54 protein-coding genes and 1 riboswitch (1 of these 55 cut by a window edge) are annotated in these 56,997 nt (G+C 53.0%); of the genes, 21 read left to right on the top strand and 33 right to left on the bottom strand.

Translation table 11 applies throughout. The annotated features are described in order from the left end of the window. The 5 genes from SYN7336_RS03090 to SYN7336_RS03070 form a co-directional block, all read left to right on the top strand. Positions 1-849, top strand: the final stretch of a protein-coding gene (locus tag SYN7336_RS03090; protein WP_017324457.1) for an amino acid permease. It extends 1,401 nt beyond the left edge of the window; 849 of the gene's 2,250 nt are visible here — the last part of the coding sequence; its start codon lies beyond the left edge, outside the window; its stop codon occupies positions 847-849. Positions 850-926: 77 nt separating this feature from the next. Next, the gene (gene ggt / locus SYN7336_RS03085; RefSeq protein ID WP_017324456.1) at positions 927-2,483 is read left to right on the top strand and encodes a gamma-glutamyltransferase; all 1,557 of its coding nucleotides are present in this window, start codon (positions 927-929) and stop codon (positions 2,481-2,483) included. A gap of 113 nt (positions 2,484-2,596) precedes the next feature. Then, a complete protein-coding gene (locus SYN7336_RS03080) occupies positions 2,597-2,998 on the top strand; it encodes a hypothetical protein (protein ID WP_017324455.1) in 402 nt (133 codons plus the stop codon). A gap of 81 nt (positions 2,999-3,079) precedes the next feature. After that, positions 3,080-3,232 carry a chlorophyll a/b-binding protein gene (locus SYN7336_RS30435; RefSeq protein WP_017324454.1) on the top strand — a complete coding sequence of 51 codons (153 nt, stop codon included), beginning with the start codon at positions 3,080-3,082 and terminating at the stop codon, positions 3,230-3,232. Between the two features lie 167 nt (positions 3,233-3,399). Then, positions 3,400-3,966, top strand: coding sequence for a Uma2 family endonuclease (locus SYN7336_RS03070; RefSeq protein ID WP_026100649.1), 567 nt, complete (start codon positions 3,400-3,402; stop codon positions 3,964-3,966). A gap of 45 nt (positions 3,967-4,011) precedes the next feature. Here the strand turns inward: SYN7336_RS03070 and SYN7336_RS03065 are convergent, their stop codons facing one another. The 3 genes from SYN7336_RS03065 to purH all read right to left on the bottom strand — a co-directional run bounded on the left by SYN7336_RS03065 (position 4,012) and on the right by purH (position 9,159). Then, positions 4,012-6,717, bottom strand: coding sequence for a P-loop ATPase, Sll1717 family (locus tag SYN7336_RS03065; protein WP_017324452.1), 2,706 nt, complete (start codon positions 6,715-6,717; stop codon positions 4,012-4,014). A 15-nt stretch (positions 6,718-6,732) separates the two neighbouring features. Continuing rightward, positions 6,733-7,035 (bottom strand): hypothetical protein, encoded by a 303-nt coding sequence (locus tag SYN7336_RS28575; protein ID WP_202951134.1) that lies wholly within the window; start codon positions 7,033-7,035, stop codon positions 6,733-6,735. A 573-nt stretch (positions 7,036-7,608) separates the two neighbouring features. Continuing rightward, the gene (gene purH, locus SYN7336_RS03060; protein ID WP_017324451.1) at positions 7,609-9,159 is read right to left on the bottom strand and encodes a bifunctional phosphoribosylaminoimidazolecarboxamide formyltransferase/IMP cyclohydrolase; all 1,551 of its coding nucleotides are present in this window, start codon (positions 9,157-9,159) and stop codon (positions 7,609-7,611) included. A 353-nt stretch (positions 9,160-9,512) separates the two neighbouring features. Here purH and cobO point away from each other — a divergent pair, with 353 nt between their 5' ends. Genes cobO through SYN7336_RS24185 form a run of 3 tightly spaced genes read left to right on the top strand, consistent with a single transcriptional unit; the run spans position 9,513 to position 13,113 of the window. Beyond that, positions 9,513-10,127 carry a cob(I)yrinic acid a,c-diamide adenosyltransferase gene (cobO, locus tag SYN7336_RS03055; protein WP_026100647.1) on the top strand — a complete coding sequence of 205 codons (615 nt, stop codon included), beginning with the start codon at positions 9,513-9,515 and terminating at the stop codon, positions 10,125-10,127. After that, positions 10,127-11,524: a cobyrinate a,c-diamide synthase gene (locus tag SYN7336_RS03050; protein WP_017324449.1), complete on the top strand. Its 1,398-nt coding sequence runs from the start codon at positions 10,127-10,129 to the stop codon at positions 11,522-11,524. Before cobO ends, SYN7336_RS03050 begins: the two co-directional genes overlap by 1 nt. Before the next feature lie 35 nt (positions 11,525-11,559). Continuing rightward, on the top strand, positions 11,560-13,113 hold the full coding sequence (locus tag SYN7336_RS24185; protein ID WP_017324448.1) for a DUF4127 family protein: 1,554 nt from the start codon (positions 11,560-11,562) through the stop codon (positions 13,111-13,113). A gap of 159 nt (positions 13,114-13,272) precedes the next feature. Here the strand turns inward: SYN7336_RS24185 and SYN7336_RS03040 are convergent, their stop codons facing one another. The 9 genes from SYN7336_RS03040 to SYN7336_RS24180 all read right to left on the bottom strand — a co-directional run bounded on the left by SYN7336_RS03040 (position 13,273) and on the right by SYN7336_RS24180 (position 23,134). Beyond that, the gene (locus tag SYN7336_RS03040) at positions 13,273-14,142 is read right to left on the bottom strand and encodes a phycobilisome linker polypeptide (protein ID WP_026100646.1); all 870 of its coding nucleotides are present in this window, start codon (positions 14,140-14,142) and stop codon (positions 13,273-13,275) included. Positions 14,143-14,190: 48 nt separating this feature from the next. Next, positions 14,191-14,400 carry a phycobilisome linker polypeptide gene (locus tag SYN7336_RS28570; RefSeq protein WP_071590729.1) on the bottom strand — a complete coding sequence of 70 codons (210 nt, stop codon included), beginning with the start codon at positions 14,398-14,400 and terminating at the stop codon, positions 14,191-14,193. Between the two features lie 47 nt (positions 14,401-14,447). Continuing rightward, on the bottom strand, positions 14,448-15,266 hold the full coding sequence (locus tag SYN7336_RS03030; RefSeq protein ID WP_017324445.1) for a phycobilisome linker polypeptide: 819 nt from the start codon (positions 15,264-15,266) through the stop codon (positions 14,448-14,450). Between the two features lie 542 nt (positions 15,267-15,808). Then, positions 15,809-16,297, bottom strand: coding sequence for a phycocyanin subunit alpha (gene cpcA / locus SYN7336_RS03025; protein ID WP_017324444.1), 489 nt, complete (start codon positions 16,295-16,297; stop codon positions 15,809-15,811). Positions 16,298-16,381: 84 nt separating this feature from the next. Then, positions 16,382-16,900, bottom strand: coding sequence for a phycocyanin subunit beta (locus SYN7336_RS03020; RefSeq protein WP_017324443.1), 519 nt, complete (start codon positions 16,898-16,900; stop codon positions 16,382-16,384). Between the two features lie 546 nt (positions 16,901-17,446). Then, complete coding sequence (locus SYN7336_RS03010) at positions 17,447-18,211, bottom strand: phycocyanobilin:ferredoxin oxidoreductase (protein ID WP_051039724.1); 765 nt, start codon at positions 18,209-18,211, stop codon at positions 17,447-17,449. Between the two features lie 69 nt (positions 18,212-18,280). Further along, positions 18,281-20,182 (bottom strand): response regulator, encoded by a 1,902-nt coding sequence (locus tag SYN7336_RS03005; RefSeq protein WP_017324440.1) that lies wholly within the window; start codon positions 20,180-20,182, stop codon positions 18,281-18,283. Positions 20,183-20,210: 28 nt separating this feature from the next. Next, positions 20,211-20,597, bottom strand: a complete 387-nt coding sequence (locus tag SYN7336_RS03000) for a response regulator (protein ID WP_017324439.1) — start codon at positions 20,595-20,597, stop codon at positions 20,211-20,213. Positions 20,598-20,650: 53 nt separating this feature from the next. Next, a complete protein-coding gene (locus SYN7336_RS24180; protein ID WP_202951133.1) occupies positions 20,651-23,134 on the bottom strand; it encodes an ATP-binding protein in 2,484 nt (827 codons plus the stop codon). Between the two features lie 627 nt (positions 23,135-23,761). Here SYN7336_RS24180 and SYN7336_RS02985 point away from each other — a divergent pair. The 4 genes from SYN7336_RS02985 to SYN7336_RS02965 all read left to right on the top strand — a co-directional run bounded on the left by SYN7336_RS02985 (position 23,762) and on the right by SYN7336_RS02965 (position 25,467). Next, complete coding sequence (locus SYN7336_RS02985; RefSeq protein ID WP_026100644.1) at positions 23,762-24,100, top strand: type II toxin-antitoxin system RelE/ParE family toxin; 339 nt, start codon at positions 23,762-23,764, stop codon at positions 24,098-24,100. Further along, on the top strand, positions 24,097-24,402 hold the full coding sequence (locus SYN7336_RS02980; protein ID WP_017324435.1) for an addiction module antidote protein: 306 nt from the start codon (positions 24,097-24,099) through the stop codon (positions 24,400-24,402). Before SYN7336_RS02985 ends, SYN7336_RS02980 begins: the two co-directional genes overlap by 4 nt. A gap of 361 nt (positions 24,403-24,763) precedes the next feature. Continuing rightward, the gene (locus tag SYN7336_RS02970) at positions 24,764-25,021 is read left to right on the top strand and encodes a hypothetical protein (RefSeq protein ID WP_156820004.1); all 258 of its coding nucleotides are present in this window, start codon (positions 24,764-24,766) and stop codon (positions 25,019-25,021) included. Beyond that, positions 25,021-25,467 carry a PIN domain-containing protein gene (locus SYN7336_RS02965; RefSeq protein WP_017324432.1) on the top strand — a complete coding sequence of 149 codons (447 nt, stop codon included), beginning with the start codon at positions 25,021-25,023 and terminating at the stop codon, positions 25,465-25,467. Before SYN7336_RS02970 ends, SYN7336_RS02965 begins: the two co-directional genes overlap by 1 nt. Before the next feature lie 48 nt (positions 25,468-25,515). Here SYN7336_RS02965 and gcvP read toward each other — a convergent pair whose 3' ends face one another. From gcvP to SYN7336_RS30430, 3 genes are all read right to left on the bottom strand, one after another. Beyond that, positions 25,516-28,518 carry an aminomethyl-transferring glycine dehydrogenase gene (gene gcvP / locus SYN7336_RS02960; protein ID WP_017324431.1) on the bottom strand — a complete coding sequence of 1,001 codons (3,003 nt, stop codon included), beginning with the start codon at positions 28,516-28,518 and terminating at the stop codon, positions 25,516-25,518. A gap of 169 nt (positions 28,519-28,687) precedes the next feature. Continuing rightward, on the bottom strand, positions 28,688-29,233 hold the full coding sequence (locus SYN7336_RS24175) for a DUF192 domain-containing protein (RefSeq protein WP_017324430.1): 546 nt from the start codon (positions 29,231-29,233) through the stop codon (positions 28,688-28,690). A gap of 91 nt (positions 29,234-29,324) precedes the next feature. After that, positions 29,325-29,474, bottom strand: coding sequence for a hypothetical protein (locus tag SYN7336_RS30430; protein ID WP_156820003.1), 150 nt, complete (start codon positions 29,472-29,474; stop codon positions 29,325-29,327). Between the two features lie 218 nt (positions 29,475-29,692). Between SYN7336_RS30430 and SYN7336_RS31945 the strand changes: the two genes are divergently transcribed. Both SYN7336_RS31945 and SYN7336_RS02940 read left to right on the top strand, forming a co-directional pair. Then, entirely contained in the window at positions 29,693-30,805 is a 1,113-nt protein-coding gene (locus SYN7336_RS31945; RefSeq protein ID WP_017324428.1) for an alpha/beta hydrolase, read from the top strand. A gap of 122 nt (positions 30,806-30,927) precedes the next feature. Next, positions 30,928-32,283 (top strand): IS4 family transposase, encoded by a 1,356-nt coding sequence (locus tag SYN7336_RS02940; RefSeq protein ID WP_017324427.1) that lies wholly within the window; start codon positions 30,928-30,930, stop codon positions 32,281-32,283. A 91-nt stretch (positions 32,284-32,374) separates the two neighbouring features. Here SYN7336_RS02940 and serA read toward each other — a convergent pair whose 3' ends face one another. Then, entirely contained in the window at positions 32,375-33,955 is a 1,581-nt protein-coding gene (gene serA / locus SYN7336_RS02935) for a phosphoglycerate dehydrogenase (RefSeq protein ID WP_017324426.1), read from the bottom strand. Positions 33,956-34,460: 505 nt separating this feature from the next. Between serA and SYN7336_RS02925 the strand changes: the two genes are divergently transcribed. Next, positions 34,461-34,661 (top strand): hypothetical protein, encoded by a 201-nt coding sequence (locus SYN7336_RS02925; protein ID WP_017324424.1) that lies wholly within the window; start codon positions 34,461-34,463, stop codon positions 34,659-34,661. A gap of 121 nt (positions 34,662-34,782) precedes the next feature. On the opposite strand, the gene SYN7336_RS02920 is transcribed toward SYN7336_RS02925, so the two are convergent. Continuing rightward, complete coding sequence (locus SYN7336_RS02920; protein WP_156820002.1) at positions 34,783-35,391, bottom strand: hypothetical protein; 609 nt, start codon at positions 35,389-35,391, stop codon at positions 34,783-34,785. 274 nt (positions 35,392-35,665) lie between these two features. Further along, positions 35,666-35,857, top strand: a riboswitch (cobalamin riboswitch). A 64-nt stretch (positions 35,858-35,921) separates the two neighbouring features. On the opposite strand from SYN7336_RS02920, the gene SYN7336_RS24165 reads away from it, so the two are divergent. Next, the gene (locus tag SYN7336_RS24165; RefSeq protein ID WP_017324422.1) at positions 35,922-36,563 is read left to right on the top strand and encodes a HupE/UreJ family protein; all 642 of its coding nucleotides are present in this window, start codon (positions 35,922-35,924) and stop codon (positions 36,561-36,563) included. Beyond that, positions 36,560-36,778, top strand: a complete 219-nt coding sequence (locus SYN7336_RS30425) for a hypothetical protein (protein ID WP_156820000.1) — start codon at positions 36,560-36,562, stop codon at positions 36,776-36,778. Before SYN7336_RS24165 ends, SYN7336_RS30425 begins: the two co-directional genes overlap by 4 nt. A gap of 15 nt (positions 36,779-36,793) precedes the next feature. Here the strand turns inward: SYN7336_RS30425 and SYN7336_RS28565 are convergent, their stop codons facing one another. Further along, positions 36,794-36,946 carry a metallothionein gene (locus SYN7336_RS28565; RefSeq protein WP_369791876.1) on the bottom strand — a complete coding sequence of 51 codons (153 nt, stop codon included), beginning with the start codon at positions 36,944-36,946 and terminating at the stop codon, positions 36,794-36,796. A gap of 122 nt (positions 36,947-37,068) precedes the next feature. Between SYN7336_RS28565 and SYN7336_RS02910 the strand changes: the two genes are divergently transcribed. Further along, positions 37,069-37,491, top strand: coding sequence for a helix-turn-helix transcriptional regulator (locus tag SYN7336_RS02910; protein WP_017324421.1), 423 nt, complete (start codon positions 37,069-37,071; stop codon positions 37,489-37,491). Positions 37,492-38,444: 953 nt separating this feature from the next. Here the strand turns inward: SYN7336_RS02910 and SYN7336_RS02905 are convergent. Genes SYN7336_RS02905 through SYN7336_RS02890 form a run of 4 tightly spaced genes read right to left on the bottom strand, consistent with a single transcriptional unit; the run spans position 38,445 to position 41,950 of the window. After that, positions 38,445-39,005, bottom strand: coding sequence for a DUF4178 domain-containing protein (locus SYN7336_RS02905; protein WP_017324420.1), 561 nt, complete (start codon positions 39,003-39,005; stop codon positions 38,445-38,447). A gap of 23 nt (positions 39,006-39,028) precedes the next feature. Next, a complete protein-coding gene (locus SYN7336_RS02900; RefSeq protein ID WP_017324419.1) occupies positions 39,029-40,630 on the bottom strand; it encodes a polyamine aminopropyltransferase in 1,602 nt (533 codons plus the stop codon). Between the two features lie 49 nt (positions 40,631-40,679). After that, positions 40,680-40,913, bottom strand: a complete 234-nt coding sequence (locus SYN7336_RS02895) for a hypothetical protein (RefSeq protein WP_017324418.1) — start codon at positions 40,911-40,913, stop codon at positions 40,680-40,682. A 47-nt stretch (positions 40,914-40,960) separates the two neighbouring features. Then, positions 40,961-41,950 carry a hypothetical protein gene (locus tag SYN7336_RS02890; RefSeq protein ID WP_017324417.1) on the bottom strand — a complete coding sequence of 330 codons (990 nt, stop codon included), beginning with the start codon at positions 41,948-41,950 and terminating at the stop codon, positions 40,961-40,963. Between the two features lie 81 nt (positions 41,951-42,031). Between SYN7336_RS02890 and SYN7336_RS02885 the strand changes: the two genes are divergently transcribed. Continuing rightward, on the top strand, positions 42,032-42,316 hold the full coding sequence (locus SYN7336_RS02885) for a DUF350 domain-containing protein (protein WP_227498591.1): 285 nt from the start codon (positions 42,032-42,034) through the stop codon (positions 42,314-42,316). 38 nt (positions 42,317-42,354) lie between these two features. Here SYN7336_RS02885 and SYN7336_RS02880 read toward each other — a convergent pair whose 3' ends face one another. The 4 genes from SYN7336_RS02880 to msrB form a co-directional block, all read right to left on the bottom strand. Further along, the gene (locus tag SYN7336_RS02880; protein WP_017324415.1) at positions 42,355-43,605 is read right to left on the bottom strand and encodes a metallophosphoesterase; all 1,251 of its coding nucleotides are present in this window, start codon (positions 43,603-43,605) and stop codon (positions 42,355-42,357) included. A 114-nt stretch (positions 43,606-43,719) separates the two neighbouring features. Further along, the gene (locus SYN7336_RS02875; RefSeq protein WP_156819999.1) at positions 43,720-44,241 is read right to left on the bottom strand and encodes a hypothetical protein; all 522 of its coding nucleotides are present in this window, start codon (positions 44,239-44,241) and stop codon (positions 43,720-43,722) included. Positions 44,242-44,294: 53 nt separating this feature from the next. Beyond that, positions 44,295-45,194 carry a DUF3153 domain-containing protein gene (locus SYN7336_RS02870; RefSeq protein WP_017324413.1) on the bottom strand — a complete coding sequence of 300 codons (900 nt, stop codon included), beginning with the start codon at positions 45,192-45,194 and terminating at the stop codon, positions 44,295-44,297. Between the two features lie 98 nt (positions 45,195-45,292). Next, entirely contained in the window at positions 45,293-45,691 is a 399-nt protein-coding gene (msrB, locus tag SYN7336_RS02865) for a peptide-methionine (R)-S-oxide reductase MsrB (protein WP_017324412.1), read from the bottom strand. A 165-nt stretch (positions 45,692-45,856) separates the two neighbouring features. Here msrB and SYN7336_RS02860 point away from each other — a divergent pair, with 165 nt between their 5' ends. Continuing rightward, positions 45,857-46,165, top strand: coding sequence for a hypothetical protein (locus SYN7336_RS02860; protein ID WP_017324411.1), 309 nt, complete (start codon positions 45,857-45,859; stop codon positions 46,163-46,165). Positions 46,166-46,201: 36 nt separating this feature from the next. On the opposite strand, the gene dusA is transcribed toward SYN7336_RS02860, so the two are convergent. From dusA to SYN7336_RS02820, 7 genes are all read right to left on the bottom strand, one after another. Beyond that, positions 46,202-47,179, bottom strand: coding sequence for a tRNA dihydrouridine(20/20a) synthase DusA (dusA, locus tag SYN7336_RS24160; RefSeq protein ID WP_017324410.1), 978 nt, complete (start codon positions 47,177-47,179; stop codon positions 46,202-46,204). Positions 47,180-47,230: 51 nt separating this feature from the next. Then, positions 47,231-47,584 (bottom strand): thioredoxin family protein, encoded by a 354-nt coding sequence (locus SYN7336_RS02850; RefSeq protein WP_017324409.1) that lies wholly within the window; start codon positions 47,582-47,584, stop codon positions 47,231-47,233. Between the two features lie 273 nt (positions 47,585-47,857). Beyond that, complete coding sequence (locus SYN7336_RS02845; RefSeq protein WP_017324408.1) at positions 47,858-49,132, bottom strand: ABC transporter substrate-binding protein; 1,275 nt, start codon at positions 49,130-49,132, stop codon at positions 47,858-47,860. Continuing rightward, positions 49,129-50,250 carry a carboxypeptidase-like regulatory domain-containing protein gene (locus SYN7336_RS02840; protein ID WP_156819998.1) on the bottom strand — a complete coding sequence of 374 codons (1,122 nt, stop codon included), beginning with the start codon at positions 50,248-50,250 and terminating at the stop codon, positions 49,129-49,131. The genes SYN7336_RS02845 and SYN7336_RS02840 overlap by 4 nt, the downstream gene beginning before the upstream one ends. Before the next feature lie 15 nt (positions 50,251-50,265). Further along, on the bottom strand, positions 50,266-52,524 hold the full coding sequence (locus tag SYN7336_RS24155; RefSeq protein ID WP_156819997.1) for a YncE family protein: 2,259 nt from the start codon (positions 52,522-52,524) through the stop codon (positions 50,266-50,268). A gap of 89 nt (positions 52,525-52,613) precedes the next feature. Continuing rightward, on the bottom strand, positions 52,614-53,327 hold the full coding sequence (locus SYN7336_RS02830; RefSeq protein ID WP_017324405.1) for a response regulator transcription factor: 714 nt from the start codon (positions 53,325-53,327) through the stop codon (positions 52,614-52,616). 328 nt (positions 53,328-53,655) lie between these two features. Next, positions 53,656-54,819 (bottom strand): bifunctional oligoribonuclease/PAP phosphatase NrnA, encoded by a 1,164-nt coding sequence (locus SYN7336_RS02820; RefSeq protein WP_369791869.1) that lies wholly within the window; start codon positions 54,817-54,819, stop codon positions 53,656-53,658. A 428-nt stretch (positions 54,820-55,247) separates the two neighbouring features. On the opposite strand from SYN7336_RS02820, the gene SYN7336_RS24150 reads away from it, so the two are divergent. Next, on the top strand, positions 55,248-56,741 hold the full coding sequence (locus SYN7336_RS24150; protein WP_017324401.1) for a pentapeptide repeat-containing protein: 1,494 nt from the start codon (positions 55,248-55,250) through the stop codon (positions 56,739-56,741). Positions 56,742-56,997 lie beyond the last annotated feature (256 nt).

Genomic DNA, 56,997 nt, shown 5'->3' with positions numbered 1-56,997 from the left:
ACCATGGAGTTGGCGGTGGCGAGTGCTCGGGCCTGGAAGCCCACTTTGTTAGTGCCGGTCGAAGATAAATCCCAGTTATTGGGAGAGTTTCGCCTGCTGCTCGATTTATGTCAGCCAGAAGGAACGATTAACTTATTGGGCTTGGCCTCCAGCGCCACCGTCCGGGATTTGTCGCCGCGTATTGGCGATCTCAGCGCCGCCCTGCAGCGGCGAGGGATTTTTACCACCCATTCCACGATCGAAGTCGATACCGCTGCAACTGGCATCATTGCCGCCCTACAAACCCTACAGAGTGCTTTCTTTCGTCCCAACGTCCTGTTTGTTCGCGGCCCTGAAGATCCCAGCAATTGGACTGAGACCTTACCCGTGTTTGACGAAGCTCGTCGCTTGAAGGTGGGGGTGATGTTATTGGGGCTGCATCCCGTTGCAGGTCTGGGTAGGGCTGAGGTGATCAGCCTGTGGATTCGGCCTCAATTGGAACCCATTCCCCTCGCCGATCGCCTGCAAAAGGGCAGTATTAACCTCAGCTTGCTCATGAGCCTGCGACTCCAAAAAGCTTGGCAGGCTCAACTCAACCTCATTGCAGCCGTTGCGACGAAAGAGGAGACGAAACCGGCCCGAGAGTTTATTGAAGAACTGCGGGATTATTGCCGCATTCCAGCCCGAGCCAGAACGATTGTTATGGTCGGTAGCTTTGCAGACTGTTTGGCCAATGCGCCTCAATCGGATATGGACTTCATGGGTTTGCAGACGACACCGGAGTACGGGTTCGTGCAACAGGCGATGGCCCTGACGGGCTCCTCCTGCATCTTTACCAGCGATTCGGGCATAGAGAGTGCTTTAGCATAGCGGCGTCACAGCCTTACCATCCTTGCAGCCTTACCATCCTTGTATGACCCCGTATGACCCCGATCGCGCGAGTCGCTATGCCATCCCCACACCGAGGTGCAATTGCTGCCGGGCATCCCAAAACGGTTGCCGCTGGGCTAGAAATGTTTCGCTCGGGGGGGAATGCCTTCGATGCGGCGATCGCGGCCATGCTGGCTTCTTGGGTGGCAGAACCGGCCTTGACTTCAGCCGGTGGGGGAGGCTTCTGTCTGGCCCACACTCAGGCAGGCGACAATGTCCTGTTTGACTTCTTCACCCAAACGCCGCGCCAGAAGCGGCCTGCGGGCAAGAGCAATTTTTATCCAGTGCTGGTGGATTTTGGCGGCGTGCAGCAAGAGTTCCACGTCGGGCTCGGTTCTATGGCAGTACCGGGCAGTCTCGATGGGGCGTTTTGCATTCACCAGCGGTTCGGATCGCTGCCCTTTCGCGTGGTGGCCGAGCCCGCCATTCGCTATGCCAAACAGGGGGTGGAGGTGAATGAATTTCAGCAGTACGTCTTCACAATTCTCCAGCCCATTCTGACCGCCTGCCCCGAGATGCGTCGGGTGTATGCACCCAGTGGCGAGTTATTGCAAGTGGGCGATCGCCTTTTCATGAAAGAGTTTGCCGCGACATTAGAGTATTGGGTTGCAGAAGGACCGCAAGTGTTTTATCGAGGGGACATGGCCCAAAAGTTAGTGGCCGATTGCCGCGATCGCGGCGGGCATCTCGCACTGGCCGATCTCCAGCACTATCGCACCATCGAGCGCAAACCTCTATCCGTTCGCTATCGCGGGCGCACGCTACTCACCAACCCAACGCCGAGTTTTGGGGGCACGCTGATTGCCTTTTCGCTCAAGTTGTTAGAGCGGATTGACTTGCAGGCAGTGGAATTGGGGTCGCAGCAGCATGTGAAGATTCTGACTGACATCATGCGCGCCACCAATCTGGCACGGAACGAGCGTTTGGACGGCCAGATTTATCGGCAGGCGATCGCCGACGAGTTTCTCGCCTGCGAATCCCTCGAACAGTACGCAGCTTCGCTCGGGACTGGAGGCAGTAAGTGGGGCAGCACGACCCATATTAGTGCGATCGATCGCGACGGAAATGCAGCTAGCATTACCGCTTCCAATGGCGAGGGCTCGTCCTATGCCATTCCCGGTACGGGGGTGATGCTCAATAACATGTTGGGGGAGGACGATCTCAACCCCCACGGCTTCCACCAATGGCAGAGCGACGTGCGGCTGTCATCCATGATGGCTCCCACGATGGTGTTGGAAGGAGGCAAGCCCAGCATTGTGCTGGGATCGGGGGGGTCGAAACGCATTCGCACGGCGATCGTGCAAGTGCTGTCGAATTTGCTCGATTTCGGCCTGCCGGTGACCGACGCGGTGGCTGCCCCGAGGCTGCATTGGAATGAAGGGGTGTTGAATATCGAGCCGGGGTTTCAATCCCTCGATATCAATGAACTAGCGATCGCCTCTGATGAAACCCTCGTGCAATGGCCGCAGCAAAATATGTTTTTTGGCGGCGTTCACACGATTGCGAGAGACGCGAACGGCCAGTTTGTGGGGTCGGGCGATCGCCGTCGCAGCGGCGTGGCGGCGTGGCTTTAGGGAAAACCTCTGCCCAAAGTAGGCATCGCGGCATTGGAATCGCAACGCTTCAAGCAATAATGTTGAAGTATATTGCGTTGTCAGTCCGTTTAAATTCTGGAATTATGCCTACGATGTTGACTCAACTCCGCCGTCTGGCGATCGCCGCTCTGCTTGCCGTCGCTCTCTATATGGGTTTGCCTAGCCTGCAACCGCCTGCCTCAGCCGAAGTACCGCCCCCCATCGCTCAACTGCAAGAGCAAGTCGATACTCTGCAAGGTTATGTGAACAAGCAAGAGTGGCTTGAAGTGCGCTCCTACATTCACGGTCCGATGGGGTTGGTGCGCCGCCAGCTATTTTCCATCTCGCAAGACTTGCCCAAAGCCAAGCGAGCTCAACTGAAGGACGATTTCAAAGCCGTACCGGAACTGCTAGATGCAATGGATGCAGCGGCAGAAACTTACAGTAGCGACCGCCTGAGCCAAACCCAAAAAAAGCTTGAAGCTGCTGTTGATAATATTGCCAGTGCATTTTAGCTGCGTCAGTTTTGCAAATTTTTGTAAAATTGAGTTAACTGCCAGTCCCGTAACGTCCAGCTATATCGAACGAGGTTTCCCATGTCGAACCCCAATATCACCCAGCCTAAGTTTGGCTTCAATGACTATTGCGAGCGGATTAACGGTCGTGCTGCCATGATCGGTTTCCTGCTGGCGATTGCGATTGAAGCTGCAACCGGTCAGGGAGTCATGGCTTGGCTGGGCTTGGTCTAACCCTCATCCAGTCAAGCTGACGACCTTGAAGTCCGATGCCTGTAGCAAAGCCCCCGATCGCGATCGGGGGCTTTAATTCTGGGCTCATCTCCCCTGCAGATACACTAGGGACATAACGGAAAGCACACCTGCAGCAGCTCGGACCTGTCAGAGAACGGGATGGAATGATGTTAGCCACTGAACTACGAGAACGATTGAAATTCACTGCAGCCCGCTACGAACTGACGACCGAAAGGGGTGTACTGACCCAAAGCGATCGCGTCGAGCTCATCGAGGGAGAAATTGTCGAGATGGCTCCCATCAGTCCTCCTCATAATTCCTGCACGGATCTACTCACCGAACGGTTTGTGCTAGCTCTAGCAGGGAAAGCCATTGTTCGGGTGCAAGGAGCAGTGCGCTTAAGCGATCGTTCAATGCCCGAACCCGATCTGGCGATTCTCAAATATTGTGAAGACAGATACCGCGATCGTCGCCCAACCCCTCGGGACATCTACGCTCTGGTTGAAGTTTCTGACTCAACCTCGGATTACGATCGTATGGTCAAACTACCTCTGTACGCCCGGGCTAATATTGCTGAATATTGGATTTTGGATGTCAAGGCCGAGAAGATTCTGGTGCATCGACAGCCGAACGGCGATCGATATGGCGACTATCGAGAATATTCGCTTGGGGAGTCAATATCGCTTTTGGCTTTTCCCGAGATTAAATTTTCTGTTGCATCGCTTTTACCTTAAGAGTGCATGAGTGGTGAGAGCATAACAGCAGAAAGCCTGCAGTAGTTAAATAGCGCCAGTACGAGACATTTCAAAGCCATGGACATAAATATCTGCAAATCTAAAGCGCTCATCTTTAGCACGCCACTCTATGATGCCGACTTCACTAATAAATTCAACAAAATCATCAAAAGCTGGGATCTGTTCACTTACTGATATTTCCCAAAGATGCTGTAGCTGTTGTTTTTCAACGAGGGCAGGTACACCTTTAAGAGTCTCCAAGAATTCAAGTAGGTCTGGGTACTCTTCTTTGACCGCACTGCATCGCTCTTCAGATGCTTCCCTTAGTCCAAATTCTAAAGACTTACCCCGTAGTAATCTATCTATTGGAGCTTTAATTGAAGACCGATCTTTATAGCTTAGCTCCTGCTCTTTAGCACCTGCCAGTAGTATGCTTAAGCTTCGAGGGAAGGTAGTATTACTAGAATCTGTAAGCCGCTCATAAACCCATCTAGAAACATACTTAGCTTTGCTACCTCTTCTTCGGCGGCTTCCCCAGAGTAATTCCAGTGCACGGTTAATAGCCTCTTCAGTAGCTTGATCGATGCTTTCGACGGGAGAGAGTTGAATAGCTAATTCTTTAAACTTCTGAGAGTGTAGAGCTAGTCTTAGAGCTAGTCTTAAAAAATCTATTCTTGTCCACTGCAAGAGCAGATCTCTTCCATTAAAGTGGCTTTTATTATCAAATATCAAGCGGCTCCAAATATCTTCCCTCAAGAAGATCTTGAACCTTATAGATTTTATTCTACGCGCATCACATGACTGAAGGAAACGAAACAGTCCGGTTAGTGCTTGTTTCCTAACATCATACTGAGAAGCAAAATCTTCATCTAGATCGTCATACAAAAACCATGCTATCTTATCTTTTTTGGCAATACAATCATCAAGAATATTTAGCGCATCCTTTGATACAAGAATCAACTCAGGTTCTGTAGATAATCTAATTAAGGCGTTAGTATGCTCAAGCCGCCAGTCATGGACGGGCAGTCCACTAATAATTTCTTTTAGCCGTATGAATTTTTTCCCTCTATTCCCACGTAGGAATTTGAATAGTTCAGATTGATAAGCACGTAGCAATAAATATGCTCTCCAAAAAGCCTCCCAGCTAGCCTCCTCAGATTCTAAAGCGCTCTGAACTACTTTGAATTCATCCCGAGATGGTCTACTCTCGTGAAATCTACCATGACCAGAAAAACAAATAACATCATCTAGACGTCCGTAAGCAAGCTTTCTTGCCAGCTCAAAGTGCTTTAATAATAACCAATAAAGAGCAGTTTTTCCAGTGCCTTTTCGTCCTCTTATTAGACATGTGGTGTTATCAAGAAATCTTTCAAAGTCAGTAGTACGCTGAAATAATAAAGCTAAGTTTTGCTTTGGATCTGCTGCATTAACTTCCGGAAAACTCAAGCTTTCTATAATATCCCAACGATGTTCAGGTTCAGATAGTATTTTACTACGCTGAAGTTCATCTGTCTCCTCGTCAATCAGATTAGCAATTCGTGCATAGTATTCTAATAATGATGTCACCGGATAACTATCTGCTAGAGCAATCGAGGGGATATACGGTATAATAAGTGGCTCGTACTCTTCAATTTTTGATAATACATCAGAATTATCGTTATCCTCTGAAGTAGCTTCACAGTCCTCGTCCTGTAATTTACCTTCTACTCGATCAATTTTTTCTTGCAGAGAAGACCATATATTTCTGACTTTAACTGCTCCTGCCTCGGCTGTATCAGGGACAGGAGTAAAAACAAAGTTAATTGAATATCGTTTTAATGATTTTAACGCTTCAATCAACAAGTCAATCTCTAGTAAATTTTGCTCGTTAGGGAATAAAAACAGTACAACTTCATCAGCAGCCTGCAACAAGGATAGCGCTCCCCACTGATTAATGCCTGTCCGAGAATCAACCAGCAAAATATCAGGTTTAAGCTGCTCAGAAATCTCGTCCTTAAAAACTGACCAAAGGTTTCCATCATCGCCAATAACCCTTGTCGTTTGGAGATCGTCAACTTTAGATAAGTAGTCAAAATCCAGATTTCCAGCAGGAACGACAAATAATCTACCTGTAGCATCTGGAATCCTAACTTCGCCAAATATTTGAGTTACTGAAATATTATTTGCCATCCCTTCCGGTAAGAATGCTCGTTCATAAAAGTAATCAATGATCCCATAGACAGGCTTCGGAGTTAGATTAAAAGCTGTGCTTAATCCCGGAGCTTCTAAATCTAAGTCAACTGCAACAACTTTACGTCCTCGCCTTGCAAGTACCCACGCAACATGAGTTAGAGCAGTTGTCCTTCCAACTCCTCCCTTATAAGAATAAAAAGTGACTGTTCTTGGTGACTGTACCCCATTGAGAGATTGAGTTTGTGATTGATTCTGGGGATTTTCAGCCCACTGGGCAAGATCTTGCCATGTCCTTACTGAAGAAGAAACCGAAGATATGGGGGCTTGAATTTGAAGTTCATCAGCTTCTTGGCAGGTGTATAGTGATAGGAAGCCTAGAGATACTGGAGATTTAATCTCATTGACTATTTCTATAATTCTATCCTTTCTTTCAGAAAATGAAGCCTCCAAAAAACAATTGCTTATAAGAGTGATATTTAGCAAACCTGCAGTAGAAACATTAATGTCAATCCACTCTTGAGAGGTTTTGATAAACTCCTCCTCAAGCCTATCTTTAAGAGCAATTTTCCAGTTCTGCATTGTTTGTATGTATCCTCAAAGTTGAGTTGCTTGCAACCTCAGCCAAGCTAAAAGACGTGTATATGTTTCCCACCATTCTTTGTAAGACTTCGCATCTGGGGCATGGCAGGAATATCGCATCTCTATAAAGTGTTGATTTGGCCTTTCAACAGCTTGAATCCATTTCATCACATTTGGATACTTCTGAACTCTCGAATAAAGACGGTTATTACGCTTTAGTGCTTCGACAAAACTATGTCCAGGATTAGTGAGTGTATGGCCAGGATTATTCGAATTTGTTTTCCATTCTGGAGCAGCTCCTTTAGGTATAGATGCCATTGCTATAGACTTAAGAAGGCACTCAATTGTAATTCCTCCGAAATGCATAGCTGCTATTTTTCAAACAGATTTGTTTAAAATTTGAGTATCAGCTTGCCTATCTAAAAATATAGAGTGATAGTCTTCCATTATAAAAACTGAACCTAATCAATTATTTATCTAGGCAGCAGCTCGGCAATAGGAGCATAGCTCTAGTTACGTCGCGTTATCGCGTTATAATGTTACTCTAAACCAATCAGCCTTGCACCCACCTTTCGGCCCAAAGCATCACAAGATTCGGTTCTCAAACTTAGCATACTGTCGCCGAAAAGCTTGCAGATTTCTTGTTCCCTGAATGCCACCGTTGATTAAGGGTGCTCTATCGGTTTCTCCTCAGGAACATCTTCACCGACCGCCTCGTAATAGGCTGGCACAGTTCATACTGCTTAACGGTAGAGTAACACTCTGGGCAGAGCATAGATCTCACAAAAAGCTTATGATGACTTATCAAAGGTATTACCTTCGTTTGAAGCATGCCACCAGGATTGCTGTCATGCCCCACTCCGGTTACAGGAATACCCAGCCGTTCGGCCTTTAATGCAAGAAATGACGAATGCCCGTGCAAATCATCGGGATACCCGCTACATTGGCCGCATCGATCGATTCTCGATCGCGAATACTCCCTCCCGGCTGAATCACCGCAGCAATCCCGGCCGCCGCCGCATGGGTGACGCTGTCGCCAAAAGGGAAAAAGCCATCACTCGCTAAAACCGCTCCTTGCGCGCGATCGCCTGCTTGCTCTAAAGCAATTTTGGCAGCCCCAACCCGGTTCATTTGGCCCGCACCGATGCCGAGGGTGCGACCGTCCTTCGCCACCACGATCGCATTCGATTTCACAAACTTGCACACCTTCCAGGCAAAGGTCAAATCCCGCAGTTGAGCAGCCGTGGGTTGAACTTCAGTGGGAATCGTCCAACTGTCGGGATTGGTAGGGGTCGAGTCCGCTTGCTGGACGAGGTAGCCCCCCGCGATCGCTTTCACAGTTTGCTGCGGTCCCGCTTGAAAATTCGGCAACACCAACAGCCGCAAATTCTGTTTGGCCTGCAGGATTTCAGCGGCTTCGGCACCGCAGGCCGGAGCAATGACACATTCCAAAAAGGTTTCGGTCAGGGCTCGGGCAGTGGGGGCATCCAGCGGGCGAGTGATGGCAACAATGCCGCCAAAGGCCGAAACGGGATCGCCTGCCAATGCCGATCGATAAGCCTCCTCTACCGTGTCGGCTAGGGCCATACCGCAAGGGTTCGTGTGCTTGAGAATCGCCACACAGACTTGGGGGTCGTCGGCAAACTCGGCGGCGATCGCCCTGGCCGCCTCCAGATCCACCAAATTGTTGTAGCTTAAGTCTTTCCCTTGCAGCTTTTGTGCCCCCGCCCAGCCAGTCAGCTCGCCCATTTCGCGGTACCACAGGGCCTGTTGTTGGGGGTTTTCGCCATATCGCAGCGTTTGATGGGGAATGGCGCGAATCAGTAACGGCGGTTCTCGGGCAGGGGTTTCCCCGACAGATTGGCCGGCTAAATAGGCGGAGATGGCGCAGTCGTAGCTGAGGACGCGATCGAAGGCAGCACGGGCACAGCTAAAGCGAAAGTCGAGGCTGGGGCTGCCGTGGGTCTCCAGTTCGGCTAGATAGGGTTCGTACTGGCTGGGATCGGTCAGGATGGTGACGCGATCGAAGTTTTTGGCAGCAGCGCGGACGAGGGTGGGACCGCCAATATCGATTTGTTCGATCGCCTCTGTTAAGGTTGTCTCCGGCTCAGCTACCGTTTGTTCGAAGGGGTAGAGGTTGCAGGCGACTAACTCGATGGGGGGGATGGATTGGGCCTCTAGATCGGCGCGATCGGAGTCGAGCGTGGGGCGACCGAGAATGCCGCCATGAATGCGGGGGTGTAGGGTTTTGACGCGACCGCCGAGAATTTCGGGTGCGCCGGTATGCTCCGAGACTTTGGTGACGGCAATACCGGCGGCTTGCAGGGCTTTGGCGGTGCCTCCGCTGCTAACAAGCTGAAATCCATATCGCTCGACCAGCGATCGCGCTAAATCCACGATGCCAGTTTTATCGGAAACGCTGAGAAGGGCCAGACGCGCCATGACGGATTTCGCTCGATCGGCTTCAAAAGTGCCTTGCTATTGTGCGCCACGATTGAGTCCCCCACAAGGGTTAAGCGGCGATCGTTCGAGCAATAGGAATAGAGTGGCACAAGCCCTCCATCGATCCTCAGCAGTCATTTGCAGAGGAAGTAGTGGACGAGCGACGCCTGCGTCGGAGCCAAACACTGGTTAAATTTCAACAAGGGCAGGAAAACTCTCGCAGGAAGTTGGGATTGGAACCCGAGGACTGGCGCTACTTGCAGTCTAGGATCGAGCGATCCCGCATGGCTTCAGCGGTAGGGGAACGATTGGGCGGATACAATAACAAAACCGTTTCGCCCGATCGATCGCCCATGACTGCCGATTCTGTCGCCGACAAGCACCGCCTCAAAATGGAGCGCCGCAAGCAGGTACAAGACCAACGCTTGGCCCAGATGAAGGATCGCAAAGGTCTCATCATCGTCAATACCGGCGACGGCAAAGGCAAAAGTTCTGCGGCCTTTGGGGTAGTGTTTCGCACCCTCGGCCACGGCTTGAAGGTGGGAGTGGTGCAGTTTATTAAAGGAGCTTGGCAGCCCGGAGAAGCGAAGCTACTTAAGTCAATGAACTCGGAGTTAGTGGAGTTTTATGCCTTGGGGGAAGGGTTTACCTGGGAGACGCAGGATCGCGATCGCGACATTGTCAGCGTCCAAAAGGCTTGGCAGACTGGATTGCGCCTCCTCACCAGTGGCGACTGTCACGTTGTGCTGTTGGATGAAATCAATATTGCGGTCAAACTGGGATATCTCGCGATCGAAACAGTTTTAGCAGGGTTGCAACAAAAAACTGCAGACACCCACGCCATTTTGACGGGGCGGGGAGCCAAGCCAGAGTTAATCGAGATGGCAGATTTGGTAACGGAAATGACCTCAGTCAAGCATCCGTTTCGAGAGCAGGGCATTAAAGCGCAACTGGGGATTGAGTACTAGTGGCGATCGCGATCGCTGCTGCCGCTAGCGGCAGTGGCAAAACGACGATTGCGCTGGCATTGCTGGCCGCTTTGCAGCGACGCGGCTTGCGCGTGCAGTCCTTTAAGGTGGGACCGGACTATATCGATCCCGGCCTCCATTGGGCGGCAACCCAGCTGCCTTGCCGCAATCTGGACCCGTTTTTAACCTCTGAAGACTACGTGCGGCGCTGTTTTGCTTACCACTGCCAGGGCAAAGATGCTGCTGTAGTCGAAGGGGTGATGGGCTTATTCGATGGCAAGGTGGGGGCCGACGATTTTGCCAGTACTGCCCACGTATCGCGGCTGCTCGATCTCCCCACCGTCCTAGTGTTAGATGCCCAAAAAGTGGGGCGGACGGTGGCGGCGATCGCCTACGGTCTGATGCAGTTCGACCCTCGCGTGGCGATCGCCGGAATTATCTTCAACCGGGTCGGTTCCCCCCGTCACGCCCAATTGTTGCAGGAGGCGATCGCCCCCCTCCACATTCCCGTTCTAGGGATTGTCTATTCCACCCCAGACATTCACATGCCCAGCCGCCATTTGGGGTTGGTGCCTGCAGGGGAACAAGCGAATTTTTCCCGCAGGCTCGATCGCCTCGCTCAACTGGCCGAAGTGTCACTCAATTGGGATCTGCTGCTGCCCTTGGTGCAGGCATTACCCCAACCGCGATCGCTCTGGCCCGATGTGGTGCCGGGGAGGGCACATCCCACGATCGCTGTGGCCCGCGATGCTGCCTTCAATTTCTACTACGCCGACAACCTAGATTTACTGGAACATCTGGGTGCAAACCTGCAGGAGTTTTCGCCGTTAGACTCTGGGTTTAGCAAGTTGGACGATTGCAGCGGTTTGTATTTGGGGGGTGGCTTTCCCGAAGTGTTTGCAGCGCAGTTGTCGGAACAATTGCAAGCCCATCCGCTGCCCGATTACCTGCCGATTATCTATGCCGAATGCGGCGGCTTGATGGTGCTGGGTCAACAGTTGGACGATCGCGAGGGCAAGACCTATCCGATGGCAGGGCAATTGCCCTATTCCACACAAATGACCCACAGACTGACGCTGGGTTACCGGTCGGCCACGGCGATCGCCGATTCGCCCATGATTCGCGCGGGCGAGACGGTGCGCGGACACGAGTTTCACCATTCAGTCTGTGTCTCGCCAGTCGCAAGGGAGATTTATCGCGGGGAGATTTATCGCGGGGAGATTTATCGCGGGGAGATTTATCGCTGGGACGATCGCCGGGAAGGCTGGGGTACGGAACAAGTTCATGCTTCTTATTTGCACGTCCATTGGGGCAGTCAAACCCAACTGGCCCAGCGGTGGTTGCAGACCTGCGACTCGACGTTTCGAGCCAAACATCAGATGGAAATTGCCCGTTGACCGATTGAGGAATGAGGACCGTTGGCGATCGCCCCATGAAAATTCTGTATCTTCCCCTCGACGAGCGGCCTTGCAATTACCGTTACCCGCAGGCGATCGCGAGCCTGCAACCTCGCTTGCACTTAGTCGTGCCGCCGATGGAACTTTTGGGCCGCAAGAAACAACCAGCAGACGGCGATCGCCTGTGGCAATGGATTCAGCAGGAAGCGCCCCACTGTCAAATCGCCATTCTTTCGCTGGAAATGTTGGTGTACGGCGGTTTGTTGCCGTCGCGGTTACACGATAGCTCTGTTGAGGAATTGAGCGATCGCCTGAACAGAGTTTGCCAACTCAAAACTGCCCATCTCAATCTCGACATCTTGGCTAGCAATTTAATCATGCGAACGCCCTCGTATAACAGCAGTGAAGAAGAACCGGACTATTACGCCGATTGGGGCGAACTCATTTTCCAGTGGGGCTGGTTGGAGGATAAGCACAATCGCACTGGCCTCACCGATGCCGAACAGCAGCAATGGGAGCAAACCGAGCGGGATCTGAATCGAGAGTGTTTGGAGGATTATCGATCGCGCCGCGCTAAGAATCTGAACATCAATCAACAGGCGATCGCCCTAGTGAAGTCAGGGGTGATTTCCTTTTTGTCGATCCCGCAAGATGATTGTGCCGAGTATGGTTTTACGGCGATCGATCGCCAACAGATCTTTCGCAGCATTACGGCACTCCGCTTGCAACAGCAGGTTCATGTCTATCCCGGTGCGGATGAGGTGGGCTGCACCCTGCTCGCAAGAGCCTACGCTCAACTCGCAGGCGTGCGACGCAAGCTATACCCCCTCTTGAGTTCCAGTCAGTCCCAACAGATCGTTCCCCTCTACGAAGATCGCCCGTTTGGCGAAAGTCTCAAGTCCCATATCGCAGCCGCAGGAGCCAGTGTTGCCCTCATCCCTCAAGCGGCCGACTGCATTTTGGCCGCGAATACAGCCGGTCGAGTCGTGCAGGAATCGTGGCAGCAGTCCGCAAAAGATTTGACCTACCACAGCCATCGCAATCTCCGCTGGTTTGCAGCCCAAATTCAACAATTGCTCGCGGAGGGAAAGCCCGTGGCGATCGCCGATGTCGCATTTGCCAATGGCGGCGAAACCGAACTGGTGGAATTGCTGGACGATACCGCTTGCTGGGATAGCATTCTGGCCTATGCCGCTTGGAATACCAGCGGCAATACCCTCGGTACGACGATCGCAACAGCAGTTCTCGGCTTAGAGGCAGGCGATCGGCAGGCGATCGCCTTCAATAAAATCCACCACCTGTTAGAAGACTGGGCCTATCAGTCGATTGTGAGACTCGATGTTGGCGATCGCTTTTTGCCCGCTATGGGTGCTTCTGCTTTCAACTTCAAGGGCAAAGAACAGCAAATTGCCTCAGAAACTGAGGCGCGACTGCAAGAGGTTTGGCAACATACCATGCGTCAGTCCTTTCAGTTCTGGACAATCGAACGACTGGCGATCGATTTCCCCTGGCAGCGCATGTTTGAAATTGGCCTACAACTCTCCATCGCAGCAAGCTCGGGTTCTAACCTATGTGCTGGCATCGACTGAAGAAGGCCCTCTGCAACAATTGCAAAAGTTGTTAATTCCCTTCGACATTCAGCAATTCCATACAGAGAGCTGTGAAAGCTTTTCAGGCCCCCTTAGCCAATGCTGAGAGAGCCCGAATCATCGATATCCAATCGGCTGTGCTGACAAAACACTCAGAACCTAGGCTGGCGTAATGCTAGCAACCTTTCCCCCCAGACTGTTGATTCGCTGGAGCGTGGGAGACAGTTGCTCGTAAGACACAACATAAGCCCTGCTGCTTCTGCGAATTTTAGGATAGCCAGGCTTACAAAGGCCCGCAACTTCAACCCGATACAGACGTCCTGCCGAGTCTGTAGTTGTGGTCCTGGCAAAATTTCGACTTTGAGGGACGTTGCGTTTGGAGGCGCGATAAGACCAGCCATTGCTGCCTCCCGAAGGGGCGATCGCAGGCGAGACTTTATTCTGTCCTAGTTCGCTGGCCAGACGGGGAGCAGCCCCCTCCGCTTGAGAGCGATCGCTATTGGCATACCCCCGATAAAGGCGGAACATGCGGGGAAATCCAGCCATCTTTTGGCCAGTTTGAGTCGAAAATCCTCGATAGTAAGGAACAATAGAATCGCCAAAGTTCTCTTCATATTCGGCTGAATCGATATAGGAATCAATCTCGGCCTCAAATCCCTTATTTTGATAAAGGTCGAGATGCTCGGTAACTTCTGACTCGTCGTAGGGGGCACGACCTAATAAGTGCTTAAAGTTCAACTCAATGGTACGAGTCTGAAAATTTGAATAAAGAAACTTTTTCTTATATAACTCCGATTTGGCTATAGTACGAATAAAGTCTCGCACCGAGATCGAGCCGTTACACAATAGCGACTCGGCACCGACTAGCCGCTCGGAGGTCATAATATAGTCATTGCCCAATACCTGTCGGTATGCAGCCCGAATAATCGGCTCAGCCTCTTTCTTCGTCGATTGTGGTCGTAGTTCAAAGACAGCTTCACCATCGTAAGCAATAGTCCCTAAGCGGGATGCTGCCACCGTAATTGCCACTTCTTATTCTCCCGATATACTGCTAATTAAAAAACGATGCAACCGCCATTAAGCCGGGGTTAGACTAACAATCTTACCACCTCGCTTATTCAGCTTCTGTAGGGTAGGCGAGAGTTGCTCGAAGGACACGAGGTATTCCATCGAACTGCACCGAGTTTGGGGCATGCCGTCAACACCTGCTTGCGTCACCACTAATCGATAGCGCCGACCATCAAAAGCAATCGTCCCCAAGCGGGATGCTGTTGCTATAATTGCCACTTCTCATTCTCCCGATAGACTACTAATCACAAATGATGCAACCGTCATTAAGCAGGGGTTAAACTAATAATCTTGCTACCCCGCTTGTTCAGTTTTTGTAGAGTCGGCGAGAGTTGCTCGTAAGACACGAGATATTCACTCAAACTGCGCCGGGTCTGAGGCATGCCTGCAACCCCTGCTTGCGTCACGACCAAGCGATAGAGCTTCCCGCGAGCAGTCGAAGTCGTGCCAACGAGTGCTGCCATTTGGGGCTCTCTTTGAACGGGTGTCGAGGTATTGCAGGCTAGCTCGTAGGTCAATCGAGAGCGCTTGCCATTTCCTTGAGCGCGATCGCTATTGGCATAGCCTCGATATAACTGGAACATGCGAGTAAAGCCAACAGTTTTTTGCCCCTTTTGTGTCGAGAATCCTCGATAGTAAGGAACGATAGAGTCGCCAAAGCTTTCAGCATATTCGGCTGAATCAATATAAGAGTCAATATCTGCCTCAAACCCTTCGTTTTGATAGCGGTCGAGATGCTCGACGATCTCAGACTCATCGTAGGGAGCGCGACCCAAAAGATGCTTGAAATTCAACTCAATGACGCGAGGATGGTAATTGGGGTAAAAGAACTTTTGTTTGTATAGCTCCGACTTAGCCACATTGCGAACAAAGTCACGAACGCTAATATAGCCTTCTCGCAACAACGATTCAGCACTGACCAATCGGTCCGACGCCATCAGATGATCGTTGCCCAAAACCTGTCGGTATACCGCTCGAATGATGGCTTCAGCATCTTCCCGACTCTGGTTGGGGCGCAATTCGATCGGGCTCATTTCGCTGAAGGCTGAGGTACCGAGACGAGAGGCTGCTTCAGTAATTGCCACAAGTAATTCTCCTAATAATAACGCTAGGCTGGATAAATATTGCTCACCCTGTTACGCTGCTTTCCAAACTGCTTCAAGCGATCTGATTAACTACTCTTCTCTTCAAGAATGACGTACTCCCGAACACTGCTTCAGAGTTGGTCTCCTGCTGCCGTTATAGTTGCTGGGTCACTTGCAAGCAGCAGAGCTTAAGTACGGCTGCCTAATTTCATACCAGCCAACCTCTTACAAAACATTGTAGTATTGTGAGTGAAACTGGTGTGCTTTAGCCAGCTCGTCGATCGAGTAAGCATATTTCGATCGGTGATAGCGATTGACTATGTCCAGCAATCTTAGCGAGATTGTAAGGCGATCGAGCTAAAAAGAGATTGAAGTTCAATTGATTGAACTGAACTTGAGAACGAGGATAAAAAATCTTTTCCGATAAGATTCTAAAGCAGCAAGCAGGCAGATATGAGAGCGGGATGCCCGAAGGTCGAGATTGCTGCTGAGTGCTTGTGATGCGCCAACAGCAATCTTTGGCTCCGGGCAAATACGACCATTTAGCTCAATGCATTAATCGCATAGTCGAGATAGGAATTGGCTTCGACAGCAGCATCGCCGCTCAAACCATGATTTCCCTTGATGTACTTGAGGGCTTCAACATACCAACTGGGCGATAGCTCGAAGGTGCTGTTGATTTCAGCAATCCCCGAAATCAAGTAATCGTCCATCGGTCCGGTGCCGCCAGCGATCAGGCAGTAGGTCACCATGCGCAGGTAGTAGCCAATATCCCGAGCGCATTTCGCCTTGCCTTCAGGCGTAGAAGCATAGTTCGAACCCTGCATCTGAGTGGTGTAGGGAAACTTCTGATACACGGCATTAGCAGCGCCATTCGTCAAGCTATCTGCTTTTGAGCTGAGCGCTTGAGCTGCTTGAAGGCCAGATGCAGCTTGGCGCAAACGACCAAACCCTGCCTGGAGCTCAGTTGAACTGAGAAAACGACCTTGAGAATCGGCTGCAGCCACTGCTTCAGTGAGTGGAGTCTTCATTCGTTATTCCTCTAAATCTTTAGTAGTGTCAGATCTTGTCACGAGACATTTCTCAATCTGCTGGGATTCAGCAAATTCAGAGCGTTAGCCAACTGCTGCTGCTGCTTTATCGAAGTAGCTGCCCAACTCTGACATTAAGCTGCTGCAATCGCCACGGGTAATTCCCTCTGGATCGTTGGCGATCGCAACTGCAGCCGCCTTCATTTTGTTAACGCCTTCTGCAACAGAAGCACCAGGAACGCCTAATGCGGTATAGGTTTCTCTGAGGCCGTTAAGGCAACGATCTTCTAAAACGCTGCCGTCACCGGTAAAGACTGCGTAAGTGACATAGCGAAGAATGATTTCCATGTCGCGCAAGCAAGCAGCCATGCGGCGGTTGGTATAGGCATTGCCGCCAGGGGCGATTAAGGCGGGTTGCTCGGCAAACAGAGCTCGGGCAGCATTCGCCACAATCGTTGAAGAATTGCCGGTAATACGATTGACAACATCAATACGCTTATTGCCGTCGGCGACAAGTTGATTTAGCGCGCTGATTTCTGCATCGCCAATGTAGGCACCTCGAGTATCAGCTTGGGAGATCACCCTAGTAAAGGCGTCAAACATTAAGATTTCTCCTATCAAAAAGAGTTCTAAGACTTGGATTCACATCCGTTAAATTTTTGAGCCAAAACAGCATAAAAACATACTGCGATTGCTCATGTTCTGACGATCCCAATCCCGCCAAGAGACATGAAAAAATGCCGAACTTTTGGGAGAGCTCGTCAACCGTAACCTGACGGGATCGAAACCATGCCAGCCACTTCCCTAGCTTGAATAAGGCGGTATCCCAACTAGCTTGGGAAAGAGGAAGGTGGTAATGGCTTTTGGACCACGCTCATTTAAACAGGCCGACCGTGCAGATGGCGTGCAGAATCCTGAGAAAACAGTGAAGTTTTATTGAGTCACTCGAGCTGTGCCAGCTCGGCGAATTGCCTTTCCAGCATCGCTGCGAGACCTCTGGCAGATTGGCCAGCGAGCCAAAAACAACGCCGATCGAGCTAGTCTGAGTTCAAAGCTCGATCGCGAATCAGAGCGAGCCAGCTTCAGGGCGAGCTCGGCTAGCAGAGTAAAACCCATTACGATAAATTCAGCTTTGACGGATCGAACTGCTTATGAATTGCAGTCAAACAGCATTTTTTGCAGGTATCGCTCGGTCCACTCTACCCCAAAGGACTTTTCTAACACCCGCCGAGTCTTATCATTTTGGCGCTGCTTAGTGCAGTAATGATTTTGACCCGACAGGATCTCGTTCTGCTGCTGCTCTGAAGAACTGGGCGACGTCTCGACCGCAATTGTGCAGTGCAATGTCAAGTAGCTCTGGACTCGCTGCAGAAATGCAGCCTCTTCACAGGCATCGTGCGGGCGGACAAAGAGACAAAATTTTGAAAAGATATCGCCCCAGATCGGTAAATTGCGTTGCTCGGAAAATTGCACGGCGGGAAGAGAAGACAATGCTTGGCTATAGGCTGAAGGTAAAGAGAGATCGGATGTCACGGGAGAAAGATCGACAATCGCAGCACTAACTCCCTTGGGTCCCACAACAATATCCGTACCGAAGATTGGTAGGGGGTATTGAGATCTCGGAAACATGACACAGTGCAAAATATCGAGGTTATTGCCAACTCGTGCAAGTTCCAAATGAAGCTTGCGAAACTGCGATGTCTGATAGCAGTGATTTTCGATTGTCAGGCGATCTTCTTCAAGTTGCCCCTCAATATAGCCAAGCCCAGGAGGAACGCTATAAGGCAATAGCGTTAGCTGGCGGTGCCAGACCGTCTCAATACAATTGGCAAGCTTGCGAATCAGGTCGTGCTGACGATCTCGCAACGATGGCTCGCGTTCCCGCAAGAAGGATGGTGGCAGGGTAGCGTACATATCCCAAGGAAGCTAAGTGTGTTGTTAACCCTGACCGATTCCTGTGCAAATGGCGTGTAGCGATCGATATTAGACATGCTGAGCTGATTGCAAGCTCCTGACGCGCTCGAGGCGGTTGAGAATCCGAGTGGCCAACTCGCGACCTCGGACAGGTTTACAAATATAATCATCAGCGCCGATCGCAAAAGCTCGATGTTGCGTTTCCGAGTCTGCGTGCGCACTCACAAATAAGATGGGAAGCTGGCTCCAAGCGGGATCGCATCTCAGCATCTTGCATAAATCGATACCATTCACAGTCGGCATTTCAACATCCAGTAGCAATAGCCTCGGCCTAACGGCCTTGAGAACTGCCCAAAAATCGATCGCATCACTGAGGGTAATTGGCTTGAGCCCCCAAGGTTTTAGTAATGGTGCCAGCATACTCAAAAATTGTGGATCGTCATCCATTGCCAATATAGTTGTCTCTTCATTCGAAGCTGGCAGAATACTTTGCCAAGCTAGATCGATTAATTGAGCCGAGTTGGTCATTTGCCTACACAAGAATTTTCCACCTCGGCGAGTCACTTCAAGTCGATCGCTCAGACTATCTTTCTCTGAAACAACAAAGACCTGAAGCAATGAATCTAAAGCGATGAAGTCTGCAAAGAGCTGAGCTCGATCGCTCGAACTTTCACAATCCATTTCTGGCATACTAGACATGAGAACAATAGCGGGTAACGCCTTACACGTGCTCTCAGTCTGCAAAGGTTGTTTGGGCCGAGAGCTCTGAGATAAAAAGCGTTTAGCCTCTGATAGTGTAGGCCAAACAAGTACTTCTATACCGCGAGAATTGGCCTCTGTCAAAAGCTGTTGAGTGAAAATATCATCTCGACCAATAATCGCGAGCTGCGTTGATTCTTCAAGCGATCGCTCGTCGCTGTCTGCGAGCTGGCTTCTTTCAAGTTCATACCGTACAGCTGTAACCACCGGTAAGGCGATCGAAGCAATATTTTGATGGCGTTCGGAGGAGGTTAATAAGGACTCTAATTCGCGAGCCAATCGGGACCCTTCAGCGAAACCAAATGTCCCTAAAGTACCCGCTAATGTATGAGCGATGGATCTAGCCTCATCCCAATACTTATCGTGGATAGGCTTTTTGAGTGGAGCACTCAGTAATTGCTCGAGCCGTGTTAAATATTTGAGATTTGTTGCTTTGTGCTTTTGCCAGACAGTTGCTAGAGCTTCAAAGTGCTTCTGGCGGCTTTCAGATTTTCTCGGCAGGTCAAGAAGGAATGGAGTGGTCGTTCTATTAACTTTGGGCGGAGCCTTTAAACGATAGCCAATGCCATTCACTGTTTCAATTGTATCGGAGGGAGCCCCTGATTCTCGCAGCTTTCGACGCAGACCCCTCAAATGGGATCTGACGGTGGCATCGGCAGGACAACTCTCTGAAGGCCAAAGATTATCAATAATAGAACTAATACTAAAAATATGCTGTCTTCGGCGTAAAAAGAGCTCTAAAAGAGCATACTCTTTAGCTGTGAGAGACACAAGCTCGTCGTTATAAGTGACTTCACAACTGCGCGGGTCGAGTTTCAAATTTTCCCAGCTAAATATCAGCTCTGGATTAGCATGGGTGCGTCTGAGCAACGCCCTAATGCGAGCGACTAGCTCTTCAAAATCAAAGGGCTTAATGACATAGTCATCAGCTCCGGCATCGAGCCCAATCACTTTGTCCGGACTACTGCTGCGAGCTGTGATGAGAAGGATAGGCACGAGACAGCCTTTAGCACGCAAACGGCGACAAAGGCTGATCCCATCAATTTTTGGCAGCATCCAATCCAGGACGATGAGATCGTAGTCAAGAGTCGATCCATAGGACCAACCTGCTTCTCCATCAGTGACAGCATCGACTGTATAGTGCAGCTCAGTCAGAGATAATGTCAGTGCATCAATCAAAGCAAGATCGTCATCAATCAGGAGAATTCTCATTTAGGTTCGGCAGATAAAATATTTCAGATTAAGATTTCAAGCGCCATCCCAATATTTTGGCAATTTGGCTGGCAAGCTGAAGCGAGTTGAAAGGTTTAGTAATAATACCTGATATACCAAGATTCATGGGTTGAAATTCTTGTGCAGTTCGAGCCTTTGCAGTCAAAAATACAACAGGGATTGTTTGGGTTTTACTGTTGTCTCTTAACTTCTCAAAGGTTGCAATACCATCCATATCTGGCATCATAACATCTAGCAAAATAGCATCCGGCTGCTCAGCCTCAGCCTTTTTGATACCCTCCGATCCTGAAGAAGCCAATAAGATTATCCAGTCTGACTCTAACTCCAAGCTGATTTTAACCACTTCTTGAATGGTTGGCTCGTCATCAATCAGTAATAGTTGCTTGGCACTCATAGAAATGTTGATACAGAATTTTTTGATATAGAAATTTTTTGATATAGAAATTTTTATTTAGACATTGACGGTAATATGAAATAAAAACTGCTCCCTTTCCCTATTGAGCTTTCAACCCAAATCTGTCCTTCATGTTGTTCGATAATCTTCCGACAGATCGCGAGTCCTAACCCCGTACCTCCCTTCTTGCGAGAGTCAGAAGTATCAACTTGCTGAAACCGTTCAAAGATGCTCTCTAGCTTATCACTCGGAATCCCTTGGCCTTCATCTCTTACTTCAAACCTTACATAAGGCCCCGAGTCGATGGAATCATGCTGTATTTTCAATCCACTGCAGTCATCTAGGATCTTAGCAATCATCCAAACCTTGCTATTGGGCTCTGAAAACTTAATCGCATTACTCAACAGATTTGTAAAAGCTTGAATCATAAAGTCAGGATCTACAGATATCTCGACCTCAAGAGGTTTGATTTCAAGTAAAACTTGATGTTGTTGAGCCGTTGTCTGCATTGCCTCTAGAGCTTGCTCCATTAAGTCGGCAGCATTACAGAGCCGTTTTTCCATCGCAACTTTTCCAGATTCCATCCGCTGCCAATCTAAAATATTATTGACTAGGCGGACTAAATGCTTGGTACTTTCATCGGCAATTTCAAGCATTCGTTGCCCTTTGGCTGAAAGAGTTCCCAGACGACCTGAGGCGAGTAACGTCAGCGATCCGTGGATAGATGTTAGCGGGGTACGTAATTCGTGGCTCACAATCGTGATGAATTCATCTTTCATACGTTCTACCGCTTTGCGATCGCTAATATCGCTGGTGAGAGAAAAGAATCCTTTGACATCTCCTTCTCCATCTATATGAGGTATATAGGTGACACTTACAGAACGCATGCGATCGCCAATTGTTTTGATTTCGCCCTCATAGGTGACGGTTTTACCCGACAGCACTGCTTCAATATACTTATAGTTTTCTCGGTAAAATTCTTCTCCAAGAACATCTTTAATATGATGGCGATCGAGTCCTAAATTCGCATGTCCAAACCAGGTTTCGTAGGTTTTATTGTTAAAGCGATAGTATTGGCGATCGTCTACATAAGCAATCAAAGCAGGTAGCGCATTGGTAATCAATCGCAGTTGTTCTTCGCTGCGACGAAGTGCTTCCTCAGTTTTCATTCGAGCGTCAATTTCCTGTTGAAGGTTTATGTTTGCTCGAGTCAATTCAGAAGTACGCTCGGCAACAATCTCCTCTAAATTTTCCAGTAACTGCGCTTGTGAAATGGCAATGCCAATCTGATTGGCTAATTCTTGCATGAGTTCCAGCTCAAAATTAGTCCATTGGCGAGGGCTGCGACACTGATGAGCAATCAAGAGTCCCCAAAGGTGATTCTGGGTATGAGACTGCCGGTTATGGGTTGGGGAAGGTGAATTAATATTTTGCAATATAGGTACGACTAGCTTGGCTCTGACTTTCCAGGCTTCTAAGAAATCAATCAGGCACTCCGCAATTTCTAAATGTGGATCGTGAATATTGGGGATAGACTGGATGCGGCCCTGGCTATAGAGTTCCTGATAGTCAGTCGGAAAGACTTCTTCTGGAAAATCAACTCCTAATGTTTCTGGGTATATCGGCAAGACAGCTTCACTGATGATTCTCCCCGTGCCATTGGGAAAAACCTGATAGATGAGGACGCGATCGACCTGTAGAATTCTCTTTACTTCTCTGACAGCCGTGTTAATGATTTCATTTAACTGTAAAGATTGCTGGATCTTGAGTGTAACTTCAGAGAATAGCTTAGCTCGTTGGTGCTGAAGCCGAAGCTCATCTCTTTTAGAACGCTTAAAATTTCTAGTAATCCATTTCGATGTATGTCTAGAGTTTTTTTTGAATTGACGATTCTTTGTGAAATCAGAATTGCGACTTTTTGCTTTAAGGTGCTTAGGAGAGTGAGTTAGATATTGCCTTCGATGTACCCTCGCTGGCTGGCTGACTGGCCGCTGAGAACCGTTAGAAAGTGGTATCACCGACCGAGTCACTCGTATATCATCCTTCAATTCACTCATCACAGCCGCTGAATCTAAGACCTGAAACAATCTTTCTTGAGAAATAGCTCCAACAATATTATTTTGGTTGTTTATGATAACCAAATATGAAACTTGGCTCTTTTTAAATAACGTTATGATGGAATAAATATTCTCGATTTCTGACTTTATTAGAGTGACAATCGGTTGTAATGCTAAACTTTCGATCTTAATTTCTTCCCAGTTCTTTTCAGATGCAACAAAGGATAAGATCTCACAAATCGATAGCATTCCAATGGGGCCATCATCGTTGGCTACAATTGCACAAGAAGACTTTATTCGACTTGCTTGCCTCCCACTCATGGAAGAGAGTTTGAAAAAGCCGTCGGTCTCGAGAGCGCAATTGGAATCTCGTTCGCCGTTAGGATCGGTTACGCAGATGGCGATCGCCTCTGGCAGAGGCATCTCTGGAGTCACAACTATAGGATGGGTCTCGACGACCTGCCCTAATAGAGTTTTCATAGCGGTCTCTTTTCCAGAGTGCATCATCAAAGTGCGAACTGCCCAAATATCGCTTGCGCTAGATTGTCGGTACGGCAAGCAAGATAAATTTTTCTTATTTTAGTTTTAATCTTTATTTGGATTGCAGAATGTTACGTGATGTAAATCACCCATCAGCAATCGCACGTTATCGGAGCCAGGTAACCCACGACTTTCGAGCTTGACAGCCATTCTCGAACAGCTAGGCTTCAAGCTCTCTGTAGCAGTCAAGGACTCCGCGACAGTATGTATAGATACCATCCAGAGCCCATAGAGCGATCGCAGCTCCGCTTGCTACTCGTCGTCGGCATACGCAGAGATGGATAAACGGGAGCAGACGAGATTGCGATCTTCCAAAGCCATCATTGATGCAGCCCCCAAGAGCACTCCCAAACTCATGGCGACTGGAATCGCTTAAATCTACCTTGCCGCCATAGCTGGAGAGCACAAAAACCGCGGCCACTAGGAGCGGCATAAACTTATCGTTAGGGTTGTGAAGTGGCCTGCTGGGTCCAGCAGACCGGTTAGAATCCCGGTGAGACTATCCATCAGTACTCGGCCACATCTCCCTAGCTAGTAATATCGTAGTTTCTAAGCTACTTTGGTGATGTGAGTACAGCTACTCCGAGGGACATTGAAGAATATGTCACACTTGCTGGGCGATCGCCTTTCAGCGAATGGTTCAATGCTCTTAAAGATCGGAAAACCCGAGCTAAGATTCGAGTTCGCTTAGACCGTCTTAGTTTGGGTAACTTTGGTGATTATCGCGCTCTTAGTGGCCATTTGCGCGAACTGAGAATTGATGTTGGGCCTGGGTATCGTATTTATGTTGCGGAAGTTGACAATCGAGTGATTCTACTTCTAATCGGTGGAACGAAAAAAGCTCAACAAAAAGATATCGACAAGGCCAGAGAGTATTGGCAAGATTACAGAGCTCGCGAGTTATGACCAAAGCATCGAGACCGTACAAGCAGGAACTACTCAAAGCGCTTCAAGATCCTGAAGAAGCGGTTGCATATTTGAACGCGGCCTTGGAAGAAAGCTCGAATGAGATCTTCCTCATGGCGCTGCGGAATGTAGCCGAGGCACACGGCATAACAAGACTAGCGAAGCAAGCCGACCTGAATCGGGAATCGATGTATCGCATCTTATCGGAGCAAGGTAACCCCCAACTTTCGAGCTTGACAGCCATTCTCGAACAGCTAGGCCTCAAGCTCTCTGTAGCAGTCAAGGACTGCGCGACAGTGTAGAAGAGCTGAGATACCATCAGAGCCCAGAGAACGATCTCGACTGTCTTCTACTCTCTACTCGTCGTCGGCATACGCAGAGATAGACAAACAGGAGCAGACGAGATTGCGATCGCCAAAAGCATTATTGATGCAATCCCCAAGAGCACTCACAAGCTCATGACAACTGGAGTCGCTGAAATCCACCTTGCTTGCCGTCATAGCTGCATAGCGAAAAATCGCGCTCATCAGGGTCGGCATAAACTTGTCGTTGGGGTTGTGAAGTGCCTACTGAGTCCAGCAGACCGGTTAGAATCCCGGTGAGACTATCCATCAGTAGATGGCTTTTCTCCCAAGTCTCCTCGAAACTGTTTGGAGTTGTCCGATGCATTACCACGCTGTAGAAGGCACCTGGGAAGAAGTTTTGTCCCATGCCAGTGAATTTGAAAAACACCGAGTGCGGGTGATTGTTCTGGATGAGGATGGCGAGTCGAAAGGCGGAACGGGTACGCTATCCCCAGAAGAAATTGAGAAGCGCCTACAAGCGTGGGAAAAGTTTACCTCTGAGCCCCTATCGGATGCGCCGCCGCTGTCGGATTACGCCCTGAGTCGCGAGAACATGTATAACGATGAGCGGGCTTGATGTACCTGGTTGATACGAACGTACTGCTGCGCGCGCAACAACCGCAGCAGAGGCAATTCACCGCTGCCAACAATGCCGTCAAAACTTTGGAGCAGCAAGGTTATGAACTGGGGATTGTTCCGCAAGTTGCCGCTGAATTCTGGAATGTTTGCACGCGCCCCTTACAACAGAATGGCTTGGGGCTGACATCTGCCGTTACGGCTCGAAAGTTGCAGGCCATTGAGAATGCTTTCACAGTATTTACTGGCAGCGAGCGAGACATTTACCGCCAATGGCGTCGGCTGGTCGTCAGCTACAGCGTTAAGGGCATTCAAGTACACGATACGCGGCTGGTAGCGGCAATGCTCGTGCATGGATTAACACACATCCTGACGTTCAATGTGGAGGACTTCGAGCGGTTCGCAGAAATCACTGTATTTCATCCCGAAGCGATCCCGAACCCCTAATCCTTCTCACACATCCGCGATTGAGGAGAGCTATTGCAGCTCCGCCTTCTACTCGTCGTCGGCATACGCAGAGATGGACAAACAGGAGCAGACGAGATTGCGATCGCCAAACGCATTATCAATGCGCCGCACCGCAGGCCAAAACTTGTGTTCCCGCGTCCAGCGAGCCGGATAAGCCGCCTGCTCGCGGGAATAGGTATGGGGCCAATCATTCGCCGTCACCGCTGCTGCCGTATGGGGAGCCTGCTTGAGCGGATTGTCTTTCGGATCGGAGGTACCGGCGGCGATCGCGTCAATCTCTCGGCGAATTGAAATCATGGCATCGCAGAAGCGATCGAGTTCCGCCTTAGACTCGCTCTCCGTCGGCTCCACCATCATCGTCCCCGCCACCGGCCAAGAAATCGTCGGAGCGTGGAAACCATAATCCATCAGCCGCTTCGCAATATCGTCCACCTCAATCCCGGCCAGCTTCTTGCAAGGACGCAAATCGAGAATGCACTCGTGGGCCACTAACCCCGAGTCCCCTTTATACAAAACGGGGTAATAGGACTCCAGCCGCTTTGCCATGTAATTGGCATTCAAAATCGCCACCTGCGTCGCTCGTTTCAACCCGGCAGCCCCCATCATGCGGACGTACATCCAGGAAATCGGCAGAATACTGGCACTGCCCCAAGGAGCCGCCGACACCGGCGAAGTTCCCTCGCTGCCCATCTCCACCAAGGGGTGCGCGGGCAAAAACGGCACCAGATGCGCCGCTACTCCAATCGGCCCCATGCCCGGACCGCCGCCGCCGTGGGGAATGCAGAAAGTTTTGTGCAAATTCAAGTGGCAGACATCCGCACCGATATCCCCCGGGCGGCACAACCCCACCTGAGCGTTGAGATTGGCTCCATCCATATACACCTGGCCGCCGTGGCTGTGGATAATCTCGCAGACATCTCGAATACTCGACTCGAAGACGCCGTGGGTGGAGGGATAGGTGACCATGAGTGCCGCCAAATGGGCACTGTGTTGTTCCGCCTTCGCCCGCAGATCCTCCACATCAATATTGCCGTCGCGATCGCACTTCACCACCACCACCTTCATACCTGCCATCACCGCACTGGCGGGGTTAGTGCCGTGGGCAGAATCGGGAATTAAGCAAATGTGGCGATCGCCCTCCCCCCGCTGTTGGTGATAGGCCCGAATCGCCAGCAGTCCCGCATATTCCCCCTGCGACCCCGCATTCGGCTGCAGCGAAATCCCTGCAAAACCGGTAATTTCTGCCAAATCCCTTTCCAATCGATCGAACAGGATGCGATAGCCTTCAGCCTGTTCGATGGGTGCAAACGGATGGATCTGACCGAATTCCGGCCAAGTCACCGGCATCATTTCCGCTGTGGCATTGAGCTTCATGGTGCAGGAGCCCAGCGGAATCATCGAGGTGGTCAGGGAGAGGTCTTTTGCCTGCAGGCGATGTAAATACCGCAGCAGATCGGTTTCAGAATGGTATTGATTGAAAACTGGATTTGTTAAGTACTCGCTGCTGCGAGCCCGAGCGGCAGACTGTCGGTCGATCGCCTGCACCGCTTCCGACTGGGCCAAGTCGATCGCGCTAGGAACGGGCTGTTGGCCCAAGGCAAAGATCGCCAATAAATCTTCGAGATCCTCGACGGAGCTGGTTTCGTCGAGGGAAACGCAGATGGCGCGATCGCCCATCTGCCGCAGGTTAATCCGCCGCTCTGCCGCCGCTGCCACAATCTCCCCCACCGGGACATTCCCCAACTGCACCTGCACCGTATCGAAAACGCTGGAGGAGGCGATCGCATAGCCCAATTGCTGCACGCCCGCCGCAAACAGCATTGTCAAACTATGCACCCGCGTTGCAATGCGCTGCAGCCCCTCCGGTCCGTGGTAGACGGCATACATACTCGCCATCACCGCCAACAACACCTGAGCGGTACAGATATTACTGGTCGCCTTATCTCGGCGAATGTGCTGCTCTCGCGTCTGCAGGGCCAACCGCAGTGCTGGCTTGCCATCCACGTCCTGCGACACTCCCACCATGCGTCCGGGCATCTGTCGGGCATACTTGGACTTTGTGGCAAAATAGGCCGCGTGAGGTCCGCCATAGCCTAAAGGCACCCCAAACCGCTGCGTATTCCCCACCGCAATATCTGCGCCAAATTCACCTGGCGGCTCCAGCAGCGTCAGTGCCAGAGGATCGGCGGCAACGGCAACCAAAGCCTTCGCCCTATGGGCGCGCTCCACAAAGTCGCTGTAGTCAAACACTGTTCCGTCCGTCGCCGGATATTGCAACAGCGCCCCAAACACGGGTGTGGCGTCGAAGTCAAACGAGCGGCGATCGCCCACAATTACCTCAATCCTCAAGGGCTCGGCCCGCGTTTGCACCACTGCGATCGTCTGAGGATGGCAGTCATCTGCCACAAAATATGCCCTCGCAGCTTTCTTTCCCACCGCATGCAAGCTCATCGCCATTGCTTCAGCCGCCGCTGTCGCTTCGTCTAATAGAGAGGCGTTGGCCAATTCCATGCCGGTCAGATCGCACACCATCGTCTGGAAATTCAGCAGTGCCTCCAACCGACCCTGAGCGATCTCGGCCTGATAGGGGGTGTATTGGGTATACCAGCCGGGATTTTCGAGAATATTGCGCTGGATGACGGGCGGGGTAATGCAGTTGTAGTAGCCGCTGCCGATAAACGATCGCCAGACTTGATTCTTCTCGGCGATCGCCCTTAATTGATTCAATGCCTCCCGCTCGCTGGCCCCGTCTGGCAGATTCAGCTCCCTCTCCATCCGAATGGACTGAGGCAGGACGCGATCCATCAGCGCATCGAGGGAGCTATCCCCCAACTGCTCTAACATCTGTTCGATCTCGGCCTCGCTCGGCCCGATATGCCGCTGCTCGAATTTGTCTCGCACCGAGAACCCAGTTACTGCAGGTACTTGCTTGACAGCCTCGATGAGGCGATCGCTCAGCTCCACTGCATGGGCGGTGGGTTCGGAATCCAAAACCGCATCCTGGAGTTCGGGCGAAAATTGTTCAGTCATAGGAAAAGCATTGAGAACGAATTCGGCAATGTCGCGACATGCAACGCAAAGTAAATCAACTCACCTTCAAATAAGGTAACTCGACTTGCCGGAAGGATGGAAGCAATTCCCGCTCTCTCCGCAACAGCTCTACCGCAGCCAACCTACCTCCAGCCGGTCTGAAGCCGCTCTACGGCTCGTCGAAGTATTCCACAGCCACCGCTGTCCCTGGCTTCAGTTCGATTTGCGCAGCAGTTCCGCCATTCAGTTCCAAAACACTGTCCGCCAAGACATCCTCAGGCGGGCCGTAACTGGGACAGGGTAGCGCCGCACACCCAGGCACCGATGCCGCAATGTAGACCACTTCCCCTTCGAACATAAAGACAATGTCCAGATCGAAAGTGACGTTAAACATCCAAAAGCTAACCGGACGGGGAGGCTCGAAGGGAAATAGCATGCCCTGACCCTCTGGCAGGGGATCGCGAAACATGAGTCCCAGTTGCTGCTGTGCAGGAGTACGGGCGATTTCCAAATCGAATATGCGATCGCCTACGATCGCCCGCCCCTCAATCGGCAGCATTTGTCCTCGCGGGTCGGGGATTGGCTGCGGTTCGGGCTGCGAAGAAGCTAAATCGGATGTCGTACAGCCCCAAATCGCTAACAGCGACACCACTAACGTCAGTGCTGGAGCCGGTCTGAGCCACTGACTTCTCACACCATTCCAATTCGCAGCCATGCACTTCTACCTGAATTCGAGCTTCTATTCAGTGTGACAAAATTTGTCCCGTAAAGGGTAGAAAAGTCTCTCCAAGCACGGATGTTGGGTTTCATGCTTCAACCCAATCTACGAGGCGAGCGATCGCTACCGATTGACGATTCAGTCTGACGAACTGTGGTCGTTTGTCGGCGATCGAGGCAACCAACAGTGGATTTGGCTGGTCCTCGATGTCGCCACTTGCGAGCGTGTTGGGGTCCATGTGGGCACTCCGCTCCGAGCCAGGAGCCAGACAGCTTCGAGCTTCATTCCGAGCGTTCGCACGGCCTAGTGGCGATCGCAAGTTCGCCTAGCTTACAGCGAATCCAAAAAGTTTCCCAAAGCTGACGCCACGCGCCGCGAGCGCTGACAGCCGCCCTCTGTTTTTGCTCAAACTTTGGATACGATTCGATTGATGGCGATCGCCTTGGAGATCTACTCGTGACAACTGTCTTTAGAGCCACCCTTGCCTATTACCTCAATCAGTTCTTATGTCGGTGGACGGGAGAATTCCGAGCCAAACCGCCCGCACCACCGGACTATAGCCAGATTTATACTTCGGACCTCCAGCCTCCTATCCATCAAGGAATCTGTAAAGACGGCAGCTACATTGAAATTCACAAACCCAGCAATCCCTACTTAGGCGACAACAACCGCCCCAAATGCATCATCTACCTACATGGATTTACCCTCGGTCCATCGAGAATTTATGGAGAACATATCGAGCATCTAGTCAAACAGGGCTATTACGTGTTTTATCCCAATTTTCAAACAGGCTTTTGTCATTTCCAACAAACCCCCTTTCAGACACTCGAAGCCCTCATCGATGCGGTCTTAGGAGAAGAAGCCCTCGACTCTCAAGAGCTGTGGATGGGAAATGCTCTGAGTAGCGTTCAGAAAGCCTATGAATCCGAGAACCTGTTGAGCCAAGAGGTGGACACCTATTTGTTCGGCCATTCTTTAGGAGGCTTATTTGCCCTCAGTTGGCCGAGTTACGTCAAACATCGAGCGTTACCCCAACAGCTTCTCCCCCAACAGGTTGTCGTGGCCGATCCAATTCCCAGTTCAGATCCACTCTCGGGCAAGTTAGGGGACTTGCTGGAAAAAATCATCAAAGAAGTCGACATTAAACAGACCGGCCAAGACTTAACCATGCCAGTGGGAATTTTACACGGCAACGACGATTGGGTCATTGCTCCCCAAAAGTGGCTGAATTATTTCGAATACATTGCCTCGCCCGATAAAAAGATGTACTTGTCCTTTACTGATGCCTACGGCTGTCCGGCAATGTACGCCAACCACGAACAGGCCACCGACGATACCAGTTTCTTCCCTCCCTTCCTCGCTCTAACAGTCTTGGATGGTGTGGGGGTTGCCAATAATTTGGACTGGCGATACATTTGGCACGCCCTCGATCGCGTCCTCAAGGGCGATCGAGCCGATCGACTCACCTTCGACATGGGCCATTGGTCCGACGGACACCCAGTGAAACCAATTCAAGTCTATTTACCGCGCCAGCCAAAATTGACCCAAGAGAAGCTAATGCTGCTCTAAACCTGTTTCTCCCCTCTCCCAAGGGAGCTATCCATTAGGCACAAGTCGATGGAGAGCTTACTGTGACTGGATTATAAACTGCAGTAGAGACTGAAGCAGTTGTAGCCGGAGGGAGAGAAACCATGCAAGATTGGGTCAGCCAAGAAATCAACCCGATCCACTTCGCCGATTTGCGACATGCAAAGCGGTTGGGGCAGATCGTCACAGACTTGAGTGAGCAGCCCACAGCGAGCGTGCCTCAGGCGAGTGGGAATGCCTCAGTGGCCCAAGGAACCTATCGATTTTGGGCCAACCCGAAGGTGAGCACGAGCAGCATTCTGGACAGTCATCGTGATGGAGTGGTCAGGCGGGCCCTCACGGGCAAGACGGTGCTGGCCATTCAAGACACAACGGATTTCGACTTCACCACTCACCCCCAGACCGAAGGGCTGGGCTTCATCAATCAAAGCCATCAACAGGGAATCAAAGTCCACAGTTGTTTTGCGGTGAGCGGCGAGGGAGAACCCTTAGGTCTGTTGAGTCAATTCATCTGGAATCGCAAACAGCGGCGCGGGAAGAAAGAAAAACGCTCAGTGACTCCCATCGAGCAAAAGGAAAGCTATCGCTGGATAGCAACTCTCGCAGCCGTAGAGCGAGAGCTCGCGGGCCAAGAGCAAGTGGTTCATATTGGCGATCGAGAAGCAGACATCTTCGAACTGTTTGCCCATCCCCGTGCGGACAACAGGGAGTTACTCATCCGCGCAAGGCACAATCGCAAACTTAGCCACGAGCTGGGCAAGTTCATCCCCACCCTCGAACAAGCCCCAGTCTTGGGAGCGATGAGCCTGCAAGTGCAGCGTAATCCCAAGCGAGCGGCCCGCATTGCCCAGTTGCAGGTGCGGGCGATGGCGGTGACGCTGGAGGTGCCATCGCATCACCTCAAAGCCGCGAGCTTAGAGCCCGTGCGCCTCAATGCCATCTTCGTGGAAGAAACCGTCCCCCCTGATGATGGCGCTCAGCCGATTCGCTGGTTTCTGCTGACCAGCTTGCCAGTTGAGAGCTTCGAGCAGGTCTGTCAGTGCATCCGCTGGTATAGCTACCGCTGGCTGATTGAGCGGTTTCACTTCACCCTCAAAAGTGGCTGTGGCATCGAACAGCTCCAACTGCAAAGCTATGAGCGCTTGCTCAAGGCTCTGGCAACCTACAACGTTGTAGCTTGGCGATTGATGTGGCTGACCTACCGCGCTCGACTCACCCCGCAAGCCTCCTGTGAGCTCGTTTTACAGCCTGCTGAATGGCGGCTGTTACGACGCAAGTTTGTGCCGAAAAGTCGCTCTCAAAAGCCACCCACTCTGCAACAGGCAATGCTGTGGATTGCTCGATTGGGAGGCTTCTTGGCTCGCAAGGGCGATGGCAACCCTGGATTGAAGACGCTTTGGCGAGGGCTGACCAAACTCCACCATTTGCTTGAAGGGGCTCAACTGGCTTCTCAAAGCTAGTGCCTGTCTATGGTTCAGCTACTTTTGCCTAATGGATAGCCCAAGGGAGAGGGGCCGGGGGTGAGGGCCATCCCCCCGCAGAATTCACATCCTACAGGTCAATCGTATAAGCATCGCGGATACCCGCTTCTTTGCGGATCTCTTCAATCAAGCCTTCAGGCAGAGGATCGTCGAGACTCAAAATCATCACCGCATCGCCGCGCACGATCTTGCGTCCCAAATGCATACTGGCAATGTTGACGTTGTAAGAGCCCAACAACGAACCGATTTTGCCGATCATCCCCGGCATATCGCGGTGAAGGGTCATCAACATATTGTCGGCAGGAGGCACGTTGATGGGATAGTCGTCAATACTGGTGATCCGCATTTCAGAGCCCTCCAGCAGAGCCCCCATAATCGAGCGATCGCCATTGTTGCCATAGGCAGTCAAATGCAGCGAACCGGAGTAATCGCGGGCGGAGGCATCGCGGGTTTCCACAACGCGAATACCGCGCTCTTTCGCTTCAATCGATGCGTTCACATAGTTGACCCGCTCCCGCAGCGCCAGCGACAGGAGACCTTTGAGGGCAGCCACGATGATGGGCTGTCCGTCCTTCTCGGCCAGATCCCCCTGCAGGCGAATGTCTAACTGGGTAATGCGATCGCCAGCCAGTTGACCCACCATGCAGCCCAACCGCTCCGCCATCGACAAATACGGTTGCAGCTCTTGCAGGGCCTCGGGCATGAGACCGGGGATATTGACCGCAGAGCGAGCGGGCAGACCCAGCAAAACATCGCGAATTTGCTCGGCCACATCGATCGCTACATTGGCTTGTGCCTCTTCTGTGGATGCCCCCAAGTGAGGGGTGAGCACAATTTCTTTATCCAGCGACCACAAGGGCGATTCGGGCATAGGTTCAGCGTCATACACGTCTAATGCTGCCCCAGCAATTTCGCCAGCCACGAGGGCTTCGTAGAGATCCTGTTCGTTGATGAGACCGCCGCGAGCGCAGTTAATAATGCGAGCAGCAGGTTTCATCTTTTTGAAGGTTTCGGCATTAAATAGATCGACGGTCTCGGGGGTTTTAGGAATGTGCAGAGTAATGAAATCAGATTCGGTGACGAGGGTATCGAAATCCACGAGGCGAGCGCCGAGCTTTTGGGCTCGCTCGTTAGACAGATAGGGATCGTAGGCCAGCAGCTTCATGCCCATAGCCCGAGCAGCTTGGGCGATATGAGAACCGATTTTGCCCAGACCGACGACGCCTAAGGTTTTCTTGTAAACCTCTACGCCAATAAACTTCTTCCGCTCCCACTTACCTGCTTTGAGAGAGGCGTTGGCTTGGGGGGTGTGACGGGACAGACTGAGCATCAGGGCCAGCGCGTGCTCGGCAGCCGCAATGGTGTTGCCCTCGGGGGAGTTGACGACCACAATCCCGGCACGGGTGGCGGCAGGAATGTCGACGTTATCCACGCCGACGCCAGCTCTGCCGATAATCTTGAGGTTTTTGCCCGCTTCGATCACTTCTTTAGTGACTTGGGTGCCGGAACGGATCATGATGGCGTCGTATTCGGAGATGGCGGCGACCAGCTCTGCGGGGGGGAGCTTGAGCTTGACATCGACATGAGCCACTTGGGACAGAATTTCGATGCCTGCTGGGTCGATCGAGTCGGTGACAATAATACTCGGCATAGCTGCCTCAAACCTTTGAGATTGCGAAACGACGGGGACGGGGTTGGGCGAGCTGGCGCTTCGCTCGCGGCGACGCACTCCAGCGGCGATACCGCACTATACCCACCAACCAGCACCATAATTTAGCACGACGCCTGCGCATTCCCGCTCAGATTTTAGGCTTTCCTTTCTCTCTGCGATTGCAGTGTGATGTGAATAACTGAATTGCTTGTCGGCGATCGCCGAGATTGCCAACGATCGGCCAGAGCGTGGCTTCTGTAGCTGCATTGACGAAGCCTTGCATCGTGAAGCTTCTTTCTCGACTTCTTCGAATCGGCTAAGAAAACCTCAATTGACGCTTCAGAGGCTGCTCCCAAATCCTGTCATAACTTTTGCAAGGTATTGTTACTGTTGTTCGAGTTCTGTCATGCTAAAATCCAGGCTCTCTCCTATCACATTGACAGGCCCAAATACTGCGAATAGCGTGCCTCACACTCACCCAATCCAAGAAGAGTTGGAGACTGATATGTCAACCCTCGAACAAATCGAAGCAGCCATCCTGACTCTTCCATCAGATGAATTTCAACAACTCAGACAATGGTTTTTTGATTTGGATTACCTGCAATGGGACGAGCAGTTAGAGCGAGACATCGCCGATGGCAAGTTAGAGACCCTGGCTAAAGAAGCGATCGCTGACTTCAAAGCGGGTCACTGTCGGGAAGTCTGATGCATTGCAACGCGAAGATTCTGGCAGTGCTATGAGGCTTTACCTAAGAACGTACAAGAGAAAAGAGAACCCAGCTTCCGATTCTTTGGTACGGGAGACTGAGCAATCCTGTTTGCGCGGTTTATAGCCAAATATTGGCGATCAATGCTTCGATGCCTAGCTCGTCGTGACGCAGCAGGCAATGATAGCGCCATCGCCGCGTATATCTGCCCCGCTCTGGCCCAGAAACCACTCCAGATAAGTTATAAACGCCAGGATCGAGCTCCACAATCAGCGGCTGACTCGTAAACCGGAGTGGCTCGTCCGAGTGCAAGCGCACCTGTAATTCATTCAAACAGGCCGTCGCCAAGCCATCGGCATTGTCAGTCGGAGTGGCTCCTACTACTGCATTCAAATAAGCGGATTCGCCACCCAATCGCATCGCCGCCAGTTCTCGCCCCGCCCCTGCCATTTGTAGATAAATTTTTTCAGCATCAGACAGCTCTTCATAATAGAAAGCTTCGAGGCTGTCTCGATAAGCCTGGTACTCAGCCCGTTCTGCCGGATCGTCCAGCAACGAAATCAGCCAGCCCAAACGCGCGATCGCAACGGGAAGGTCCCCTCTGTCCACAGCATCCCGGACTACGGCCTTTAACTGCGGGACCGTTTGAGCGGAGACAGGCGCGATCTGATAGGCGATCGCCAGCACCATGAAAAAACTTGCGAATACTCCTTTTGTTAGCAGAGCCACAGTCACTGCCTAGCTGAGCATGCTCCTATCCTAGATCCAATGCCTCCGATCGCTTCTGCCGATCTAGCAATGGGTCCAGTAGTGTGGGTGGCTCTCTTCTTGATGCGAGCGTATGGATACCGATTTTTAGATACCCTACATCTAGTGCGCGATTGCAGAAAAGAAAATTCTGTTACACCATGAAAAATGTTCGAACCGACAGTGGACACACGAGCGCCATTTCACATTTCTTCACATAATGAATCTCAATTTTGTCTCTCTGCGAAGAGTGATACGATGGCGCTACTTCATCGGTTCTAGCGGGGATCGGCCGCTAGAGGAAACGGGGAAAGAGCAGTGCAAATCTGCCGCTGTCCCGCAACTGTATTGGCAAAACTGAATGCTGTCAGATGGCTAACCTTCTAGCCCTCTCTTAAAGTCAGCATTTGCCTCAGTCAGAATGCCCGCCGATGGCACTAACCTGATTTATCTGCGAGGTACGGATGAATTTACCGATTTCAGCCTTGAGGGGTCTCAAGAGAAGTTTTTCATTGCGCCAACTAGGATCTGTGGCATTGGGGGCGATCGCGGTACTTCTTGTCGCCGCCGCGCCTTCTTTAGCTCACCATCCCTTCGGTGGAGGAACGCCCGATAATGTCGTGGAAGCGTTTCTATCCGGTACGGGGCATCCGCTAATCGGTATTGACCATCTGGCGTTTGTGATTGCCTCTGGCCTGTTGGCTGCTGCCATCGGTGGTGGCTTGCTGATTCCCGCCGCGTTCGTGGTCGCGTCGATGCTGGGTACGGGCATTCATTTGATGAGTATCGATCTACCTGTGCCTGAGGTGGTGATTTCGGCGTCGGTGCTACTCTTTGGGGTTTTTCTGGCGCTGAAGACGCCCCCCAGTCGCCCCATCGCGATCGGGCTGGCGGCGATTGCCGGGATTTTTCACGGACATGCTTATGGCGAGGCTATCTTTGGCGCCGAGATGGGAGCGCTCGTTGCCTACCTGCTGGGATTTGCGTTCATTCAGATGGCGATCGCCGTGGCGGCTTACTGGATAGCCAAAGCTGTGCTCGACAAGTTGATGGAACCGTCGGGTCTGGCGCTGCGTTTTGCGGGCTTCGTCATTTGCGGTGTTGGTGTTACGTTCCTGACGACCCTGGTTGTTGATGCCATCTTCCCGGCTTGAGTATTCATCTAGCTGCTTGTCAAACACCTGCTTCGGGTCAGTGCGATCGCGGTGGTTTACAACCTCATTCTCTGGCGTGGGACTGTATCTGTTCTGAATATCGCTTTTCTGTCACTGAAAAGAGTCGCGACGGCATCTCGGGGGAGCAATGTTTGCGCGATCGCTGCCTGGAGCCGATCGCGCCAAATCTCACCATCTCAGTTTCAACCGACTGAACTCTGACAAGCGTCCTAACTATGACAATTGCATCCCGAGTGGGCGCAGCCTGTCGAGCCATCGGCATGACCGCTGGCGCAAGCCTCGCTGCAGTAATACTTGCCATCCTTCTGCACAGCCGAGTTGATACCCACAATGCATAGGCATGGTTCGCAAGCACATTTCATTTGCGTCACTGTCGCCATCAGTTTTCCTCCTGAAGAATGTCTGAATAACCTTTCATATATTCAGAATATAACATCTGAGCGTATATTCAGATATTTTGGAAGGGAGAAGAGATTTATCTACGATGCCTGTCCACAAGATTGCTACTGCTGAAGGGAAAACGGATGCGAGCGTTAGGCGTGCCGCTCAATTGCTATGCGAACAGCCCTGCTCCGAAGCTGAAATCGGTCGAGAAGAGCTGCTTTCTGCTCCGCTCCCAATCCCCAAAGCCCAGAGAATGGCTGAGTTCTTCAGCGTTTTGGCAGATCCCAATCGACTGAGGTTGCTATCCATTTTGGCCGAACGAGAATTGTGTGTATGCGACCTAGCCGCGATCGCCGAGATGTCGGAATCGGCAGTGTCCCATCAACTGAGGACGTTACGAGCGATGCGGCTAGTGCGTTACCGCAAGCAAGGACGCAACGTTTTCTATACCCTCAACGACAGTCACGTTCTCGCTCTTTATCGAACAGCTGCCGAGCACTTAGATGAATCGACCTCAGCCTAAGCCCTTGAGACCTAGAGCCTGTCATCAGTGAGGCAAAATCCAGGGCTAGAGCAATCAATTGAGTTGTCTGCCCGGGATTGAACAGGCGTCTGGCCCCCTTCCCCTGGCCCCTTCCCCCCTCGCGAAGCGTGGCGTCAGCCGTAATTTTGGGGGAAGGGGAACAGAACGGTAGATTGCGGGTTTGAGGCTGTTGCTCCCCTCGCCCAAACTTGATGCTGCTGGCGAAATTCATATTCCGAAACATTGGCCATTTGTCTAGATGCCTGTGGCCCCCTTCCCCTAACCCCTACCCCCAACTTTGGGGGCAGGGGAACAAGGCCCCGTAAGGATTTTCGGCTGTTTCTCCCCTCTCCCAAACTTGGGAGAGGGGCCGGGGGTGAGGGCCATGCAGAGGACTTGCACCATGCCAATATTTCTAAATGTTAAATTGGCCAGCAGTATCAAACTTGGGAGAGGGGCCGGGGGTGAGGGCCATGCAGAGTCATCGAACTCAGGTTGGACTCTATAGCTTTTGATGCTCGTAGACAATGGCGCTCATGGGCAGTGGTGTTACCGATACTCCAGCGTAAAGCCCCGGCTTCAGACGTGGAGATATAAGCTGGGTGAGCGTAGCGAACAGTCAACTTTTTTGCCGATCGTTGATATTCTGTTTCAGAGCCGATATTGGAGCGCCGCCCACTAACGAGTCGGTCTAAAATTTGTCAGTAAAGACGCTAAAAACCTACCCGCCGACTGCGGGGAAGTCACGCCCAAGAAAACCGTCGTAAACGGTGTTTCTGTTGGACAGAATGATAGCGCCAGCGATGGCAGACGCTATCAGCTAGGGAACCGGATATCTAAGAGCGATGTAAAGCGTAAGCTACAAAGCGTTTCTGAACCCCGGATATTAGACGATATAGCCTGAAACGTCTAATGAATCCCCCGTGCTTTAGCCGTGGGGAGGGTCAATTGTATCAGTCTAGACCGCCTCCTGGCAGCAATCTGAGGATATCGGGACGCACCGATTGCCCCGCCGTCACTTCAATATCCCCATCCCAATCTTCAATCGAGAGCAGGCGCTTATCTGGTCCTTCGTAATCGTAGTAGCGACAGGTTTCAGCCCGACGAATTCCCGTGGTCCCGATTCGGGTCATGCGAGCTGTGCCGCGCTCAACCTGTTGGTAGACATTCCCCTCAAACGAGAGTTGTTTGGGGGGCGGCAGGGTGACATCGAGATCGCGGGTGGGAGCCAGCAGAGCTGTTGTGACAAAATCGTCTTCTTCCACCGCCAGCCAGCAAATGCGATCGCCATCCTGCAGCATGTATTCCAACCAGGTGAAATCGTCCTCGGTATAGGTGAGCTGCCCCCGTACAATCCAGTCTTCATCGAGATACTGCACGATATCTCCTGTACGCAAGGTGAACAGCGTTGGAAGCATAGCCTCTTGCACGGATTTGGAGGCCGATTGGCGGCTGAGGGCAAGCAAGAGAAGCCCGATCGCGATCGCCAACAGTGCAATAACAACCCACAGCATGGCTGGCCTGCATTCATTTCAGGTTAATTGTACGCCGCCCACTCGGGATCGGTTTGATAGCCCACCAGGACAGGATGGGACAGTCGGTTAATGGCGGCATGTCCCAGTTCGAGATCGGCAGGGAGGTGAAACAGGTCAGGCAATCCTGCAGCACTGAGAAAGCGAGTTGGCACCGGCAGGGATAACTCTTCGGGCTGGATGGGGGTGCGAGAGGCTAAGACAAACCCCCAGGGACCGAAGCTAGGCACTGAAACAGTGTAGGGATGGACCGACAATCCGGTGGAGGCCAGTGTGGTGGCAATACAGTCGATCGCTAAGGGGGCAAAAAATGGCGTCGAGGCTTGGGTGACCAATACCCCATCAGGAGCCAGTCGGGGCAGGAGCCGCTGGTAAAACCCTTTGCTGTAGAGTTTGGCCAAGGCGGGGCGATCGGGATCGGGAAAATCCGCCACGATCGCATCGAAGCGCTCGGGCAGTTGGGGGGCGGCTAAAAACGCATCGGCGATTTGAATCTCAACTCTCGGATCGTCGAGAGCCCCTTGGTTAACCTGTCGCAGTAATGGATGGTGGCGGGCGAGGTCAATCACGGCAGCATCGAGTTCCACCAACACCACTCGCTCCACCTGCGGCCATTTGAGCACCTCTCGCACCGCCATCCCATCTCCAGCCCCCAACACCAACACCTGACGGACAGGCCCAGCCGCACTCATCGCCGGATGCACTAGGGCCTCGTGATAGCGATATTCATCTAATGTCGAGAGCTGCAGGTCGCCATCTAGAAACAAGCGAATATCTCGACCGAAACGGGTCAGAACAATGCGCTGGTAAGGGGACTGCTGTCGCATCACAATCGGGGCGTTGTAGAGATTGTCTTCGAGGCGATCGCTCAAGGGCAGGGCCAGCGGCGCAAATCCCAATAGCAACAGTCCTATGGCTAGCCCCGCCACTCCCCAACGGCGCAGCACCGGAAAATTGCCTCTCAAGGCAAAGACGGTCAGCGGCGGTAGCGCCCCAATCAGGGCTGCTGCAGGAAACATGCCGACCAACGGCAACAACACAATGGGAAAGGCCAAAGAGCCGATCAAAGCCCCCACATAATCCAGCGCCAGCACTCCAGCCAGCGCATTGCGCACCCCTCGATCCGGTTCCACCAATCGAGTCAGTAAGGGCACCTCCATACCGGCGAGGGTGCCGAGCAGAAGCGTGGCCAACACCAGACCCAGCCAGAGGGAACCGTTAAAGGCAAACAGTGCGAACAATCCAAGCGGCAGGGCGGCGGTCAGGGGACCGAGCAACAGTTCCACTCGAGCGAATCGATGCAGCAGTAAGGCTTGCTGCTGATGTTCGCCTTCTCCTTCACCAGCACTGGCCACGTAGCGACTGAGGTAAGCGCCTAGGCCCATCGCCGCCAGAAAGCCCCCCACGGCCACGCCGTAGGCGATCGCCTCATTGCCCACCAGATAACTGGCTAATGTGCCCAACAACAATTCCGCCGCCAGACCGCAGCCTGACGACACCGCCGTAGCCGCGAGCAGCCAGCGATATTGCGTCTGATTGAGGGCGATCGAATTGCAGTCCTCCCTCTCCTCTGCAATCGGTACAGGTTCAGAAACCGATCCCGCCATCGCTCACTCCGCTCGTAACGTCAAATTGCTGCCAAAGCCTGGATGTTAGTCATTTGCCCGACCCCGGACCGCCGCCGCGAAATCCGCCGCTCCCCAAATTGCGACTGGGACTGCCCACCCATACTCCATTGACATAGCGACCTGACAGCGTCGTATTGTGACGGGGCCAGTAGCTACCGGGGGTATCTTGTCGCAGCACCAAAGCCGATCGCTGCGTACAGGCAGCCATGATGGCCACAATGGCGATTGTAAGTGTGACGACAGCGAGGAACTTAGACAACATTGGCAATCAGCTCGAATTCGAGACTGTATTAGAGCGGGTAAGTGACGTTAGAGCGGGTAAGTGACATTAACCGGCAGGAGGGTGCGAACACCCTCGCGCACGATGAGTTGAGTGCGATCGACGGGACCGTCCGGTTCGACTTCAACTGAAAAACGGTAGGAGCTACGTTGAGAAAATACAAAGTATTTTTTGAGTTTGAGCCTTGCATATTCAATTTCGCCATCCGACTTCACGAAGCTCGGGTAGCAGGGCTGGCGAATGTTGTAGAGACAGTTTCCGGTCCCATCGTCGATCCGTAGGTGTACCGCGAGTTGAGAGGGTGAGGTTTCATCTGAGCGAACGTCAATGCTGGCACAGATGAGACGATTCTTTCCCCCTAATTCTGCCCGCTGTCTGACATCGCTATCGAAGACATTTTTGTAAATCGCAGGCTTACCGGCTTTCTCTGCTGTCAGCCAACTGAGCCCCAAGCACAAACTCGCCAACACCCATCCCATCCACAAATAGCGGCTGTCGAGCACGCCACTTTTGACAGAGATGCGAAAACTGAGGTCGCGATTCTCAATATCTCGGCCAGCGGTATCGGTATATTCCAGCAAGGCGATCGCCAGCGTCACCGGTTCGGCAGTTTGAGCCCGCATGTCCAACCCCGCCCTCAGATCGCTTTCGTGCCAAGTACCCGATTCTCCCCCTTCGCGCCACACCCCCGATTCGTCCCAAGCTTGTTTGATGGCCGCAGCCAACAGTTCCCCTTGGCTATCCAACAGCTGTACTTCATAGGTGGCCCACTGATTGGAGCCCAGTCGAGCCTGCACATCTACGCGCCAAGCCCCCCATCTCTGTGGGGTAAGCGTAATGGGTTCCAATGCAATCTGTTCTTCGGCAGGAACGGCAATCGTGCTAGACAAAATCTGCTCGGAGAGCATGCTGCTACTGATGGTGACAAGCAAGAGGACGATCCATACCGCTAAAGTCAAGTAGAACCCGAGATCGATAAAGCGACTGCTCGTCCGAGAGGGTGGATTGGAGATAGGCATAGAGTGCAGCGGTAGGGCACAACCGTTAGTGTACAAAATTGCTCGGCCTAGAGACTGAGGGGTAACTTGTTGGAGAGGACGTTGGAGAAAGAGACGCTTGCGCAGGGTTCTGCCTCTATGGTGGATTGTGTGCGCGAGCGTTTAGGAGGACTCGGACCAGTGCCAATTTTGATTCAGGTAATCTCGACAATTGGATGGGCCGTTCTGGCTGTGTTGCTTTGTTACGGAGGAGTGAAGCTATTCGATCTGCTCGATCCGATTGATTATCGGCAGGAAATCGAGCGCGGCAACATCGCAGCGGCGATTGTGGTGGCTGCGGTAATTTTAGCGCTGGCGAGTATTGTCATAGTCTCCATCGCAGTGTAGCGGGCTCGCCTGCCTGCGCTCGCGAACTGGCACTGGCTTCAGAACCCTTCTGAAGGATTGCAACTTTCTACTCCCAGGCGTCGAATACAAGCAGCTTGTTCTGGATTGTTCAGTTTGGTCCATTCCAGATCGCGTCGCAGAATCATACCGTTATGCCCGACCAAGAAGCGCGGTAATTGCTCCAGTTCAATAGTTTGGAGCGTGCGGATGTCGTAGGTGGTGTAGGTGGTGAGGTCGGGATTGTCGAACTGGATGTCCACCACAGTGATGGTTTTGCGAGGGGGGAGGGAGCTGTCAATCAGAGGGCGCGGGCCAGCTCCGAGGTTACCGGCGTGCAACAGTTGGAGATTGCCGCGATGGCCCGGATAGTAGGCGTGTTGGTGGCCGCTGATGTAGGTATGGACGTTGTGGCGTTCTAGCATCTCGCGCAGGCGATCGCCGTTTTGCATGACCTCGCCAGGGGTGTTGCGACCCACTGCCACAGCGTAAAGGGGGAGGTGGCTGACTAAGACCCGCATTCTGGCAGATCGAGCCTCGGGGCTCGCGAGGGATTGCTCTACCCAAGCCAATTTTTCGGGGGGGATGTAGCTGGACGATCCATCCCAAACGAGGAAGAAGATGCCTTTGCGCTCGAAGGTGTAGTAAAAGGGAAACTCGAACTTGTCCGCGAACTGCAAGCCGGGAGCGCGGGTCGGATCGAGCCAATATTCTGCAGCCAAGTCGCGCTCGTTTTGAAAGAGAAACCCACCGCTGGTGCTGCGAGCACTGGACGCATCGTGATTTCCGAGGGTAAAGCCGTAGGGCACATTCATGGCCCGCAACGGAGCAGCAACGTGCTCGTCAAACGCCGCCCACATGGCCCGAATTTGCGCGTCGCTCAAACTTGGACTTTGCCCCGCCACCATATCGCCACTACAAAGCACGAGATCCGGCTGCCAAAACGGCATCAGCTGGATGCCGCGATCCACATCTGGTTGGTAATCGGTGGAGCCGTAAGCGCTGTTGAGATCGCTGATAACGACTAAGCGAACATCGCCTCTGGGGGGATTGAATAAGCCGTTGGGGGCAGCGCTCGCTAAGATGGCTTCTGTTCGATCGGGTAAGGGTTGGGGGGCGATCGCCGCTTCTGCAGGTGCCGCCGCGATCGATTCGCTAACGGGGGACAAACTCTGCTCGGCTGTAATGGCGGATGGGGAGACATTGCTATTAACGATCGCTCCAAAAATACCCAAGCTGATGCCCAACACCAAGCTGGCTGCAATCAGTCCCAGTCGCCACTGTGCTCGCACGATTTTGCGCCGCCACTACTCCACGAATTACGATACTGCGAATTTTGCGATCGCGCCGGAAGTCTGCGCTCCTCGAAGCTGAGCTGGTCCGTTGTATGGGAAAGGACAATCTCCCTATTCCTGCCCCGACACCCTCGACACCACCTGCCCCTGTCCGGCAATGACCGGATAAGAAACATCAATCTTCAGGGGTTCCATATCCCCCGAGGTGGGAGCAACCTCAATCACGAGGCGGTTAAATCCGGGCTCTAACCGCAAGCCACTCAAGCTCAAGCTCATTTGCCTTTCGGTAAATGTTTGGCTGGAAACGACAATTTTTTCAGGCGTGAGGACGGATGCGGTTGCACCCGCAATGAGAGATTGGACGGGCAGCGAAATATTGGTGCCGTTGAGCCAGACCTGCGGACGCTGCCAGTCCCAAGGCAGCGTTTCCCACGTATGGTCGTCGAGATTGACGGTGATGGTCAGAAAGGCGTCGAAGTCGGAGAGACGGGTGCCGTTCGGAGGATCGAATTCGATCTCGGGTTCGGCTGCGGCAGGACCGATCGCCGTAGCGATCGCGATCGCCAGTGCAGCAAAGTATCGAACGAGCTTGGAACTAGCCCGCGAGCAGTTGGTCGGTGGGAATAGATGCATGGTGAGTAGTCTCGGCAAATGCTCCAACAACGGGTATTGAGACTCGAATCGCACTAGCGATCGCCATTGGGCAACCTCAGCCTATCTGAGTTTTGCCGCCGAGCGCGAGGACGGTGCTGGCCTAATTGATACCATCCGACAACGAGAGCGATCGCGATCGCCCCCAACAGCAATCCCGCCCCCAACGGGCTGGGCAGCCAAAAGGAGGCCGAGAGCAGATTGGAGGCTCCCGGTTCGATCTGCCAAACCAACTGGTTATCCTGCTGGAGGGTGGCATTCGAGCGGCTGGGGGGGATGGGGAGTTTGAGGCCGAACTGCAAGTCGAGCAGGCGATCGGCAGAAAACGATAAGAAGCCGTTGGGAATGGGCAGGCGCAGATCTTCGAGGTCGAGTTGGTAGATCATGTCGTAGCGATCGGCCACCCAATAACCGTGCCGGTCGATGTGGAAATCTTCCCGATTTGCGGATTGGGCCAGCGCGGCACTCGGGAGCGATCGCAGTGGAGGAACGAGCGGTTTGGAGGGCTGTGCGGCGGCAGGGCGGAGGTCTGACTTGGGGATGGCATCGAGGTTGGAGAGCAGCAGCAGGGGGCGATCGAAAAACCGATTGAATTTATCTTCCAACTGCGTGTAGTTGTCAAAGGGAATTTCCACCCGCACGCGGTTATCGGAGACCGCTTGTACCGTCCCACCGGCGGCTGCCGCCCGCTGTTCGATTTCCTGCAAGAGTTCGTCGGTAAATTCGTCACTCAACTCCCCCAAAAAGGTATTGAGTGTCCGGTCCCACGAGAGGTTTTGGACGATCGTACCGCCGGTCAGCCAATTGAAATTCAGATCGACGCGGTATTGGACGCAACCGCTACACAACAGCAGAACCAGCAGACACAGCAGACACAGCGCCAGCCCAGATAGCGGCGATCGCCCACCCTCGTTCGATGGATTGCAGCTAGCCAAACCACTGTCCTCAACACAACTCTTACCCTAGCCCCCTTTCGCACCTATCGCGATCCGAGGGGTTGAGGCTGGCGATCGCTGGCGACGGACGGCTCGATTTACTCTGCTGGCTTGAAATCGAGGGAAGCAGAATTCATGCAATAGCGCTGTCCGGTGGGGGCGGGGCCGTCGGGAAAGACGTGGCCGAGGTGGGCATCGCATTGGGCGCAGAGCACTTCGGTGCGACGCATAAACAAACTGTTGTCTTCTTCTAAGCGAACGTTCTCTTTGTCTGCGGCATCCCAAAAGCTGGGCCAGCCGGTACCGGACTTAAATTTGGTGTCGGAGTCGAACAGCTTGGCTCCGCAACAGACGCAGTGGTAAGCGCCTTTCGCCTTGTTGTCCCAATAGGTTCCCGTAAAAGCTCGCTCGGTGCCCTTTTGGCGGGTGACGCGATATTGCTCGGAGCTGAGTTGTTCGCGCCATTCGGCGTCAGTTTTTTGAATTTTGGCAGACATGGTTTCAGATTGGAGGTAACAGTTAGAGCGTTCGAGCCGCAAACTCTATCATCCTAGCTGCGCCCCGATCTCGATCGCACGGTTGTGGTGTTGGCGATCGCGTCCCTAGCAAGCCAGAGTCTATAGGGTGGAACTATCGAAGTTTCACCCTCAAGGACAAACATCATGCAACGGTTACTTCCCCTCGGTTTTGCAGTAGGCATTTTGACCTTAGCGACAGTGGCTCCCGCTTTGGCCTATCCCAGCCCCGATGACGATATCGATCCCAGATCTCCCATTGCCCCTCTAGTGCTGCCGACTAGAGTCCAACTGCAGCGACGGCAGGTTCGTCGCATCGAGCAAATTCAGATTCAGCCCCAAAACAGTAGCACCGCTGCCATTCCGCAGGTGGTGCCTTGCGCCGAAGATTTACCCCCCGGTATTTGGGGAGCCGGCTGTATTGCCAATCCTTTCCCCCATCCGCAAGTGGATTAGTTTGGGTTGGCTAGAGGGCGATCGGCTGAAATCCACTTAGAGGGAGGCGATCGCCCCCTGTTTGTTCGCAACAGTTGCCAACGCCTGCTGAACCACCTCTGCCCCCGCCCCCGCTCGCTTCACCCCTTCAGTAATCTGGCGCTTCCAGGTGCGGGTCCCCGGCTGTCCGGCAAACAACTGCAGCATGTGGCGGGTAATGGCGTGGAGTTTGGTGCCGCGAGCAGTCCACTCCTCGATATAGGGCAGCATGGCGGTGGCAATCTCGCAACGAGTTGGGGGGACGACAGGAGCGCCGTAGAGATCGCGATCGACAGTCGCGAACAAATAAGGGGTGTCGTAGGCAGCTCGACCGACCATAACGGCATCGACATATTGGAGTTGCTGCCGCACTGCTTCGAGACTGGCGATGCCGCCATTGATTTCAACGAACAGATGGGGGAAATCCTGTTTGAGGCGATGCACATCCCCGTAGCGCAGGGGGGGGATAGTGCGATTTTGTTTGGGGCTGAGCCCTTGCAGCCAAGCTTTACGGGCGTGGACGGTGAAGTGACGGCAGCCTGCTGCTGCCACGATCCGCACGAAGTGGGTGAGGTCTTCGTAGCGATCGCGATCGTCAATCCCAATCCGATGCTTCACAGTGATAGGAATATTCACCGCCCGCTGCATCGCTTCCACGGCCCGCGCCACTCGATCCGGCTGAGCCATCAAGCAAGCACCAAAATGGCCGTTTTGCACGCGATCGCTGGGGCATCCCACATTCAAGTTCACCTCGTCATAGCCCCAATCGGCAGCAATGCGGGCACATTCGGCCAGCTCTTGCGGATTGTCGCCCCCCAGTTGCAGAGAAAGCGGTTTTTCCTCGGGCGAGAAGTCCAATAGGCGATGGCGATCGCCCATCAAGATCGCCTTTGTCACCACCATCTCGGTATATAGCAGGGGCCGCTTGGCGATTTGCCGCATGAAATAGCGGAAATGGCGATCGGTCCGATCCATCATGGGGGCAACGCTGAGCATGTTGTCGGTGGGGGAGACGATCGCTGCCCGCTATGCGGGCAGATAAGGATATTATGCGGCAGTTGCAAATGCCTGCCGAGCATATGTCTTGGCGATCGCTGCTTCAAAGTCTTCGCAGGCATGCAGCCCCACAAATTGTTCCACCCGTTCCTGCAGCCAGACGATCGAGACGGTCGGCAAACTGGCAATACCCATTTCGCGGACCGTGTTGGGATTGCGATCGATATCGATTTCCACCACGGTCAATTGCTGACTGTAGGCAGCCGCCAGACGATCGACCTCGCGCTTGATGCAAGCGCAGGGACCGCTCCACTCAGCCGTGAAGTTCAGTACCACTAACGGCCGTTGAGTCAGTAGATCCTCAAGGGACTGGCTGCGTTCGCAAAAGGCGATCGGGTTAGACATTGTTTTTTAAATCATGAATGGCTGAATCGGTTGTTAAAAATCTGATTGAGGCGGCGATCGCTGCCTCTAAACCAGCAGTCTATTTTATGAATTAGGCAAACATACTAGCTTAACCAAGGCTAAGCATTGACACAAAAGGGGGTTGTTTTTTGCCTCGCTGTTATATTGCTCTAGAAAACATAATATATCGCAAAGTCTTTGTACAGAAAACTTTACATTTCTTGAGTCTGCGATTTCCCCTAGCAAGCGAGGTCTGCAAGGCAGGTGGCACAGCTACTCGTCGGGCCAACTCGCATCAATTTCTGCCAAGACTGTCTCGAGATTGGTGCCGCCGATATAATCTGTCACCCCCGACCAAAACGAGCCTGTCCCCACTGCCCCCGGCATCAGGTCCGAGCCGTCAAAGCGCAACACCTCGGCCCGAGCCAAGATTTCTGCCTGCCGTCGCGTGTTGGGGTTGGCGTAAGTATCGAGCGCCACTTGGCGGTGGGGGGAGACGAACCCTTCGGCTGCGGCCCAGAGGGTGTGGGGTTCGACGCGGGTAAAATATTCCATCAAAGCGCGGGCAGCGGGGGTATCGTTCAACAGGCCAAACAGCTCTCCCGAAACCAAGACCGGATTGCCGAAGTCGGGATTGATACCGGGGAGCAAGAAGAGGCTGACGTCGCGACCCGGTTCGACGCGATCGGGGAAGAAGGTGGCGATGAAGCTGGCTTGACGGTGGAGGTAGCAGCCCGGAGGACGCTCGAATAAGGCAACGGGGGAGTCGCCAAAGGGGGTGGACAGTGCGCCGATCGGACCGCCTAAAACGCGATCGCCATCCAAAACAAGCTCGCCAAAGGATTCAAAGGCTTGCCGAACTGCTGGATCGGAGAAAGGGATGTCGTGGGCCACCCAGCGATCGTAAACTTCCGGTCCCGCCTCCCGCAGGAGGAACTCCTCCACCCAATCGGTGCCCACCCAGCCGGTGGCTGCACCACTTTCGAGCCCGAGACACCAGGGCACTCCCCCATCCGCAACAATGCGATCGCTCAACTGCTGCAACTGGCCCCAAGTGTGGGGCACCTCGTATCCCGCCGCCTCAAAAGCAGGCGGGCTGTACCAAACCAGACTCTTGAGCGATGCCCGCGCCCACAGTCCGTAGACTTGGCCCTTCACGGCAGCTTGCTCTAGCCAATGGGAGGTATAGGCGGCATTCAGTTGCGCGGGGGTCAAAAAGCGGTCGAGGGGGACGAGGCGATCGGAACGGGCTAGGTCAGACATTAGACCCGGTTGCGGAAATAGGGCGATATCGGGTGGGTTCCCTGCCGCGATGCGGGCAGTTAAGAGAGTGGCAAACTGGTCCGTCCCTTCATAAGTCACTTCGATGCCAGTGGCAGCGGTAAAGGGGGCGAAGACCTCGGCGATGGTGGCTTCTCCCTCGCCCGTAATGGAACCCATGATACTGACACTGGAGGTGGCCGGAGGGCGATCGCCGCAACTGACCGAGAACAGCAAAAGACCGAGCAGAGCAGCGCAGAAGCCAGCACGGAGAGAGGCAGCGGTCATGGTTCCGAGATATCCTCAGGCTCGCCCTCAGTCTCCTCTCGGGCTTCCTCTTCGGCAACGGGAGCCGGAAACGCCGGAGTGCTGCTGTCGAGAGCTCTGTCGCCACCGGGAATGACTAACTCGACGGTGGTGTCGATCGAGGTACGGACGGTGGGCTCGGCTTCGGGGTCCACTTCAGTAAAGCGGGCCAGCGGGTTGCGCTCCTTCTCCTGCCAATCTTCGCCAATTTCGGTGGCCATGCGAGTGACTTGAATTTGATAAATCTGCTCTAGCTCCGCCACGTTCAGATCGCTAGTCTCGTCCTCCTCAAAATCTTCTGAAGCGATTTCTCTCACTTGCACTCGACCGTTGCTGTCAATGGTCCACAGCTCCAGTCGGCTGCGAGATTTGAGACGCAGTAAATCGGGACTGATGGCGCGGCTGAGCACGTCCACTTTGGCCACGACGAGGGCTTCGAGCCCGAGAAAGTCGAAAAATTGGTTGACGTCTTCCGGCTCGATTTCGTCGTGCTCCAGGATATCGAACAGCGGGCTGCCAATTTTTTCCAGAATGGGTTGAAGGTTGCGGTTATCGAGGGGCAAGACGCGCTCGGTGTTGGGCACCAAGCCCAAGCGTACGGCTTCGGCGGCCAAGCGCTGCGACAGAAATTCCGTATGGGCCAACGTGCCCACGCCAATCACCCCGACGCGGGTGCGGGGTTGGGGTCGGATGGGAATAGACAATCTCACTTCAACTGGCGTGGTCAGGCCCGAAAACAGCCACACCTCTTCGGTTAGGGTTTCGTAATCGGGATGATCGATCGACAGCAACCATCGTCCCGGCAGGCCCCCATCAATTTCAAATGCACCGCTGGAATCGGTGGTGGCAAGGCGATCGAAAAGCCCGTAGTTGACATTGCCGTCGCGACTGCCACTGACTCGAATCTGCGCTCCCGCCACGGGTTGTCCGGCTTGGTTGATTACCTGGCCCACCACCAACCCCAGTTGACTGGAAGGATGTGGCCCGCCCTCAGTTGGTTGCGCGATCGCCCCCGAACCGGCCAGTAGCAATCCTGCCAGCACCAGTCCAGTGCCAGTTGCGAGGTTTCGAGCGATCGCCATATGTGCTTTAGCCTTCACGCCTTCTGCTCTCAGCTACGACAGCGGTGACCCCGATTCGATCCACTGCTCTAACAGGTCGGGCACCATGTTTTCTGCCTGACGGCGAAATAATCCCGCTGCGGCATCCTCAAACATGCGATCGCCCCCCACTTGGTCTCGACCAAAGGCTTCGAAATAGCGAGAGACTTCCCCAGGCTCGTCTTCCTGCAGATCCACCACAATCATGACACCGCGACTGCGCAGGTCGTTGGGGGTGAAATCGGGAACGTTGATGGGAACTTGGGGGACAAAATACCGCACCGCCAAATTGAGGAAGGGATTGCCCCGCGTATCGAAGTCGCGGGAGATATCCATGTGTGTCAGCACGATATAACGCAAGCCCAAACTGTTGCCGATCGTTTTGAGGCGATCGAGATCCTCCGTAAAGCGATTGTCGCGATCGATAATGTCCAGTCCTTCCACGAGTGGGGCGAGCTGCTGAAACTCTTTCCACACGCCGATGGGGCCGATCAGAAGTTCCACATCGCGATCGGCCGCTTTTTGTGCGAGGGCTGCGTGAACGTGGGCGGCCAAATCGTCAGAGAAGGGCTCGCGATCGGGAATAACGCCAATGCCTTGGCTCTCTTCGTCGGGACGACCGGGGGGCAATTGGATGCGAGTGGAGGAAATGAACCCAGTTCTGACTCGTAATTGGCTGCTGACCGTCGGAAATCCCGGCACGTCAATGTCGGCGAGATAGACTCCCTCGGGCAGATCGGAGATCAGAAAACTGCCGTCGGGCAAGAGATTGAGCTGTAGATCGGGGGTGAGGTCGCCAATACTTTGCAGGCGAATCTCGCCGACAGAGACAGGATTGCCCGCCAAATCGACGATTCGTCCGGCGGCGCTACCCGTATTTGGCCGAGAGGCAGCAGCAGCGATCGCCGTTTCAGAAGGGGTTTCCGGCAAGCTCAACCACCGCAGGCGGGGCTCGCCTGCCTCAACCACCACTAGGCCGGGGCCGTCTGCGGTGGGCAGATAGTTGATGCCGATGGGGGATGCGCCAATGGGATAGACCGCTTCTAATTGGCTCGCCTCTAGATTCACCACCTGCAGTCGGTTGCTATTGCGAGAGGTCACGTAGGCACGGCTGCCATCGGGGGAGAGGGCCAGCCGGGTGGGTTCCCAATTGAGGCCGACGGTGTCGATCGCCTCTCCACTGCCGCTGCGGTTGATGATGGTTAAATCGCTGCTGTCGGAGTTGAGCACCACCACCCGTTGAGTGCGAGGGTCAATGGCAATATCTTCGGGATTCGTACCGCTGCGCAAGAGGGCGATCGGCTCGCCATTATCGGCGTTGAGAACGAGTAGAGCCAAGGAATTGGCGGTCTGCATGGTGACAAACAGATTGCCAGAAGTGGGGTTGAAGGCGATCGCCAGGGGGGGGTCGGGGACGGGCAGCGATCGCGCCTGCGGTTCCTCCAGGCTAATGACCGAAATGCTGCTGATGCTGGGGTGGGTGACAAATATGCGTCTGCTGGCCGCATCGAAATCGATATCCAAGATTCCGGCAGCGAGGCCGTATCCCTTATCGATGTCGAGGGTATCGGCGTTCATCACCAAGAGCCCGGGCGATTGGAAACCCGCCGCATAAATCAGTCGATTGACGGGGTCGTACCGAACGGTGTGTGGGGCAAAGCCGACGCGATTTTTGGCCACGGTATCGCCCGTAGCGAGATCGATCGTGGCGACTGCTTGTTCTTCGAGCAGGCCGACAACCGCCAGGGTGCGATCGCCATCGACGATGGTATCAATGCGATCGGCCGTGCTGGGCAATGGAATCGACTGGATTGCCCTCAAGCCCGATTCGTCCTCAACTGCGGCAATCTCGCATTCAGCGTCAGCAAGACCGCCTTCAGCCCCCTCGCTGTCAACAGTTGCTACGTCAGCTTCGCCTTCGCCCTCCCCGCTGTCGGCGGCTGCCGCTGCAGCTTCGCCATCGGACTCGGGGATCTGGCAGTGAAGCGCTTCAGATTCTGCGGCGATCGCAGCTTCTTCCTCTGCAGCTTCTCCCTCTCCAACCACAGTTTCAGCAGGGTTGGGGGAGACCTCAGTGGTGGAGGCTTCCACTTCCACATCTAGAGTTGCATCCGCCTCAATACCGTCGGCATTGGCAGCATCGGACTCCACCTCGCCAGTTGATTCGGCAGGGTCGGCGGAGTCTGACTGAGCGGCAAGTGGCGATAGGGGAAGGAATGACAGCAATAAAGCTGCCGCGATCGCGGTACAGGATTGGAGGGAAGAGTGCAGCATCGTTTGAGAAGCGAAGAACAAACGTACGTTTCCATTGAAGCAAGAACCGCGATCGCCAGGGAGTGACCTGCGCGGCAAGGGAGCGGGACTCAATCTCTCAATACATATCCCACACCACGCACTGTCTGAATCAAGCGTTTTTCTCCCTCTTGTTCTACCTTCAAGCGCAAATAGCGAATATAGACCTCAATAATATTGGAGTCGCCCATAAAGTCGTAGCCCCAAACATTTTCGAGAATTTGCTGGCGGGTAAGCACTTGGCGGGGATGTTCCATTAAGTAGCGCAGCAAGTCGAATTCTTTCGCTGTCAGTTCGATCCGGCGCAGGCTGGCGTCATCCCCTTCACCCGAGCGCCGCACCACCTCGCGGGTGATGGGATCGAGGGTGAGATCCAAAAAGGTGAGTTTGCCTTCCCCCTGACCGCTGTAGCGGCGCAGGTGAGCCCGTACGCGGGCTAGCAACTCTTCAATGCTAAAGGGCTTGACAACATAATCGTCGGCACCAGCATCTAAGCCTTCGACGCGATCGACCACTTCGTCTTTAGCCGTCATCAAAATAATCGGGACGCGATTGCCCGTTTGCCGCAATCGCCGACAAATCTCGATACCAGAAATACCCGGCAACATCCAGTCGAGCAAAATCAGATCGGGTTCTTGCTCGCGGGAGGCCATCATACCGCCCGTCCCATCGTTGGCAACCGTAACGCGATAGCCTTCATACCCGAGCTCCAGCTCGATAAACCGAGCCAGTTTCTGCTCGTCCTCTACCACCAAGATGTGGCCTTTGGGGGTCGATTCTGCCATCCCCTACTCCAAAATGTTGCTTTTCCTCAAGAACGGGAAGCTCTCCCTAGAACTGTAGCGCATTGCCTAGTAAGAGGTAGGGAAACGATCCTACTTCAATCACGATCGATACGATTGTCATGACAATCAGCAATTCCTTAGCTGCAGTGCGACCTTCGTTCGGCGGCTCTGCCATCCAGAATGCTCAGGTTTCAGCATCGCTCAGTTAAAAAAAAGTACCGTACGGACTCCGAATGGTTTCGATGCAAGGGGGATTGTGATAGAGCGCACTGGGTGTCTGGGGCTCAGTATTGCTAGGAGTATGCAGACAACCCGTCGCTTAAACTTTTCAGCGGGTCGATTCCTCGGGATCGATTAGCCGAGACAGCTTCTGGCGAATCTGCTTGTCAAAAATGCTCCACTTCTGCTCGGCGTAGTCCGAGTTTTCATTCGACCCCGACAGGAACCCGAGGGTAATCTCAAAGCCCCCCGCTCGACTGCGACCGCCTCCAAAAAAGCGCCCCTGTCCGTCTTGACCGAATGCTTTTTTGAGAAACTCATCGGGGTCTAGCGTGAGCTTACTGGTGCGCAACGACCCCGTCACCACTTCTTGGCCGCTTTCAGAATGAATAATGCCGTAGACCATCGCCGTATGCACATCCTCTTCTGACAGCAAAAAGTCAGCGGCTTGCGGAATCGCATCGCGATCCTCGTAGCGCAGGTAACCGACCCCCGAAATTGAGAAGTTGTTGCGGATGCAGCGATTGCCCAATGCCTTGGCAATAATTTCCATCACACGGCGCGATCGCGAAGACTGCAACACCGCTGTCAGCAACTGCGGATCGTAGAAGCGGCTGATATAGGCCGCCGCCGCCAAATCGGCCTCTTTGGCTTGCAGCAATCGATCGGTTTCGGATCTCAAGCCGTGCATCAGCGCTGTCGCACACTGGACGTGTACTGGGTTGCTGGCATCCAGTTCGAGCGCGCCCTCTTGCAAATATTGAGTGAAGATCGTGGCCGTAGCCGCACTCGCAGGTCGAATATCTTCGAATTCCCCTTCGTAGAGATTTTGAGTGCTGTGGTGATCGACAATGACGGCGATCGGCAGTTCGGCTTCTTTTACCAGTGCGGCAATTTGGCTGGTGGTGCCTTGGTGATCGACAAACACCGCCGCATCGTATTGCTTCAGATCGGCTGCCCGCACGCTGCTGAGATCCCATTTTTGGCAGGGTAGCTCCGTCAGCCGCACGAGGGCAATATTTTCTTGATGGCTGAGGGTACCTGCATAAACCGTCTCGGTTTGAATGCCGTATTGCTCGGCGATCAGGCTGTAGGTCCAAGCGGTAGACAAGGCATCTGGATCGGGAAAATCCTGCAGGACAATTAGCTGGCGATCGCCTCGATGCCGTTCGAGATTGGCTCGGAACAACTCCGCTTTAGAGCGCAAGCCGGTAACGGCCTTCTTACCCATACTGCTGGCAGTATTCACCGACACGGCCGACAAGGAAGGCATAGGAGTAATCTGCTGACTTTCGACTGTCATAAACACTTCCACAGATAAACGCCTGCAAATGGTGTAGCTAAACTCTTGACTCTCGCGAACAATCGCTCAGTGCGAAGCAAACTCTAACATGGATACTGTTTTTCCCCTAACTCGCTAGCCCGACTCCACCAGATCGGTCTCCACTTCCATGATGGCACTCTCCGATGGCACAAACTCTCCGATGGCACAAACTCTCCGATGGCACAAACTGTTTATCGATCCCAGCCCCTGCCTCCACAGGAGCCGAATAGAGTCATTCTTGATCATTCTTGATATAGAGTCATTCTATCGATCGCGCGGGAAATGCCCAAGCATAGTACATCAAAGGGAGGAACGAGACTGTTTGCTGGCGATCGAATCCGCAGTACTCTGAACGCAAGCCTCCTTTTCTAACAGCAATGTCGACTTTTTGGCAGCCCCTTTTACTGGCGATCGCGGCCACCTCAGCCGGAGCAATCTCCTTGCCTGCCCCTGCCGAATCCCTAGATTTCCCTGCCGAGTCCCTAGACTTCCCTGCCGAACCGATTCGAGTGGCGCAGTTTTTTAACCCCACTGCCCTTTGCCTCAACTGTCGGTTAGCGAGGACGGCCCTCGATGCCCTATCCGGCCAGGGCTTGGCTCTGCCGGGAAGAAATATTCTGCCCGGTGCCACTTCGGCCGAGCGGCTAGCCCAAGTGCGGGCCACGGGAGACTGCGAGAATTGCCAGTTAGCCGGAGCTGTCTTGAAGGGAGCTTATCTGCAGAGGGCGAATTTGCGAGGCAGCGATTTGCGAGCAGCAAATTTAAACGGGGCCGATTTGCGGGGAGCCCAGTTGGAAGGGGCCAATTTGGCCGGCGCAGATTTGCGCAATGCCAATTTAGAAGGGGCCAATCTGCGGAACGTGCAGTTGGAGCGAGCCCGCTTGCACAATGCCGCGATCGACGCGAACACCACGATTGCCAGCCGCTGGTTGCAGGTGCGCAATCTAGTTACAGATGGGGCGATGGGGATGAATTTAGCGGCAGTCGCGGCAACAGGGGCGGGTACCGCCCCAACAAACAGCCTCGATTTAAGCGAGGCGGACTTGACGGGCGCGGACCTGCGAGGAGCTCAATTGCAGGGAGCGAATGTTGCAAACTCAGTCTTAACCGGAGCGTTTTTGTCTGAAGCCAGTTTGGCTGGGGCCGACTTAACAGCAGCAGATTTATTTACGGCGGACTTGAGCGGTGCCGACTTGAGCCAGAGTCAGTTGAGTCAAGCACGTTTAGTGGCGTCTAATTTGAGTGGGGCGACGCTGCAGCAGGCGAATTTAATGGCAGCGAATCTGAGTGAGGCGATCGCCCCCCAAGCCGATTTCACCGCCAGCGAGTTGAGTCAAGCCCGGTTGAACTCCGCCGATCTGACGGCAGCAACGCTCGCTCGGGCTAATTTGACACAGGCAGACTTGCAATTCGCCAACCTATCGCAGACAAACATCGATCTCGCCCAATTTTCGAACGCGCAATTAGCAGGGGCAACGCTGGCTGGAGCATCTGGGACTCCGGCAAGTTTGCAGAAGGCGTCTGTACGCGGCACCGATTTGAGTGGAGTTGACTTGAGCAATGTCGATCTGCGCCGTCTAGATTTGAGTGCTGCTAATTTAACGGGGGCCAATTTAAGCAATGCAAATCTGCAGCGGGTCAATTTAGCAGGAGCCGATTTAACGGGGGCCAATTTAACGGGGGCTAATTTAACTAGAGCCAATTTGGTGAATGTCACTTTAGTGGGAGCCAATTTAGCAGACGCCAACTTTGCCAAAGCGGACTTGACCAATGCCAATCTCGATGGCAGTCGATTTCCCGGGGCCCGATTTACTAGAGCCAAATTGTGCGGGGCTACACTCGCAGGCGGGCAGCCGATGAGAACCTGCTGAGTGTCAGCCCCCACCAGGAAGGGGGTGTACCGGAACAGCACAGCTTGCAAACTTATACGTGCAAACGTAATGAAACATTAACAGAGCGACCGATCTCGGTCTGACGGCAGACACTATGAGTAACCCTCAGACTTGCCCGAAAACCCGACAGCAGTTGCCTCAATCGCAGCCCTAGCCAATGCTCTAAGGACTTTCAAGAGAAAGGACTTTCAAGAGAAACAGGTCAGCCGAGATGAACTGCCCAGTTGGGGTGCAA

Origin of the sequence: Synechococcus sp. PCC 7336, assembly GCF_000332275.1 — a bacterium.
In the GTDB taxonomy this organism is placed as follows: domain Bacteria; phylum Cyanobacteriota; class Cyanobacteriia; order Thermostichales; family PCC-7336; genus PCC-7336.
Note: the sequence above shows the minus strand (reverse complement) of the source record. Positions and strands in the feature narration are given on the sequence as shown.

Excerpts from the sequence above, each read along its gene's own strand:
- SYN7336_RS03020 (WP_017324443.1), bottom strand. The coding sequence starts at position 16,900 with ATGTTTGACGCCTTTACTAGGGTGATCTCCCAAGCTGATACTCGAGGT.
- SYN7336_RS02850 (WP_017324409.1), bottom strand. The coding sequence starts at position 47,584 with ATGTCTAACCCGATCGCCTTTTGCGAACGCAGCCAGTCCCTTGAGGAT.
- SYN7336_RS02910 (WP_017324421.1), top strand. The coding sequence starts at position 37,069 with ATGCCTGTCCACAAGATTGCTACTGCTGAAGGGAAAACGGATGCGAGC.
- SYN7336_RS24185 (WP_017324448.1), top strand. The coding sequence starts at position 11,560 with ATGAAAATTCTGTATCTTCCCCTCGACGAGCGGCCTTGCAATTACCGT.
- dusA (WP_017324410.1), bottom strand. The coding sequence starts at position 47,179 with ATGCTCAGCGTTGCCCCCATGATGGATCGGACCGATCGCCATTTCCGC.
- SYN7336_RS03070 (WP_026100649.1), top strand. The coding sequence starts at position 3,400 with ATGTTAGCCACTGAACTACGAGAACGATTGAAATTCACTGCAGCCCGC.
- msrB (WP_017324412.1), bottom strand. The coding sequence starts at position 45,691 with ATGTCTGCCAAAATTCAAAAAACTGACGCCGAATGGCGCGAACAACTC.
- SYN7336_RS02905 (WP_017324420.1), bottom strand. The coding sequence starts at position 39,005 with ATGCTGTGGGTTGTTATTGCACTGTTGGCGATCGCGATCGGGCTTCTC.
- SYN7336_RS02965 (WP_017324432.1), top strand. The coding sequence starts at position 25,021 with ATGTACCTGGTTGATACGAACGTACTGCTGCGCGCGCAACAACCGCAG.
- SYN7336_RS24175 (WP_017324430.1), bottom strand. The coding sequence starts at position 29,233 with ATGGCTGCGAATTGGAATGGTGTGAGAAGTCAGTGGCTCAGACCGGCT.
- SYN7336_RS24150 (WP_017324401.1), top strand. The coding sequence starts at position 55,248 with ATGTCGACTTTTTGGCAGCCCCTTTTACTGGCGATCGCGGCCACCTCA.
- SYN7336_RS30435 (WP_017324454.1), top strand. The coding sequence starts at position 3,080 with ATGTCGAACCCCAATATCACCCAGCCTAAGTTTGGCTTCAATGACTAT.
- SYN7336_RS02830 (WP_017324405.1), bottom strand. The coding sequence starts at position 53,327 with ATGGCAGAATCGACCCCCAAAGGCCACATCTTGGTGGTAGAGGACGAG.
- SYN7336_RS03065 (WP_017324452.1), bottom strand. The coding sequence starts at position 6,717 with ATGCAGAACTGGAAAATTGCTCTTAAAGATAGGCTTGAGGAGGAGTTT.
- SYN7336_RS28565 (WP_369791876.1), bottom strand. The coding sequence starts at position 36,946 with ATGAAATGTGCTTGCGAACCATGCCTATGCATTGTGGGTATCAACTCG.
- SYN7336_RS03000 (WP_017324439.1), bottom strand. The coding sequence starts at position 20,597 with ATGAGTGCCAAGCAACTATTACTGATTGATGACGAGCCAACCATTCAA.
- SYN7336_RS02940 (WP_017324427.1), top strand. The coding sequence starts at position 30,928 with ATGCAAGATTGGGTCAGCCAAGAAATCAACCCGATCCACTTCGCCGAT.
- ggt (WP_017324456.1), top strand. The coding sequence starts at position 927 with ATGCCATCCCCACACCGAGGTGCAATTGCTGCCGGGCATCCCAAAACG.
- SYN7336_RS03080 (WP_017324455.1), top strand. The coding sequence starts at position 2,597 with ATGTTGACTCAACTCCGCCGTCTGGCGATCGCCGCTCTGCTTGCCGTC.
- cobO (WP_026100647.1), top strand. The coding sequence starts at position 9,513 with ATGACTGCCGATTCTGTCGCCGACAAGCACCGCCTCAAAATGGAGCGC.
- gcvP (WP_017324431.1), bottom strand. The coding sequence starts at position 28,518 with ATGACTGAACAATTTTCGCCCGAACTCCAGGATGCGGTTTTGGATTCC.
- SYN7336_RS02845 (WP_017324408.1), bottom strand. The coding sequence starts at position 49,132 with ATGACCGCTGCCTCTCTCCGTGCTGGCTTCTGCGCTGCTCTGCTCGGT.
- SYN7336_RS02820 (WP_369791869.1), bottom strand. The coding sequence starts at position 54,819 with ATGCCTTCCTTGTCGGCCGTGTCGGTGAATACTGCCAGCAGTATGGGT.
- SYN7336_RS28575 (WP_202951134.1), bottom strand. The coding sequence starts at position 7,035 with ATGGCATCTATACCTAAAGGAGCTGCTCCAGAATGGAAAACAAATTCG.
- SYN7336_RS02860 (WP_017324411.1), top strand. The coding sequence starts at position 45,857 with ATGCAACGGTTACTTCCCCTCGGTTTTGCAGTAGGCATTTTGACCTTA.
- SYN7336_RS02890 (WP_017324417.1), bottom strand. The coding sequence starts at position 41,950 with ATGCCTATCTCCAATCCACCCTCTCGGACGAGCAGTCGCTTTATCGAT.
- SYN7336_RS03005 (WP_017324440.1), bottom strand. The coding sequence starts at position 20,182 with ATGAGAATTCTCCTGATTGATGACGATCTTGCTTTGATTGATGCACTG.
- SYN7336_RS24155 (WP_156819997.1), bottom strand. The coding sequence starts at position 52,524 with ATGCTGCACTCTTCCCTCCAATCCTGTACCGCGATCGCGGCAGCTTTA.
- SYN7336_RS02925 (WP_017324424.1), top strand. The coding sequence starts at position 34,461 with ATGTCAACCCTCGAACAAATCGAAGCAGCCATCCTGACTCTTCCATCA.
- SYN7336_RS02980 (WP_017324435.1), top strand. The coding sequence starts at position 24,097 with ATGACCAAAGCATCGAGACCGTACAAGCAGGAACTACTCAAAGCGCTT.
- SYN7336_RS02970 (WP_156820004.1), top strand. The coding sequence starts at position 24,764 with ATGCATTACCACGCTGTAGAAGGCACCTGGGAAGAAGTTTTGTCCCAT.
- SYN7336_RS02895 (WP_017324418.1), bottom strand. The coding sequence starts at position 40,913 with ATGTTGTCTAAGTTCCTCGCTGTCGTCACACTTACAATCGCCATTGTG.
- SYN7336_RS03010 (WP_051039724.1), bottom strand. The coding sequence starts at position 18,211 with ATGTACGCTACCCTGCCACCATCCTTCTTGCGGGAACGCGAGCCATCG.
- serA (WP_017324426.1), bottom strand. The coding sequence starts at position 33,955 with ATGCCGAGTATTATTGTCACCGACTCGATCGACCCAGCAGGCATCGAA.
- SYN7336_RS24180 (WP_202951133.1), bottom strand. The coding sequence starts at position 23,134 with ATGAAAACTCTATTAGGGCAGGTCGTCGAGACCCATCCTATAGTTGTG.
- SYN7336_RS30430 (WP_156820003.1), bottom strand. The coding sequence starts at position 29,474 with ATGGACCCCAACACGCTCGCAAGTGGCGACATCGAGGACCAGCCAAAT.
- SYN7336_RS02875 (WP_156819999.1), bottom strand. The coding sequence starts at position 44,241 with ATGCATCTATTCCCACCGACCAACTGCTCGCGGGCTAGTTCCAAGCTC.
- purH (WP_017324451.1), bottom strand. The coding sequence starts at position 9,159 with ATGGCGCGTCTGGCCCTTCTCAGCGTTTCCGATAAAACTGGCATCGTG.
- SYN7336_RS02900 (WP_017324419.1), bottom strand. The coding sequence starts at position 40,630 with ATGGCGGGATCGGTTTCTGAACCTGTACCGATTGCAGAGGAGAGGGAG.
- cpcA (WP_017324444.1), bottom strand. The coding sequence starts at position 16,297 with ATGAAGACTCCACTCACTGAAGCAGTGGCTGCAGCCGATTCTCAAGGT.